This window comes from Streptomyces sp. NPDC057854 (genome assembly GCF_042797055.1).
In the GTDB taxonomy this organism is placed as follows: Bacteria; Actinomycetota; Actinomycetes; order Streptomycetales; family Streptomycetaceae; genus Streptomyces.
Window position 1 is genome coordinate 1 of sequence record NZ_JBHVMF010000006.1, and the last position, 55,297, is coordinate 55,297.

At 74.5% G+C, this 55,297-nt stretch carries 53 protein-coding genes and 2 pseudogenes (1 of these 55 cut by a window edge); 32 read left to right on the forward strand and 23 right to left on the reverse strand.

The features are described from left to right. A pseudogene (locus tag ACFVQZ_RS10780) lies at positions 1-291 on the reverse strand (hypothetical protein); the annotation flags it as partial. 122 nt (positions 292-413) lie between these two features. Then, positions 414-4,208, reverse strand: a complete 3,795-nt coding sequence (locus ACFVQZ_RS10785) for a S8 family serine peptidase (RefSeq protein ID WP_383621073.1) — start codon at positions 4,206-4,208, stop codon at positions 414-416. Positions 4,209-4,441: 233 nt separating this feature from the next. Here ACFVQZ_RS10785 and ACFVQZ_RS10790 point away from each other — a divergent pair, with 233 nt between their 5' ends. Together ACFVQZ_RS10790 and ACFVQZ_RS10795 are read left to right on the forward strand one after the other, a co-directional pair. After that, complete coding sequence (locus tag ACFVQZ_RS10790; protein ID WP_030497417.1) at positions 4,442-5,425, forward strand: helix-turn-helix domain-containing protein; 984 nt, start codon at positions 4,442-4,444, stop codon at positions 5,423-5,425. A 66-nt stretch (positions 5,426-5,491) separates the two neighbouring features. Further along, positions 5,492-5,974, forward strand: a complete 483-nt coding sequence (locus tag ACFVQZ_RS10795) for a DUF456 domain-containing protein (RefSeq protein WP_383621075.1) — start codon at positions 5,492-5,494, stop codon at positions 5,972-5,974. On the opposite strand, the gene ACFVQZ_RS10800 is transcribed toward ACFVQZ_RS10795, so the two are convergent. The 3 genes from ACFVQZ_RS10800 to ACFVQZ_RS10810 form a co-directional block, all read right to left on the reverse strand. Beyond that, the gene (locus tag ACFVQZ_RS10800) at positions 5,961-7,313 is read right to left on the reverse strand and encodes a bifunctional transcriptional activator/DNA repair enzyme AdaA (protein ID WP_383621077.1); all 1,353 of its coding nucleotides are present in this window, start codon (positions 7,311-7,313) and stop codon (positions 5,961-5,963) included. The two genes, ACFVQZ_RS10795 and ACFVQZ_RS10800, sit on opposite strands and share 14 nt — an antisense overlap. A 62-nt stretch (positions 7,314-7,375) precedes the next feature. Next, positions 7,376-8,506: a ribosome small subunit-dependent GTPase A gene (rsgA, locus tag ACFVQZ_RS10805; protein ID WP_030497420.1), complete on the reverse strand. Its 1,131-nt coding sequence runs from the start codon at positions 8,504-8,506 to the stop codon at positions 7,376-7,378. Between the two features lie 265 nt (positions 8,507-8,771). After that, entirely contained in the window at positions 8,772-9,233 is a 462-nt protein-coding gene (locus ACFVQZ_RS10810; RefSeq protein WP_030497421.1) for a phospholipase, read from the reverse strand. Between the two features lie 234 nt (positions 9,234-9,467). Between ACFVQZ_RS10810 and ACFVQZ_RS10815 the strand changes: the two genes are divergently transcribed. Beyond that, on the forward strand, positions 9,468-9,878 hold the full coding sequence (locus tag ACFVQZ_RS10815; RefSeq protein WP_383621080.1) for a VOC family protein: 411 nt from the start codon (positions 9,468-9,470) through the stop codon (positions 9,876-9,878). Here ACFVQZ_RS10815 and ACFVQZ_RS10820 read toward each other — a convergent pair. Together ACFVQZ_RS10820 and ACFVQZ_RS10825 are read right to left on the reverse strand one after the other, a co-directional pair. Continuing rightward, the gene (locus ACFVQZ_RS10820; protein WP_383621081.1) at positions 9,806-10,552 is read right to left on the reverse strand and encodes a helix-turn-helix domain-containing protein; all 747 of its coding nucleotides are present in this window, start codon (positions 10,550-10,552) and stop codon (positions 9,806-9,808) included. The genes ACFVQZ_RS10815 and ACFVQZ_RS10820 overlap by 73 nt on opposite strands. A 19-nt stretch (positions 10,553-10,571) precedes the next feature. Next, positions 10,572-11,696: a YihY/virulence factor BrkB family protein gene (locus ACFVQZ_RS10825; RefSeq protein WP_030497424.1), complete on the reverse strand. Its 1,125-nt coding sequence runs from the start codon at positions 11,694-11,696 to the stop codon at positions 10,572-10,574. A gap of 17 nt (positions 11,697-11,713) precedes the next feature. On the opposite strand from ACFVQZ_RS10825, the pseudogene ACFVQZ_RS10830 reads away from it, so the two are divergent. From ACFVQZ_RS10830 to ACFVQZ_RS10895, 14 genes and pseudogenes are all read left to right on the forward strand, one after another. Then, a pseudogene (locus ACFVQZ_RS10830) lies at positions 11,714-12,049 on the forward strand (DNA alkylation response protein); the annotation flags it as partial. A gap of 390 nt (positions 12,050-12,439) precedes the next feature. Next, the gene (locus ACFVQZ_RS10835) at positions 12,440-13,732 is read left to right on the forward strand and encodes a helix-turn-helix domain-containing protein (RefSeq protein WP_030497426.1); all 1,293 of its coding nucleotides are present in this window, start codon (positions 12,440-12,442) and stop codon (positions 13,730-13,732) included. Positions 13,733-13,862: 130 nt separating this feature from the next. Continuing rightward, complete coding sequence (locus ACFVQZ_RS10840; protein WP_383621083.1) at positions 13,863-14,432, forward strand: GNAT family N-acetyltransferase; 570 nt, start codon at positions 13,863-13,865, stop codon at positions 14,430-14,432. 142 nt (positions 14,433-14,574) lie between these two features. Then, positions 14,575-14,658 (forward strand): putative leader peptide, encoded by an 84-nt coding sequence (locus ACFVQZ_RS10845; protein ID WP_311136957.1) that lies wholly within the window; start codon positions 14,575-14,577, stop codon positions 14,656-14,658. 126 nt (positions 14,659-14,784) lie between these two features. Then, entirely contained in the window at positions 14,785-16,482 is a 1,698-nt protein-coding gene (locus ACFVQZ_RS10850; protein WP_030497428.1) for a nitrite/sulfite reductase, read from the forward strand. After that, positions 16,479-16,658, forward strand: a complete 180-nt coding sequence (locus ACFVQZ_RS10855; protein WP_030497429.1) for a hypothetical protein — start codon at positions 16,479-16,481, stop codon at positions 16,656-16,658. Before ACFVQZ_RS10850 ends, ACFVQZ_RS10855 begins: the two co-directional genes overlap by 4 nt. After that, positions 16,655-17,371 (forward strand): phosphoadenylyl-sulfate reductase, encoded by a 717-nt coding sequence (locus ACFVQZ_RS10860; protein WP_383621086.1) that lies wholly within the window; start codon positions 16,655-16,657, stop codon positions 17,369-17,371. The genes ACFVQZ_RS10855 and ACFVQZ_RS10860 overlap by 4 nt, the downstream gene beginning before the upstream one ends. Beyond that, positions 17,353-17,937: an adenylyl-sulfate kinase gene (gene cysC / locus ACFVQZ_RS10865; RefSeq protein WP_081959572.1), complete on the forward strand. Its 585-nt coding sequence runs from the start codon at positions 17,353-17,355 to the stop codon at positions 17,935-17,937. Before ACFVQZ_RS10860 ends, cysC begins: the two co-directional genes overlap by 19 nt. Continuing rightward, entirely contained in the window at positions 17,934-18,869 is a 936-nt protein-coding gene (gene cysD / locus ACFVQZ_RS10870) for a sulfate adenylyltransferase subunit CysD (RefSeq protein WP_383621088.1), read from the forward strand. Before cysC ends, cysD begins: the two co-directional genes overlap by 4 nt. Positions 18,870-18,871: 2 nt before the next feature. After that, a complete protein-coding gene (locus ACFVQZ_RS10875; protein WP_383621090.1) occupies positions 18,872-20,212 on the forward strand; it encodes a sulfate adenylyltransferase subunit 1 in 1,341 nt (446 codons plus the stop codon). A 194-nt stretch (positions 20,213-20,406) separates the two neighbouring features. Further along, positions 20,407-21,516: an aliphatic sulfonate ABC transporter substrate-binding protein gene (locus ACFVQZ_RS10880; RefSeq protein ID WP_030494554.1), complete on the forward strand. Its 1,110-nt coding sequence runs from the start codon at positions 20,407-20,409 to the stop codon at positions 21,514-21,516. A 34-nt stretch (positions 21,517-21,550) separates the two neighbouring features. After that, a complete protein-coding gene (locus ACFVQZ_RS10885) occupies positions 21,551-22,348 on the forward strand; it encodes an ABC transporter ATP-binding protein (RefSeq protein WP_030494555.1) in 798 nt (265 codons plus the stop codon). Next, positions 22,335-23,219, forward strand: coding sequence for an ABC transporter permease (locus ACFVQZ_RS10890; protein ID WP_030494556.1), 885 nt, complete (start codon positions 22,335-22,337; stop codon positions 23,217-23,219). Before ACFVQZ_RS10885 ends, ACFVQZ_RS10890 begins: the two co-directional genes overlap by 14 nt. Before the next feature lie 10 nt (positions 23,220-23,229). Beyond that, the gene (locus tag ACFVQZ_RS10895; RefSeq protein WP_383621093.1) at positions 23,230-23,988 is read left to right on the forward strand and encodes a sirohydrochlorin chelatase; all 759 of its coding nucleotides are present in this window, start codon (positions 23,230-23,232) and stop codon (positions 23,986-23,988) included. On the opposite strand, the gene ACFVQZ_RS10900 is transcribed toward ACFVQZ_RS10895, so the two are convergent. After that, positions 23,985-24,533, reverse strand: coding sequence for a DUF1697 domain-containing protein (locus ACFVQZ_RS10900; RefSeq protein ID WP_383621094.1), 549 nt, complete (start codon positions 24,531-24,533; stop codon positions 23,985-23,987). The genes ACFVQZ_RS10895 and ACFVQZ_RS10900 overlap by 4 nt on opposite strands. 198 nt (positions 24,534-24,731) lie before the next feature. Between ACFVQZ_RS10900 and ACFVQZ_RS10905 the strand changes: the two genes are divergently transcribed. Continuing rightward, positions 24,732-25,589: a phosphotransferase enzyme family protein gene (locus tag ACFVQZ_RS10905; RefSeq protein WP_383621096.1), complete on the forward strand. Its 858-nt coding sequence runs from the start codon at positions 24,732-24,734 to the stop codon at positions 25,587-25,589. 53 nt (positions 25,590-25,642) lie between these two features. Further along, a complete protein-coding gene (locus ACFVQZ_RS10910; protein WP_030494560.1) occupies positions 25,643-26,473 on the forward strand; it encodes an alpha/beta fold hydrolase in 831 nt (276 codons plus the stop codon). A gap of 12 nt (positions 26,474-26,485) precedes the next feature. Here the strand turns inward: ACFVQZ_RS10910 and ACFVQZ_RS10915 are convergent, their stop codons facing one another. Further along, positions 26,486-27,211 carry a 3'-5' exonuclease gene (locus tag ACFVQZ_RS10915; protein WP_383621099.1) on the reverse strand — a complete coding sequence of 242 codons (726 nt, stop codon included), beginning with the start codon at positions 27,209-27,211 and terminating at the stop codon, positions 26,486-26,488. Between the two features lie 87 nt (positions 27,212-27,298). Continuing rightward, the gene (locus tag ACFVQZ_RS10920; RefSeq protein WP_383621101.1) at positions 27,299-28,582 is read right to left on the reverse strand and encodes an SAV2148 family HEPN domain-containing protein; all 1,284 of its coding nucleotides are present in this window, start codon (positions 28,580-28,582) and stop codon (positions 27,299-27,301) included. 414 nt (positions 28,583-28,996) lie between these two features. On the opposite strand from ACFVQZ_RS10920, the gene glgX reads away from it, so the two are divergent. Then, on the forward strand, positions 28,997-31,117 hold the full coding sequence (gene glgX, locus ACFVQZ_RS10925) for a glycogen debranching protein GlgX (protein ID WP_030494563.1): 2,121 nt from the start codon (positions 28,997-28,999) through the stop codon (positions 31,115-31,117). Here glgX and ACFVQZ_RS10930 read toward each other — a convergent pair. Further along, complete coding sequence (locus ACFVQZ_RS10930) at positions 31,071-32,312, reverse strand: MFS transporter (protein WP_383621361.1); 1,242 nt, start codon at positions 32,310-32,312, stop codon at positions 31,071-31,073. The two genes, glgX and ACFVQZ_RS10930, sit on opposite strands and share 47 nt — an antisense overlap. A 90-nt stretch (positions 32,313-32,402) precedes the next feature. Between ACFVQZ_RS10930 and treY the strand changes: the two genes are divergently transcribed. Continuing rightward, on the forward strand, positions 32,403-34,790 hold the full coding sequence (gene treY, locus ACFVQZ_RS10935) for a malto-oligosyltrehalose synthase (protein WP_383621104.1): 2,388 nt from the start codon (positions 32,403-32,405) through the stop codon (positions 34,788-34,790). Between the two features lie 59 nt (positions 34,791-34,849). Here treY and ACFVQZ_RS10940 read toward each other — a convergent pair whose 3' ends face one another. The 3 genes from ACFVQZ_RS10940 to ACFVQZ_RS10950 form a co-directional block, all read right to left on the reverse strand. Further along, entirely contained in the window at positions 34,850-35,347 is a 498-nt protein-coding gene (locus tag ACFVQZ_RS10940; RefSeq protein ID WP_383621106.1) for a hypothetical protein, read from the reverse strand. Between the two features lie 92 nt (positions 35,348-35,439). Continuing rightward, the gene (locus ACFVQZ_RS10945; RefSeq protein ID WP_030494567.1) at positions 35,440-36,531 is read right to left on the reverse strand and encodes a cytochrome P450; all 1,092 of its coding nucleotides are present in this window, start codon (positions 36,529-36,531) and stop codon (positions 35,440-35,442) included. A 156-nt stretch (positions 36,532-36,687) separates the two neighbouring features. After that, positions 36,688-37,236 carry an FHA domain-containing protein gene (locus tag ACFVQZ_RS10950; protein ID WP_030494568.1) on the reverse strand — a complete coding sequence of 183 codons (549 nt, stop codon included), beginning with the start codon at positions 37,234-37,236 and terminating at the stop codon, positions 36,688-36,690. A gap of 151 nt (positions 37,237-37,387) precedes the next feature. On the opposite strand from ACFVQZ_RS10950, the gene ACFVQZ_RS10955 reads away from it, so the two are divergent. Further along, a complete protein-coding gene (locus tag ACFVQZ_RS10955; protein ID WP_030494569.1) occupies positions 37,388-38,356 on the forward strand; it encodes a GNAT family N-acetyltransferase in 969 nt (322 codons plus the stop codon). A gap of 67 nt (positions 38,357-38,423) precedes the next feature. Continuing rightward, positions 38,424-40,175, forward strand: a complete 1,752-nt coding sequence (treZ, locus tag ACFVQZ_RS10960; RefSeq protein WP_030494570.1) for a malto-oligosyltrehalose trehalohydrolase — start codon at positions 38,424-38,426, stop codon at positions 40,173-40,175. An 18-nt stretch (positions 40,176-40,193) separates the two neighbouring features. Here treZ and ACFVQZ_RS10965 read toward each other — a convergent pair whose 3' ends face one another. The 5 genes from ACFVQZ_RS10965 to ACFVQZ_RS10985 form a co-directional block, all read right to left on the reverse strand. Further along, on the reverse strand, positions 40,194-41,345 hold the full coding sequence (locus ACFVQZ_RS10965; RefSeq protein ID WP_383621109.1) for an aminopeptidase P family protein: 1,152 nt from the start codon (positions 41,343-41,345) through the stop codon (positions 40,194-40,196). 88 nt (positions 41,346-41,433) lie between these two features. Beyond that, a complete protein-coding gene (locus ACFVQZ_RS10970; protein ID WP_030494572.1) occupies positions 41,434-42,393 on the reverse strand; it encodes a hypothetical protein in 960 nt (319 codons plus the stop codon). 80 nt (positions 42,394-42,473) lie between these two features. Beyond that, the gene (locus ACFVQZ_RS10975; protein ID WP_383621111.1) at positions 42,474-43,010 is read right to left on the reverse strand and encodes a tetratricopeptide repeat protein; all 537 of its coding nucleotides are present in this window, start codon (positions 43,008-43,010) and stop codon (positions 42,474-42,476) included. Between the two features lie 42 nt (positions 43,011-43,052). Next, positions 43,053-44,132, reverse strand: a complete 1,080-nt coding sequence (locus tag ACFVQZ_RS10980; RefSeq protein WP_383621113.1) for a hypothetical protein — start codon at positions 44,130-44,132, stop codon at positions 43,053-43,055. Positions 44,133-44,207: 75 nt separating this feature from the next. Continuing rightward, positions 44,208-44,846, reverse strand: a complete 639-nt coding sequence (locus ACFVQZ_RS10985) for a nucleoside/nucleotide kinase family protein (protein WP_383621114.1) — start codon at positions 44,844-44,846, stop codon at positions 44,208-44,210. Positions 44,847-45,060: 214 nt separating this feature from the next. On the opposite strand from ACFVQZ_RS10985, the gene ACFVQZ_RS10990 reads away from it, so the two are divergent. Then, positions 45,061-45,486 carry a VOC family protein gene (locus tag ACFVQZ_RS10990; RefSeq protein ID WP_383621116.1) on the forward strand — a complete coding sequence of 142 codons (426 nt, stop codon included), beginning with the start codon at positions 45,061-45,063 and terminating at the stop codon, positions 45,484-45,486. Here the strand turns inward: ACFVQZ_RS10990 and ACFVQZ_RS10995 are convergent. Next, the gene (locus tag ACFVQZ_RS10995; protein WP_383621118.1) at positions 45,473-46,087 is read right to left on the reverse strand and encodes a DUF6232 family protein; all 615 of its coding nucleotides are present in this window, start codon (positions 46,085-46,087) and stop codon (positions 45,473-45,475) included. The genes ACFVQZ_RS10990 and ACFVQZ_RS10995 overlap by 14 nt on opposite strands. A 432-nt stretch (positions 46,088-46,519) precedes the next feature. On the opposite strand from ACFVQZ_RS10995, the gene fusA reads away from it, so the two are divergent. Next, positions 46,520-48,523, forward strand: coding sequence for an elongation factor G (gene fusA / locus ACFVQZ_RS11000; protein ID WP_383621121.1), 2,004 nt, complete (start codon positions 46,520-46,522; stop codon positions 48,521-48,523). A gap of 57 nt (positions 48,524-48,580) precedes the next feature. Here the strand turns inward: fusA and ACFVQZ_RS11005 are convergent, their stop codons facing one another. Next, positions 48,581-49,018, reverse strand: a complete 438-nt coding sequence (locus ACFVQZ_RS11005) for an ATP-binding protein (protein ID WP_383621123.1) — start codon at positions 49,016-49,018, stop codon at positions 48,581-48,583. Between the two features lie 108 nt (positions 49,019-49,126). On the opposite strand from ACFVQZ_RS11005, the gene ACFVQZ_RS11010 reads away from it, so the two are divergent. The 4 genes from ACFVQZ_RS11010 (at position 49,127) to ACFVQZ_RS11025 (ending at position 51,649) form a co-directional block, all read left to right on the forward strand. Then, positions 49,127-49,999, forward strand: coding sequence for a transcriptional regulator (locus ACFVQZ_RS11010; protein WP_036414642.1), 873 nt, complete (start codon positions 49,127-49,129; stop codon positions 49,997-49,999). Continuing rightward, complete coding sequence (locus ACFVQZ_RS11015; protein WP_030494581.1) at positions 49,996-50,235, forward strand: DUF397 domain-containing protein; 240 nt, start codon at positions 49,996-49,998, stop codon at positions 50,233-50,235. Before ACFVQZ_RS11010 ends, ACFVQZ_RS11015 begins: the two co-directional genes overlap by 4 nt. An 82-nt stretch (positions 50,236-50,317) precedes the next feature. After that, positions 50,318-51,094, forward strand: coding sequence for an SDR family NAD(P)-dependent oxidoreductase (locus ACFVQZ_RS11020; protein ID WP_383621126.1), 777 nt, complete (start codon positions 50,318-50,320; stop codon positions 51,092-51,094). Positions 51,095-51,226: 132 nt separating this feature from the next. Continuing rightward, positions 51,227-51,649, forward strand: a complete 423-nt coding sequence (locus ACFVQZ_RS11025) for a hypothetical protein (protein ID WP_383621128.1) — start codon at positions 51,227-51,229, stop codon at positions 51,647-51,649. Positions 51,650-51,842: 193 nt separating this feature from the next. On the opposite strand, the gene ACFVQZ_RS11030 is transcribed toward ACFVQZ_RS11025, so the two are convergent. Next, complete coding sequence (locus ACFVQZ_RS11030; protein ID WP_030494584.1) at positions 51,843-52,394, reverse strand: EF-hand domain-containing protein; 552 nt, start codon at positions 52,392-52,394, stop codon at positions 51,843-51,845. Between the two features lie 300 nt (positions 52,395-52,694). Here ACFVQZ_RS11030 and ACFVQZ_RS11035 point away from each other — a divergent pair, with 300 nt between their 5' ends. Continuing rightward, positions 52,695-53,747, forward strand: a complete 1,053-nt coding sequence (locus ACFVQZ_RS11035) for an SGNH/GDSL hydrolase family protein (RefSeq protein WP_383621130.1) — start codon at positions 52,695-52,697, stop codon at positions 53,745-53,747. Between the two features lie 74 nt (positions 53,748-53,821). Here the strand turns inward: ACFVQZ_RS11035 and ACFVQZ_RS11040 are convergent, their stop codons facing one another. Continuing rightward, positions 53,822-54,475: a DsbA family protein gene (locus ACFVQZ_RS11040; protein ID WP_051787769.1), complete on the reverse strand. Its 654-nt coding sequence runs from the start codon at positions 54,473-54,475 to the stop codon at positions 53,822-53,824. 121 nt (positions 54,476-54,596) lie between these two features. Between ACFVQZ_RS11040 and ACFVQZ_RS11045 the strand changes: the two genes are divergently transcribed. Further along, entirely contained in the window at positions 54,597-55,163 is a 567-nt protein-coding gene (locus ACFVQZ_RS11045; RefSeq protein ID WP_383621133.1) for a GNAT family N-acetyltransferase, read from the forward strand. Positions 55,164-55,251: 88 nt separating this feature from the next. After that, positions 55,252-55,297: the 5' portion of a hypothetical protein gene (locus tag ACFVQZ_RS11050; RefSeq protein ID WP_383621135.1), read on the forward strand. The gene runs 2,165 nt beyond the window's last position; only the first 46 of its 2,211 coding nucleotides appear in the window; it begins with the start codon at positions 55,252-55,254; the stop codon falls past the right edge of the window.

The window sequence follows — 55,297 nt, forward strand, 5'->3', positions numbered from 1 at the left end:
GGCCGGGGCCGCGGGCGCGGGCGGCGGGGGCAGGACCGGGCGGGCCGGGTGGGCCGGCCGGGGGGTTTCCGCGGCCGGCGGGGCGGGCACGGCCGGGTGGGCCGGCGGCGGGGGCGCCGCGGGGGGCGCCCCGTCGGGCGGCGGGGTCACGGGCTCGGGTGCGGTGGCGCGGGTGGCGGAGGCGAAGCGGGCGTCGAGGGTGTCACCCGCGGCGGCCGGGGAGGCCGGGGCGGTGTCCTCGGCCGTGTCGTCGTAGAGAGCGTCCCACCAGTTGTCCCCCTGCTGCGTCATGCCCTTATTGTCCACCGCGGGCGGCCCGGGAAAACGGGACACGAGAAAACCGTTGCTGCGAATGGGTGGTCCGCCGGACGACCCCACCCCCCACGGGAAGGACGTCCGGCGGACCGGCGTGGTCAGCGCACGTCGTAAGCGCGGACCACGGTCTGGGTGACGGAGTTGCCCCCGGCGTCCGTCAGTTCGGTCTTCAGGGTGACCTGCGCGCCGGCCGCGCCCGCGTGGTCCACGGTCGCGACCCACGCGCCGCCGTCCCGGGCGACCGGGGCCTCGGTCCAGGTCTCGCCCCCGTCGTAGGAGTACGAGAGCCGTGCCGAGGTGAGCGTGCGTGCCTCGTAGCCGGCGTGACCGGTGACGCCGAGGCGGATCCGCTGGCCGTCGGTGGCGGCGAGGGTCTTGAGTCCGTCCACCGGCAGGTCGTACCGGGGGAAGAGAATCGGGATGCCCTGAGAATAGACCGTCTCGTCGAGCTGGGAGGTGAATTTCCAGATCGACCGCACGGAGGTGGAGCGGGCCCAGTTCCGGTTGCCGAGCTTCATGGTGTTCTGTTCCAGCTCGTACGTGCCGCGCTCGGCCGGCACCTCGAAGACGCCGGACGGCCAGCCGGTCTCGCCGATGGTCTCGCCGTCGCGGCGCAGCCGCAGGTTGCCGATGTCGCCGAAGGAGCCGGGCTCGGCGTGGTGGCTGCCGTCGCCCCACATCGCGGCGGCGAAGCCGATGAGGTTGCCCTGGCGTTCGGAGACGAGGACGGGTGCGCCGGCGTCGTCGAGCGGGGCGGTCGGGACGAGAACGCCGCCGTACCAGTCCTCGGTGCGGTGCTCGCCGGGGGCGTACCGGTGCAGGTCGCCGATCATCAGCTCGCCGTAGGGGAAGCTGCTGCCGGTCATCTGCTGCCAGGTGGTGTCGCCGGGCGTGTGGTACTCGGTGCGGGTGCCGGGGGCGGGCACGGTCTCCAGGCCGGCGAAGCCGACGCGGAGGCCGTTCGGGCGGTGCGCGGCGGGGAAGTTCATGAAGTCCGCGGCGACGCCGGCCGATCCGTAGGTGACGTCGGAGCGGCCGAGGCGGGCGTCGCGGACCCGGTGGCGGCGCTCGCCGTCGATCTCGCCGGTCTCGGGGAAGGCGAGGCTGTAGACGTACGGGGACCGGGCGGTGGCCCGCCAGTGCAAGGTGACCTCGCCGGCGGCGAGCTTCTCCCGGAGCGCGGCGGCCTCGGCGGCCGGGACGGCGAGGACGGGCAGGCCGGCGCCGGTGAGGCCGCCGGCCGGGTACCAGCGGGCCGGGGTGGTGTGGTGGACGACGACGCCGAGCGCGCCGGCGGCCTTGGCGTTGCGGGCGAGGGTGCCGACGGCGGTGGTGTCGTCGGGGATCCGGACGAGGGCGAGGCGGCCCCGGACGCCGGCGGCCTTCAGCTCGTCGGGGGTGCCGCCGCCGGCGTCGGCGAGGGCGGCGGAACCGGTGCCGTCGAGGTTGTCGGAGCCGGTGGAGGCGGTCACCGGGTGGAGGGCGAGGCCGTCGCCGGTGCGCAGCGAGGTGATCTGCGGGGCGGCGGCGCGCCAGTAGCTGCCGGACTCGAAGGAGCCGTCGCGGGCCTCGCCCTCGACGGAGGCGTAGTAGGCGCGGAGGGTGCGCGGGCCGATGGCGGTGCCGGCGTGGGCCCAGGTGTCGTCCCAGGAGCGGGCGAACGCGAGGGTGGCGCCGCGGAGTTCGGTCGGCCGGTCGGTGCGGACGGAGAGCCGGGAGGCCGTGCGGGCGTCGAGGACGACGGTGGTGTCGTCCCTGATCTCCAGCTGCGGGCGGGCGAGGTGGGTGAGGGAGTCGTCCAGGGTGGCGCCCTCGCCGGTGTCGCGGGTGGTGACGAAGGAGGTGAGGAAGTAGGAGCCGGGGCGGACCCGGAAGACCTGGTCGGCGGCGCCCTCGTTGAAGCGGCGTTCGCCGGTGGCGGTGTCGAGGCCGATGACGTCGAGCGAGGAGGCGCCGTCGGCGGGCCTGCCCTGGCGGTCGATCAGCTTGACGCGGAGGGTGACCGTCTCGGGCTCGACGTAGAGCGCGAAGGGGGTGGAGACGTGGACGCCGCCGGGGCCGGTGGCGACGACCCGGCCGGTGACGTCGCCGTACTGGGCGCGCTCCAGGCGGGCGGTGGGGTCGAGGGCCAGCGGGACCCGGACGGTGGCGCCGGCCGGGACGGTGACGGTGCGCCTGCCGAGGCGGGCGACGGTGGACCGGACGGCGGAGCCGTCGTTGCCGGTGACCTTCTCGACGGCGAGGCGGAGGGTGACGGGCCGGTCGCCGGTGTTGGTGTAGGGGACGGTGACGGTGGTGCGGTCGGTGCGGTCCTGAGGCCAGGCGAAAGTGCCGCCCTGGACGGCGGGGGCGGAGAGGACGGTCTGGTCGACCGCGGCCTTGACGTCGAGCCGCCCGCCGCCCGTCTCCCGGACGTCACCGGGCACGGAGCTGTCGGCGGAGGCGACCAGCGCCGCCTTCAACTGCTGTGCGGTCCAGTCCGGGTGACGCTGTTTCAGGATCGCGGCGGCGCCGGCGACGTGCGGGGTGGCCATCGACGTACCGGACATGGCCCGGTAGGCGTGGACGCCCCGGCCGCCGGCCGCTGCGGCGGAGATGCCGACGCCGGGGGCGGCGATCTCCGGCTTGAGGGTGTGGGCGTCGTTGGCGGCGGGGCTGCGGCTGGAGAACCAGGCGGTGGTGTCGTCGCGGTCGGTGGCGCCGACGGTGAGGACGCCGGGCGCGCAGCCGGGTGAGGAGACGGAGTTGAGGGCGGGGCCCGCGTTGCCGGCGGCGACGACGAACAACGTGCCCTCGTTCCGGGCGAGTTCTTCGGCGGCGGCGCTCATCGGGTCGTCGCAGTCGGTCTCGGAGGGGTTGCCGAGGCTCATGGAGACGACGTCGGCGCCCTGGGCGACGGCCCACTCCATGCCGGCGATGATCCACGAGGTGGCACCGGAGCCGTAGTCGTTGAGGACCTTGCCGTTGAGGAGCCGGGCGCCGGGGGCGACGCCCTTGTGCGTGCCGCCGCTCGCGGCGCCGGAGCCGCCGACGGTGGAGAGGGTGTGGGTGCCGTGGCCGCCGCGGTCCTCGGCGGTGTCGGAGTCGGTGAAGTTCTCGGAGGCGGCGATCCGGCCCTTCAGGTCCGGGTGGCCGGTGTCGGCGCCGGTGTCGAGGACGGCGACCGTGGTGCCGGTGCCGTCGTAGCCGGCGGCCCACGCCTCGGGGGCGTGCACCTGGCGGGTGGAGTGCTCCAGGGTGGCCTCGACCTTGCGGTCCAGCCACAGCTTCTCGATGCCGGCGGCGGCGGAGCGGGCGGCGGGGGCGGACACGTCGGACCAGAAGGCGCCGGCCTGCTTCTTGTCGGCCTGCAGGGCGACGCCGTCGATGGTCGCGAGGACCTGGCCGCGGCGGGCGCCGCGCGGGGCGGCGGGGGCGGTGCGGGCGGTGACGCCGGAGCCGTAGACGGCGATGAGGGGGAGGGTGGCGGTGGAGGCGTCGTCGTAGCCCTGGCGGACCAGGCCGGTGACGTTGAACAGCTCCTCGTCGACCCGGTCGGCGGCGAGCGCGCCGGTGGCGTCCTCGGGGTAGACGTACAGGTCCCGGCCGGAGCGGCGGGTCTGGACCAGCGGGACGGTGCCGTCCTCGCGGGGCAGCACGGTGGCGGCGGGGTTGCCCCGCTCGTCGCGGGTGACCAGGACGCGGTCGCCGGTGACCAGGGTCACGGTGGCGGGCCTCCCCCGGGCCCCCGTCTCGCCGCTCTCTCCGGCGCGGGCCTGGGCCTCGCTGCCCACCAGCGGGCGGTCGGTGGCGCCGCCGGCCGGCGGCTGGGCCGCGGCGGACGGCAGGGCCGCGGTGACGGCCAGGACGGCGGCGGTCGCCGCCCCCAGGGCCGTACGCGAAATCGGGCGCATCGCTCTCCCCATCTGATTCCGGACAACTGGGCGCAAGTCACCTGTATCCGGAGGCGGTTGGTGCTGCGGTGGCGCCACCTTGGCAGAGCCGGGGGCGGTACAGGGATGATGGGAGAGGCGGGAATACGCCGTGGCCGTTTCCCGCCAGGTCACCAACGGAACGAATGCCTCCGGAGCACGGGCGCGGACCCTCGCGCGCGACGCGCCGGCGGCACGGCGAGGGGCGGGAACCGATGCTGGGAGCGATAGGACTGGACGAGCGGCAGGAGTCCGCGTACCGCGCGCTGATCGCGCTGGGCGCCGCCGAGGTCACCGACCTGGCGCACCGGCTCTCCCTGCCCGAGCCCGACGTCGAGCGGTCGCTGCGCCGGCTGGAGGCGCAGGGGCTCGCCGCCCAGTCCTCCGCCCGCACCGGCCGCTGGGTGGCCGCGCCGCCCGGCGTCGCGCTCGGCGCGCTCCTCACCCAGCAGCGGCACGAGCTGGAGCAGGCCGAGCTGGCGGCGGCGATGCTCGCCGAGGAGTACCGGGCGGAGGCGACCGAGCCGGCCGTGCACGACCTGGTCGAGGTGGTGACCGGCGCGAGCGCCGTCACCCACCGCTTCCTCCAGCTCCAGCTCGGCGCGCAGGAGGAGGTCTGCGCGCTCGTCACGGGCAAGCCGATCGCCGTCTCCGGACTGGAGAACGACGCCGAGGAGCTGGCCGCCGGGCGCGGCGTGCGCTACCGGGTGGTGATCGAGCGGGAGGTGCTGACCCTCCCCTCCGGCCTGCTGGAGCTGTCGGCGGCGCTCGGCCGCGAGGAGCGGATCCGGGTCGTCGACCGGGTGCCGACCAAGCTGGTGGTGGCCGACGGCAGCCTCGCGATGGTCCCGCTCACCGGCCGCGGCGCCGAGCCGGCCGCGCTGGTGGTGCACGCGAGCGGGCTGCTGGAGTCGCTGATGGGCCTCTTCGAGTCGGTGTGGCGGGAGGCGCTGCCGCTGCGGCTCGGCGCGGGCGCCCAGATCACCGAGGACCAGGCCCCCGGCCCGGACAGCACCGACCTGGAGATCCTCTCCCTGCTGCTCGCCGGGATGACGGACGCCAGCGTGGCCAAGCAGCTGGACCTGGGACTGCGGACGGTGCAGCGGCGGGTGAAGGGACTGATGGAGCTGGCCGCGGTGACCACCCGGCTGCAGCTGGGCTGGCACGCGTACGAGAAGGGCTGGGTCGCCCGGACCTGACCGGCCGGCCCACCCCATCGGCCCTCGCGGCCTGCGGGAACGGCCCGGCCGGGAGAGGCTGGCACCGTGGGTGTGTGGCAGCTCCTGATGGTCGCGGCGGTCATGCTCCTCGGCCTGTCCGGGGTGCTCGCCCCCGGCGTGCCGGGCAGCTGGTTCGTCTGGGCCGCCGTGCTGTGGTGGTCGCTGCACGAGCAGACCGGCCTCGCGTGGATCCTGCTGGTCGCCTCGACCGCCCTGCTGCTGCTCACCCAGGTGGTGGTCTGGCAGCTGCCGCCGCGCCGCTTCCGGGGCGCCGGGCTCACCCGCCGCACCCTGGGCTACGCCGGCGCGGGCGCGCTCCTCGGCTTCGTCCTGCTCCCGGTGGCCGGCGCCGTCCCCGGCTTCGTCGGCGGGATCTACCTGTGCGAGCGGCGCCGGCTCGGCGGCCACGGCCAGGCCCGCGCCGCCACCCGCGCGGTCATGCGGGCGGGCGGCACCAGCGTGCTGGTGGAGCTCTTCGCCTGCCTGCTGATCGTCGGCGCCTGGGCGGGCGCCGTCATCCGGGGCTGAGCTCCCCGTAGCGCTGGGCGTACGACCGCCACGGCGCCCACTCCGGCGCGTCCGGCCCGTCCGGCGCCGGCACGTCCGGGTCGCCGAGGGACCGCACGCGGATCCGGGCGGCGGCGCGGGCGTCCACGCCGGGTACGGCTCCGAGGACGCGGGCGGCCTCGTCGCGGTCGGCCCCCGGGTCGAGGCGCAGGGCGCCGCCGGCGAGCGCGCGGGCCAGCGGACCGGCGACCGGGTGGCCGGTCAGCGCGGCCGGGGCGGGGAACAGCGCCCGGAGCGTCCCGTCGGGGGCGTCGAGCGGGACGCCGGACGCGGCCAGCACCCGGGCCGACTCCTCGGGGCCCAGCACGGTCCGCAGGGCGTACTCCTCCGGATCCGCGGCGCCCGGCGAGCGGACGCCCGGCCGGGCGGCGACGGCGGCGGCGAGCCGCGGGTCGGCGCCCAGCCGCTCGGCGACCGCGTACGGGTCGGCGTCGAGGTCCAGGAGCCGGCGCAGCCGGTGCACGGCGGTGGTGAGGTCGCGCAGCTCGGCGAGGTGCAGCCGGGCCTCCAGCCAGCGGCCGGCCGACCGCTCGCCGACCGCGACGACGCCGGGCCCGTACGGCAGCCGCAGGGTCCGCCGGTAGGTGCGGTCGCCCGGCGGCCCGGTGACCTCCTCGACGCCCGGCAGCGCCTCGGCGGCCAGCAGGTCGAAGACCTCCCCGGCGGCGTACGGCCCCCGGTACGCGAGCCGCAGCGGCACGCCCGCCGCGTCCTTCGGGCCGGGCGCGCCCGGCGTCTCGGCGCGCAGCTCGGTCGGGGTGCGGGCGTACACGGCCCGGATGGTGTCGTTGAACTGCCGGATGCTGCTGAAACCCGCCGCGAACGCGACCTCGGTGACGGGCAGCGCGGTGGTCTGCAGCAGCAGCCGGGCGGTGTGCGCCCGCTGGGCGCGGGCCAGCGCCATCGGGCCGGCGCCCAGCTCGGCGGTGAGCTGGCGCTGGACCTGCCGGGCGCTGTACCCGAGGCGCACGGCGAGCCCGGGCACGCCCTCCCGGTCCACGACGCCGTCGCCGATCATCCGCACCGCCCGCCCGACGACGTCGGCCCGCACGTTCCACTCGGCGGAGCCGGGCACGGCGTCGGGCCGGCAGCGGCGGCAGGCCCGGAAGCCGTGGCCCTGGGCGGCGGCGGCCGTGGTGAAGAAGGACACGTTCCGCCGCTTGGGCGTGACGGCGGGGCAGCTGGGCCGGCAGTAGATGCCGGTGGTCCGCACGGCGAAGAAGAACTCCCCGTCGAACCGCGCGTCCCTGCTGCTCACCGCCTGGTAGAGGGTGTCGCCGGTGGCGTCGGTGTCCGTCATGCCTCCAGTGTGCGGCGGTGCGCCGCCGCACACTGGCGGGATTCGGACACGGCGCTCGGCGCCTACCGCAGCCGGCCCTCGCGCTTGAGGGCCAGGGCGGCGCGCCCCTCGGCGCCCTTGCGCTTCCAGTCCCTGCGGATCTCCTGGCGCATCCGGGCGTCGGTCTTGGCGACGAGCCGCTGGTTCTCGCGGAGCAGCTTGCGGTAGCTGTCGAGCCGGCGTGCGGACAGCGTCCCGTCCTCCAGCGCGGCGGCGACCGCGCAGCCCGGCTCGGACTCGTGGGAGCAGTCGTGGAAGCGGCAGTCGGCGGCCAGCTCCTCGATCTCCGCGAAGGTCTGTCCGACGCCGGCCTCGGCGTCCCACAGCCCGACGCCGCGGAGCCCGGGGGTGTCGATGAGGACCCCGCCGGCGGGCAGCACGAAGAGGTTGCGGGTGGTGGTGGTGTGCCGGCCCTTGCCGTCCACGTCCCGCGCGGCCTGCACGGTCATGACGTCCTCGCCGACGAGGGCGTTGGCGAGGGTGGACTTCCCGGCGCCGGAGACGCCGAGGAGGACGCTGGTGCCGCCGGAGACGAGCGCCGCGAGGACGTCGATGCCGTCCCCGGTGGCGGAGCTGAGCGGCAGCACCTCGACGCCGGGGGCGACCGCCCGCACGTCCTCGACGAGGTGTGCGAGGACGACCGGGTCGGACACGAGGTCGGCCTTGGACAGGACGACGGCCGGCTGGGCGCCGGACTCCCACGCGAGGGCGAGGAACCGTTCGATCCGGCCGAGGTCCAGCTCGACGGCGAGCGAGACGGTGATGACGGCGTGGTCGACGTTGGCGGCGAGGACCTGTCCCTCGGACCGCTTGGACGAGGTGGACCGGGCGAACACGGTCCGCCGCGGCAGGCAGGCCCGCACGTACCGGGGGTCGCCGGCGCCCTCGGGGTCGACGGCCGCCCAGTCGCCGGTGCAGATCACCCGCAGCGGGTCGTGCGGCGTGACGAACGCGGTGTCGGCCCGGACGACGCCGTCGGCGGTCGCGACGTCGCACTGCCCGCGGTCGACGCGGATCACCCGTCCCGGGACCAGCCCCTGGGCGGCGTACGGCGCGAAGCTCTCGGCCCAGCCGGAGTCCCAGCCGTGCGCGTCGAGCGAGGCGGAGGTGTTCGAGGTGGAGGTGGTGGTGCTGGAGGAAAGCGGGAAAGACAAGGGAAACCCTTCACAGGGTGGCCCCGGCCGGATCGCGCGCGGCGCGCGCGGAAGAGTCGAGTGGCGTCAGCCGGAGACCACAGGGGTGGGAACGATGAACTCCTGCATGCGGGCAGAGCCCGGCACCGTGACCGTCATCAATGTCCTCACCTCCTGCTTCTTCTCTACGTGCTGACGCGTGCTGACGCGTGCGCGTGCCGTCCCCCGGGGACGGACATGGCTGCACCATAGTCCGCCCCGGGTCACGCGCACCACCGAATTAAGTTCAGCGGTTGGCCGGGCTGCTGCCGAAGGTCTTCACGGCCTGGTAGTAGGTCCAGGCGGTGGAGTCGCAGGAGGTGCGGGTCAGGCCCGAGTAGCGGGTGCAGACGCGCTTGAGGTCGGCGTAGAAGGCGTCGTCGAGGCGGGCCTTGTTGGCGCTGAAGGTGCCGGCGGCCTTGTAGTTGCGGTAGCCGAAGTCGTGGCGGGCGCAGGACATCTGGAAGGGGAAGCCGAACGGGTTGTCCGGGGAGGAGGAGCAGTAGTCCGTCGACCAGTCGAAGCCGTAGGCGGACCAGGCGCTCTGGTTGGAGCGGGCGGCGGCCCAGGCGTTGTAGCTGGTCGCGGTCGTCTGCGTCCAGCTGCTGAGCACCTGCGGCTTGTCGGCGGGGGCGGCGGAGGCGGGGGTGGCCAGGGCGATCATTCCGGCGGCCACGGTGGCGGTCACGGCGGCGACTCGACTGCGCATCAGGGGTCCTCCCAGGGGAAGGCGCCGGGGATCTCCCGGCGCCGTGTCGCGATCCTGGGAGAACGGGTATCACGCTGCGCTGACGTGGCGTCACGGAATCGGCGCGCCTGGCGTCATGTTGCCGGTCCAGCTGCCGGGACCGCCGAACGGATGCCCGCCGGGCGGCAGCGGGAGCGGGCGCGCGTGTCCGATCCGTACAAGACCGGTGGCGTGCGGCGCGCCTAGCGTGGCGGCATGGAACTCACCCCTCGTCTCGACCTCGTCGGCCTCGTCGTCTCGGACATGGCCGCCTCGCTCGCCTTCTACCGGCGCCTCGGGATCGACGTCCCGGCCGGCGCGGAGGCCGCCCCGCACGTGGAGGCGGTGCTGCCGGGCGGGCTGCGGATCGCCTGGGACACGGAGGACACCGTCCGCTCCTTCGACCCCGGCTGGACGCGGCCGACGGGCGGCGGCCGGGTCGAGCTCGCCTTCCGCTGCGGGGCGCCGGAGGACGTGGACGCGGCGTACGGGGAGCTGGTCGCCGCCGGGTACGCCGGGCACCTGAAGCCGTGGGACGCGGTGTGGGGGCAGCGCTACGCGGTGGTGCTGGACCCGGACGGCTCCGGGGTGTCGCTCTTCGCGGACGCGCCCGCCGCCCGCGCGTAGGCGGTGAGGGTCGTGCCGGCCAGGGCCCGGACCTCGCGGGCGAGATGGGCCTGGTCGGCGCAGCCCGCGCGGAGCGCCGCCTCCGCGTACGGCACGCCGGACCGGACCAGGGCGAGGGCGCGCTGGAGGCGCAGGACGCGGGCGAGGGTCTTGGGGCCGTAGCCGAAGGCGTCGAGGGAGCGGCGGTGCAGTTGCCGGGCGCCGAGTCCGACCGCGCCGGCCGTCTCGGCGACCGTGCGGCCGGCCGCGAGGCGGGCCACGACGGCCCGGAGCAGCGGATCGGGTGCGGGGGCGTCGGCGGCCCTGCGCAGGGCGAGGGCGTCCAGGGCGGCGGCCCGGTCGGGCGCGTCGGTGATCCGTTCGGCGAGCCGCCGCGCCGCGGCGTCGCCCCACAGTGCGGCGAGCGGCACCCGCAGGTCGCGCAGTTCGCGGGCCGGGACGCCGAGGAGGCGGGGGGCGTCGCCGGGGGCGAAGCGGAGGCCGGCGTAGCGGGCCACGGGCGTGTCCGCGCGGTACGCGCGCGTGTCGGGGCCCGCGACGAGGAGGCGGCCGTCGGCCCAGATCAGGTCCATGCACCCGTCGGGCACGACGAGGGCGTCGGAGACCACGGGGGCGGGCGCCGTCCGGGTCCACAGGACGGCGCCGCCGAGCCGGGCGGGGCGCTCCTCGTACATCCGTCCCAGGGTAGGCGCGTCAGTCCTTCTCCCAGCCCGTGTGGAGGCGGGCCTTGACGTCGTCCGGGGGGAGGAACCTGGACCAGCGTTCGGGGAACTCGGAGGGCATGTCGGGGTCGTCCTCGTCGACGTCCTCCGCCTCCGCGCGGATGCGGGCGACGAGCTCCGCCGCCTGGACGGCGCGGGCGCGTTCGTTGGCCTCGCGGGCGGCGGCGGTGGCGACGGACGGCCAGACGCGGTCGATCGCCGCGTTGACGGCCGCGCCGACGAGGACCGCGAAGGCGGCCACGCCGATCCACAGGAGGATCGCGATGGGGGCGGCGAGGGAGCCGTAGATGGTGGGGCCCTCGACCTGGCTCGTCAGGTAGATCCGCAGCAGGAAGCTGCCGAGCGCCCACATCGCGAGCGCGACGAGCGCGCCGGGGATGTCCTCGATCCACGGCGACCGGACGGGGACGGACACGTGGTAGAGCGTGGTGAGGAACGCGATGGAGAGCAGGATGACGGCCGGCCAGTAGAGGACGGAGACGACGTCCGTGCCCCAGGGGACGAGTTCGACGACCCGGTCGGGGCCGACGACCGCGAGGGGCAGCACCACCGCCCCGATGAGCAGCGCCACGAGGTAGAGGAGGAAGGCGAGCAGCCGGGTCTTGACGATGCCGCGGTGCCCGTCGAGGCCGTACATGACGGTGATGGTGTCGATGAAGACGTTCACCGCGCGGGAGCCGGACCACAGGGCGATGGCGAAGCCGAGGGAGACCAGCTCCGGACGTTTCGCCTGGGTGATGTCGTCGAGGACGGGCTGCGCGATCTCCCGGACGCCGCGGTCGGAGAGGACCGTGCCGGCCGCCCGGAGGATGTTCTCCTGGATGCTGGCGACCGTGTCGGTGTTGGTCCAGTCGTCGGCGTAGCCGAGGAGGGCGATCAGGCCGAGCAGCAGGGGTGGCAGGGACAGCAGGGTGAAGAAGGCGGCCTCGGCGGCGAGGCCGAGGATCCGGTACTCGATGCACGAGTTGACGGTGTCCTTGAGGAGCAGCCAGACCATCTTCCGCTTGGAGACGTTGCGGTAGAGGACGCGGGCCCGGTGGAGCCTGCTCCACGGTCGCCGCTCCGGCCGTTCGGGTGTTTCGCTTGCTGCCTGCACCTGCTTACCGTATCGGCATGGAAGCGGCCTCCCCCACAGTGACCGACCAGGCTCCGCCCCTGGTGGGGTACGACGTCTACGCGACCGACCGCGCGCTGTCCGAGGCGGTCGCGCGGCACCTGCCGGCGGAGCTCGCCGACGAGGCCGGCCGGGAGCTGCGGGAGCTGGGCCGGGCGACGGGTTCGGCGCAGGTCCGGGAGTGGGGCGAGCAGGCGAACGCGTTCCCGCCGCGGCTGCGGACCCACGACCGGTACGGTCACCGGATCGACGAGGTGGACTTCCATCCGTCCTGGCACCGGCTGCTCGGCAAGGCGGTCGCGTCGGGGCTGACGGACGCCTGGGGGCGGCCCGGGCGGTGAGCGCGGTGGCGCGGGCGGTACGTCCGCGGGGCGGGCGGCGCGGGAGGCTGAGCCGCGCGTACCAGGGGTGGACCCGGCGGCCCGGTCGGCGGGGTGCGGGGTCGGCACGCGCGGAAGGCGGGGGTGGTGCTGCGCCGACACGGCACCACCACCCGCCGTCATCACCCTCACCCACGGGGGCGGTCCGGGGACAGAGTTGCAAAGGGTTGCAGGATTACCCGAACCGGGCTCCGTGGAGGGCTTCCGGACGGCACGATGGACCCGCGACACTGCGAGCCCGTCCCGGGGCGTTCCGGACGGGCCGTCAGGCGCCTTCAGGCACGACCGGTCATCCGCCCGGAACTGCAGAACCGATACAGCACCCCGGGTGGCGGGGAGGGACCGATGAACAACACGCGGCTCGACATGAAGCGTCTGGCCACCATGGACGCCGTCCAGGCGGCCCGTCTGCTGCACGTCGTCCGGGAGGAGACGCTGGCCGGGCGGACGCCGCCGATCGCGCCCCGCCCGGAGATCGACGCGTCCTGGCGCCGGATGGCCCGGCTCGGCCTCGACCCCGACCAGGGCACCAGCAGCGTCCTGCTGCGCCGCGACGAGCTGGAGCAGCGGCGGCGGAGCACCCTGCTCGCCGAGGTGATGCAGACGCTCAGCTCCGGTCTGGCCGGGATCGCCGACGCCTCGCTCCAGATCATGGTGGTGACCGACGAGCACGGCCGGGTGCTGTGGCGGGAGGGCCATCCCTCGGTGATGCGGCAGGCGAACGGGATCTGCCTGGAGGAGGGCGCTGCCTGGACCGAGGGCACCACCGGCACCAACGCGGTCGGCACCGCCCTCGCGACCCGGCGGGCCGTGCAGGTGCACTCCGCCGAGCACTACGTGCACGCGCTGCACAACTGGACCTGCGCCGCCGCGCCCGTCCACGACCCGCGCGACCAGCGGCTGCTGGGCGTGCTGGACGTCAGCGGGCCGGCCTCCACCTTCCACCCGTCGATGCTGGCGCTCGTCGGCTCGGTCGCCCGGCTCGCGGAGGCCGAGATGCGGGAGCGGCACCGGTCGACGGTGGAGCGGCTGCGGCAGGTGGCGGCGCCGATCCTGTGCCGGGTGGGCGGCCGGGCCGTCGCGGTCGACCCGCACGGCTGGACGGCGGCGGTGACGGGGCTGGCGCCGGTGGACCGGATCGTGCTGCCGAAGTCGTTCGGCGCCGGCACGGTCTGGCTGCCGTCGCTCGGCCTGTGCGCGGTGGAGCCGCTGCCCGGCGGCTGGCTGCTGCGGGTCCAGGAGGACACCGCCCCGGCCGGTACGGAGTCGGGCGCGGCGAGCCGCGTGGTGCTGGACCTGAGCCGGCCGCGCCGCTGGACGGTCGCGGTGTCCGGGGCGGCGGGGAGCTGGCAGCAGGAGCTGAGCCCGCGCCACGCGGAGCTGCTGTACGCGCTGGCGCTGCACCCGGAGGGGCGGACGGCGGCGGAGCTGGCGGAGGACGTGTTCGGGGACCGGACGCGGACGGTGACGGTCCGGGCCGAGATGTCGCGGGTGCGCCGCACCCTGGCGGGCGTCCTGGCGCACCGCCCGTACCGCTTCCGGGAGGAGATCGCGGTAGAGGTGCTGCGCCCGGACGACCCCGTGGACCTGCTTCCGCACTCGACGGCCCCGGCGGTCCGCGCGGCGACCCGCGTCTGACGCCCGCGCCGAGGGGCCCGCCCACCTCCTGTCCGCATGCTGGACACCCCGTCCGGGCCGCGGGGCGGGGTGACGGGTTCGGGACCCGTCCGCCCTGGGAATCCGCCGCTCCGCATGATGCGATAGGCACATGAGCATCACTCTCACCACCTGGTCCCTCGAGCAGACCTCGCCCGACGACCTCCGCCCGGCCCGGGTTCCCGAGGGCGACGGGATCGTCGTCCGCCGGGCCGAGGTCCCCTCCCCCGAGTTCAGCCGCTTCCTCTACACCGCGGTCGGCGGTGACATCCACTGGGGCGACCGGCTGCCGCTGAGCTACGCGCAGTGGAAGGAGATCGCGGAGAAGCCGGGCGCCGAGGTGTGGGTGGCGTACGACCGGGGGACGCCGGCCGGGTACGTGGAGTTCGACCCGCAGGACGACGGGGTCGTGGAGATCGTCTACTTCGGGCTGATCCCCGCCTTCCGGGGCCGCGGCCTCGGCGGCCACCTGCTCACCGAGGGCGTCCGGCGCGCCTGGGACCTGGCCGAGCGCTGGCCGGACCGGGAGCCGACGAAGCGGGTGTGGCTGCACACCTGCTCGCTGGACGGTCCGCACGCCGTCGCCAACTACGAGCGCCGCGGCTTCCGCCTCTTCGACACCAAGGTCGAGGAGATCGAGGAGACCGCAACCCCGGGTCCGTGGCCCGGCGCGCTGGCCTGAGCCCTCCGCGTCGCACCGAAGGGGCCCTGATCAGGGCCCCTTTCGCGTGACCCAGACCACACCGTCTCATGAAGTGAGACTTTCATGTCCACATAACGGACGATGCTGGACTGGGTCCAAAGTCCCGTGACACGCTTCCGCCATGCCTGGAACTGGAACTGCCTTGGTGAGTCGGCGGCACGTCGACCTCGGCCGCATGTCCAGCGCCATCTGTCCGGCGCGCTGAACACGCCAGCACCGCCGCTCCCCCCTCTCTGCCCGACCCTGCTGCGCACCGCCGCGCCACTCTCTGTTCTGCGCGCGAGTGTGCAGGTCAGAGCCGCCCTCCCGCAGTCCCGAAGGACAAGACGCCATGGCCGCCACCCCGGAAAACCCCACTCCCGCCGCCGCCCGCCGCAAGACCGGGCGCCACCGTGGCGAGGGTCAGTGGGCCGTGGGGCACTTCACCCCGCTGAACGGCAATGAGCAGTTCAAGAAGGACGACGACGGTCTCAATGTGCGGACACGCATTGAGACGGTCTACTCGAAGCGCGGCTTCGACTCCATCGACCCCAACGACCTGCGCGGCCGCATGCGCTGGTGGGGCCTCTACACCCAGCGCAAGCAGGGGCTGGACGGCACCAAGACCGGCGTCCTGGAGCCGGAGGAGCTGGACGACGAGTACTTCATGCTCCGCGTCCGCATCGACGGCGGCCGGCTGACCACCCGGCAGCTCCGGGTGATCGGCGAGATCTCGGAGGAGTTCGCCCGCGGCACCGCCGACATCACGGACCGGCAGAACGTCCAGTACCACTGGATCCGCATCGAGGACGTCCCCGAGATCTGGAACCGCCTGGAGGCGGTCGGCCTGTCCACCACCGAGGCGTGCGGCGACACCCCGCGCGTCATCCTCGGCTCGCCGGTCGCCGGCATCGCCGAGGACGAGATCATCGACGGCACCCCCGCCATCGACGAGATCCAGCGCCGCATCGTCGGCAACAAGGACTTCTCCAACCTGCCCCGCAAGTTCAAGTCCGCGGTCTCCGGCTCGCCGCTGCTCGACGTGGCGCACGAGATCAACGACATCTCCTTCGTGGGCGTCGTCCACCCCGAGCACGGCCCCGGCTTCGACGTCTGGGTCGGCGGCGGCCTCTCCACCAACCCCAAGCTCGGCGTCCGCCTGGGCACCTGGGTCTCCCTGGACGAGGTCCCCGACGTCTACGAGGGCGTCATCTCGATCTTCCGCGACTACGGCTACCGCCGGCTGCGCAACCGCGCCCGGCTGAAGTTCCTCGTCGCCGACTGGGGCGCGGAGAAGTTCCGCCAGGTCCTGGAGGACGAGTACCTGAAGCGGAAGCTCACCGACGGGCCCGCCCCGGCGGAGCCGGCCGGCCGCTGGCGCGACCACGTCGGCGTGCACCGCCAGAAGGACGGCAACTTCTACGTCGGCTTCGCCCCGCGCGTCGGCCGCGTGGACGGCCCCACCCTCACCAAGATCGCCGAGATCGCCGAGGCGCACGGCTCGGGCCGGGTCCGCACCACGGCCGAGCAGAAGATGCTGATCCTCGACGTCGTCGAGGCGCAGGTCGAGTCGCTGGTCGCCGCCCTGGAGGCGCTGGACCTGCGGGTCACCCCGTCGCCGTTCCGGCGCGGCACCATGGCCTGCACCGGCATCGAGTTCTGCAAGCTCGCCATCGTCGAGACGAAGGGCCGCGGTTCCTCGCTCATCGACGAGCTGGAGCGCCGCCTGCCGGACTTCGACGAGCCGCTGACCATCAACATCAACGGCTGCCCGAACGCCTGCGCCCGCATCCAGGTCGCCGACATCGGCCTCAAGGGCCAGCTGGTCCTGGACGACGACGGCAACCGCGTCGAGGGCTACCAGGTCCACCTGGGCGGCGCCCTCGGCCTGGAGGCCGGCTTCGGCCGCAAGGTCCGCGGCCTCAAGGTCACCTCCGCCGAACTCCCCGACTACGTCGAGCGGGTCCTCACCCGCTACCGGGCGGAGCGCGAGGACGGCGAGCGCTTCGCCACCTGGGCGGCCCGCGCCTCCGAAGAGGCGCTGTCATGAGCGAGCGTGCCGCGCCGTTCTTCTGCCCGTACTGCGGGGACGAGGACCTGCGGCCGGGCGAGCAGGGGCACGGGGCCTGGGAATGCGCCGCGTGCAGTCGAGCCTTCCAGCTGAAGTTCCTGGGGCTCCTCGCCCCCGGCACTTCCGGCAACACCACTGGAGGGGAACAGATATGACGAACGCTCAGGTCACCGAGGCGACCACCGACGCCGAGCTGAAGGCGCTCGCCGAGCAGGCGGGCCGGGACCTGGAGGACGCCTCCGCGCTGGAGATCCTCCAGTGGGCCGCCGCCACCTTCGGCCCGAAGTTCTGCGTCACCTCCTCCATGGAGGACGCGGTCGTCGCGCACATCGCCTCCCGCGCCATGCCCGGCGTGGACGTCGTCTTCCTCGACACCGGCTACCACTTCGAGGAGACCATCGGCACCCGCGACGCCGTCGAGGCCGTCATGGACGTCAACGTCATCACCCTGACCCCGCGTCAGACCGTCGCCGAGCAGGACGCCGAGTACGGCCCGAGGCTGCACGACCGCGACCCCGACCTGTGCTGCGCGCTGCGCAAGGTCCAGCCGCTCCAGCAGGGGCTGACCGCGTACACCGCGTGGGCGACCGGGCTGCGCCGCGACGAGTCCCCGACCCGCGCGAACACCCCGGTCGTCGGCTGGGACGAGAAGCGCCGCAAGGTGAAGGTCTCCCCCATCGCCCGCTGGACCCAGGACGACGTCGACGCCTACGTCACCGAGTACGGGGTCCTCACCAACCCGCTCCTCATGGACGGTTACGCCTCCGTCGGCTGCGCCCCCTGCACCCGCCGGGTCGAGGCCGGCGAGGACGCCCGGGCCGGCCGCTGGGCCGGCCGCGCCAAGACCGAATGCGGGCTGCACGGCTGATGACCACCCCCGACACCCCCCTGGAGAAAAACGTGACCGGTGCCACCGTCTGGCTCACCGGCCTGCCGAGCGCCGGCAAGACCACGATCGCCTACGAGCTGGCCGGCCGGCTGCGCGCGGAGGGCCGCCGCGTCGAGATCCTCGACGGCGACGAGATCCGCGAGTTCCTCTCCGCCGGCCTCGGCTTCTCGCGCGAGGACCGGTTCACCAACGTGCAGCGGATCGGCTTCGTCGCCGAACTGCTCGCCTCGCACGGCGTGACCGTGCTGGTGCCGGTCATCGCCCCGTACGCCGACAGCCGCGAGGCGGTCCGCAAGCGGCACCAGGCCGAGGGCACCGCCTTCGTCGAGGTCCACGTCGCCACCCCGGTCGAGGTCTGCTCGGTGCGTGACGTGAAGGGCCTGTACGCCAAGCAGGCGGCGGGCGAGATCTCCGGCCTGACCGGCGTCGACGACCCGTACGAGGCCCCCGAGGCGCCCGATCTGCGGATCGAGTCCCAGAACCAGACCGTGCAGGAATCGGCGGCGCAGCTCCACGCGCTGCTCACCGAGAGGGGTCTCGCATGACGACCGTCGCTCACGCCCACGACACCACCGACAGCCCGTTCGCGCTGTCGCACCTCGACTCGCTGGAGTCGGAGGCCGTGCACATCTTCCGTGAGGTGGCGGGCGAGTTCGAGCGGCCGGTGATCCTGTTCTCCGGCGGCAAGGACTCCATCGTCATGCTGCACCTGGCGCTGAAGGCGTTCGCCCCCGCCGCGATCCCCTTCACGCTGCTGCACGTCGACACCGGCCACAACTTCCCCGAGGTCATCGAGTACCGCGACCGCGTCGTCGCCGAGCACGGACTGCGCCTGCACGTCGCCTCGGTGCAGGAGTACATCGACGCCGGCAAGCTCCGCGAGCGCCCCGACGGCACCCGCAACCCGCTCCAGACGGTGCCGCTGACCGAGGCGATCCAGCAGCACCGCTTCGACGCCGTCTTCGGCGGCGGACGCCGCGACGAGGAGAAGGCCCGCGCGAAGGAGCGGGTGTTCTCGCTGCGCGACGAGTTCTCGCAGTGGGACCCGCGCCGCCAGCGCCCCGAACTGTGGCAGCTGTACAACGGCCGGCACGCTCCCGGCGAGCACGTCCGCGTGTTCCCGCTGTCCAACTGGACCGAGCTGGACGTGTGGCAGTACATCGCCCGCGAGGGCATCGCGCTGCCGGAGATCTACTTCGCCCACGAGCGCGAGGTGTTCTCCCGCAACGGCATGTGGCTGACCGCCGGCGACTGGGGCGGCCCGAAGGAATCGGAGCCGGTCGAGAAGCGGCTGATCCGCTACCGGACCGTCGGCGACATGTCCTGCACCGGCGCCGTCGACTCCGACGCCACCACGCTCGACGCCGTCATCGCCGAGATCGCCGCCTCCCGCCTCACCGAACGCGGCGCCACCCGCGCCGACGACAAGCTGTCCGAGGCCGCGATGGAAGACCGCAAGCGCGAAGGGTACTTCTAACCATGAGCACGTCCACCGAGCAGTTCGCCGACGTCTCGGCCACCACCCTGCTGCGTTTCGCCACCGCCGGCTCCGTCGACGACGGCAAGTCCACCCTGGTCGGCCGCCTCCTGCACGACTCCAAGTCGGTCCTCGCCGACCAGCTGGAGGCCGTGGAGGCGGCGTCCCTCCAGCGCGGCCAGGACGCGCCCGACCTGGCGCTGCTGACCGACGGCCTGCGGGCCGAGCGCGAGCAGGGCATCACCATCGACGTGGCCTACCGCTACTTCGCCACCGCCCGCCGCCGGTTCATCCTCGCCGACACCCCCGGCCACGTGCAGTACACCCGCAACATGGTCACCGGCGCCTCCACGGCCGAACTGGCCGTGGTCCTCGTCGACGCCCGCAACGGCGTCGTCGAGCAGACCCGCCGCCACGCCGCCGTCGCCGCCCTGCTGCGCGTCCCTCACGTGGTGTTGGCCGTGAACAAGATGGACCTGGTGGACTACGCCGAGTCCGTCTTCGCCGCGATCGCCGCGGAGTTCACCACGTACGCCTCCGAGCTCGGTGTCCCGGAGATCACCGCGATCCCGATCTCGGCGCTGGCCGGCGACAACGTCGTGGAACCCTCCGCGAATATGGACTGGTACGGCGGCCCCACCGTCCTGGAACACCTCGAGACCGTCCCCGTCAGCCACGACCTGACCGCCTGCCACGCCCGCTTCCCCGTCCAGTACGTCATCCGCCCGCAGACGGCCGAGCACCCCGACTACCGCGGCTACGCCGGGCAGATCGCCGCCGGCGCCTTCCGCGTCGGTGAGGAGATCACCGTCCTGCCCTCGGGGAAGAAGTCGACGATCACCGCGATCGACGCGCTCGGCGAGTCCGTCGACATCGCCTGGGCCCCGCAGTCCGTGACGATCCGCCTCGCCGACGACATCGACATCTCGCGCGGCGACCTCCTCGCCCCGAGCAGCGACGCCCCCGCCACCAGCCAGGACGTCGAAGCGACCGTCTGCCACGTCGCCGACCAGCCCCTCACCGTCGGCCAGCGCGTCCTCCTCAAGCACACCACCCGCACGGTCAAGGCCATCGTCAAGGAGATCCCGTCCCGGCTCACCCTGGACGACCTCTCCCAGCACCCCAACCCCGGCCAGCTCGTCGCCAACGACATCGGCCGGGTCAAGGTCCGCACCGCCGAACCGCTGGCCCTCGACGCCTACGCCGACTCCCGGCGCACCGGCTCCTTCCTCCTCATCGACCCCGCCGACGGCACCACCCTCGCCGCCGGCATGGCAGGCGAGTCGTTCGCCTCCGCCAAGGCCGTCGCGGCCGGCGACGACGAGGACGGCTGGGACTTCTGACCATGACTCAGGACTTCTACGGGACCTTCGCGAAGGAAGGCGGCCGGGTCGGCTCCGGCGCCCTCGGCGCGGGCAGAGGAGGCGTCGCGCGATGTGCGTGCTGACCGCCTCCGCGCACGGCCCGCGCCGTGCGACGCCGCTCCACCCGCACCGCCGTAAACGCAGACTTCACTGAATCGAGGGGAAGACCTCCCGTGCCTGCCACCACCCGTACCATCCCGCTCCGCGGCCTCGCCGCCGCCGCCACGCTGCCGCTGCTGATCGGCGCGCTCGCCTCCTGCGGCTACGGTTCACAGGCCAAGACCGACGAGAAGAAGGTGGCGGCGACGGGCGAGAAGCTCTCCGCCGACTCCGTACGGCTCGGGTACTTCCCCAACCTGACGCACGCCACGGCACTGGTCGGTGACCAGGAGGGCATCTTCCAGAAGGAGCTCGGCGGCACCGAGCTGAAGGTGTCGACCTTCAACGCGGGCCCGTCCGAGATCGAGGCGCTCAACGCCGGCTCGATCGACATCGGCTTCATCGGCCCCTCGCCGGCGATCAACGGCTACACCAAGTCCCGGGGACAGAACCTGCGCATCGTCGGCGGCTCCGCCTCCGGCGGCGTCAAGCTCGTGGTGAACCCCGCGAAGATCAAGACCCTGGACGACGTCAAGGGCAAGCGGATCGCGACGCCGCAGCACGGCAACACCCAGGACGTGGCCTTCCTCCACTGGATCTCCGAGAAGGGATGGAAGGTCGACGCGGAGAGCGGCAAGGGCGACGTCTCGGTGCTGCGCACCGACAACAAGGTCACCCCGGACGCCTACAAGTCCGGTTCCATCGACGGCGCCTGGGTGCCGGAGCCGACCGCGTCGAAGCTCGTCAGCGAGGGCGCCAAGGTGCTCCTCGACGAGTCGACGCTCTGGCCCGACAACAAGTTCGTCATCACCAACATCATCGTGTCCCAGAAGTTCCTGAAGGAGCACCCGGACGTGGTGGAGGCCGTTCTGCGCGGCTCGGTGAAGACCAACGCCTGGATCAACGCCAACCCGGACAAGGCCAAGGAGTCCGCCAACTCCCGGCTCAAGGAGCTGTCCGGCAAGCCGCTCGGCGCCGAGGTGATCGACGGCGCCTGGCCGTCCATCACCTTCACCGACGACCCGCTGGCCGCCACCCTGCAGGCGCAGGCCGACCACGCGGTGAAGGCCGGACTCCTCAAGGAGCCCGACCTGAAGGGCATCTACGACCTGCGGCCGCTCAACAAGGTCCTGAAGGCCGAGGGCGAGCCCGAGGTCTCCGATGCCGGTCTCGGCGTGAAGTAAGCAGCCCGCAGCTCATACCCAGGAGGTGACGACCATGGCCACGACCACGACGCCCGCCAAGGCCGAGGACCGCGCGACCCGGACCGGGCACGCCGCGCGCCTCACGCACGTCTCCAAGTCCTTCGGCGGTCCCGCCGGCGGCCAGCTCGTCCTCGACGACATCTCCCTCGACGTCGCCCCCGGCGAGTTCGTCACCCTGCTGGGCGCCTCGGGCTGCGGAAAGTCCACCCTGCTCAACCTGGTCGCCGGGCTCGACCGGCCGTCCGCGGGGTCCATCGAGACCCCCGGCGGCCGGCCGGCCCTGATGTTCCAGGAGCACGCCCTCTTCCCGTGGCTCACGGCCGGCAAGAACATCGAGCTGGCCCTGAAGCTGCGCGGCGTGCCGAAGGCCGAGCGCCGCCCGGAGGCGGAGCGCCTCCTCGAACTGGTACGGCTCGGCGGCTCGTACGGCAAGCGGGTCCACGAGCTGTCCGGCGGCATGCGTCAGCGGGTGGCGCTGGCCCGCGCCCTAGCGCAGGCCGGCGACCTGCTGCTGATGGACGAGCCGTTCGCCGCGCTCGACGCCATCACCCGGGACGTGCTGCACGACGAGCTCACCCGGATCTGGCGGGAGACGAACCTCTCCGTCCTCTTCGTCACGCACAACGTGCGCGAGGCCGTGCGGCTGGCCGAGCGCGTCGTTCTCCTCTCCTCCCGGCCCGGCCGGATCGCCCGGGAGTGGACCATCGACATCCCGCAGCCGCGCCGCATCGAGGACGCCGCCGTGGCGGAACTGTCCGTCGAGATCACCGAAGAACTCCGTGGGGAGATCCGCCGACATGGCCAGCACTGAGACCACCGTCCGCAAGAGCGACGACCTCGCGGGCCTGGAGGCCGGACTCGACGCGCTGGACAGCGTGCAGGTCAGCCGCACCCCGCTGCGCGAGGTCCTGCTGAAGAAGGTGCTGCCGCCGGTCCTGGCGATCGCGCTGGTCCTCGGCGTCTGGCAGCTGCTCGTCAGCCTGGAGGTGGCCGAGCCCGGCAAGCTGCCTTCGCCCGGCGCGGTCTGGGCGAGCCTGGAGACGATGTGGCTGGAGGGCACCCTCCTGGAGGTGCTGTGGACCAGCGTCTCCCGGGCCCTCCTCGGATTCCTCCTCGCCCTGGCGATCGGCACTCCGCTGGGGCTGCTCGTCGCCCGGGTGGGAGTGGTCCGGACGGCGATCGGCCCGATCCTCTCCGGGCTCCAGTCGCTCCCGTCGGTCGCCTGGGTGGCGCCCGCGGTGCTCTGGCTGGGCCTCAACGACTCGATGATGTTCGCGGTGATCCTGCTCGGCGCCGTGCCGTCGATCGCCAACGGTCTCGTGGCGGGCGTGGACCAGGTGCCGCCGCTCTTCCTGCGGGCCGGGCGGACGCTCGGAGCGACCGGGCTAAAGGGTGCCTGGCACATCGTCATGCCGGCCGCGCTGCCGGGCTACCTCGCCGGCCTGAAGCAGGGCTGGGCGTTCTCCTGGCGGTCGCTGATGGCCGCCGAGATCATCGCCTCCTCGCCCGACCTGGGCCTCGGCCTCGGCCAGCTGCTGGAGAACGGCCGCAACAACTTCGACATGCCGGGGATCTTCCTCGCGATCTTCCTCATCCTGCTCGTCGGCATCGCGATCGACCTGCTGCTCTTCAGCCCGCTGGAGCGCGCCGTGCTCCGCCGCCGCGGCCTGCTGGTGAAGTGAGCGACCGCCCATGACCGCCCCCGTCCTCCTCGTCATCGCCCACGGCAGCCGTGATCCGCGGCACGCGGCGACCGTCCAGGCGCTGGTGCGCCGGGCCGGCGCGCTGCGGCCGGGGCTGCGGGTGGAGACCGCGTTCCTGGACTTCAACCTGCCGTCGCCTGCGGGCGTCCTGGACCGGCTCGCCGCCGACGGGGTGCGGGACGTGGTGGCGCTGCCGCTGCTGCTGACCCGTGCCTTCCACGCGAAGGCCGACGTCCCGGCCGTGCTGCGCCGGGCGCCGGCCGGGCTGCGGATCCGGCAGGCGGACGTCCTCGGCCCGTCGCCGCTGCTGCTCGCGGCGGTGGAACGGCGCCTGTACGAGGCCGGGCTGACGCCCGGCGACCAGAGCACCACCGGGGTCGTGCTGGCCTCGGCGGGCTCCACCGACCCGGAGGCGATCGCGGCGATCGCAGAAACGGCGCGGGAGCTGCGGCGCACCGGTTGGTGCTCCGTGCGACCCGCGTTCGCCTCCGCTGTACGTGCCGAGGGCTTCCCGCGCACCGAGGACGCCGTACGGGCGCTGCGCGCCGAGCCGGGCGTCCGCCGGGTGGCGGTGGCCCCGTACGTGATCGCGCCCGGCCGGCTGCCGGACCGGATCACGGCGGGCGCGGCCGGGGCGGACGTGCTGGCCGAGGTCCTCGGTCCCGCCCCCGAAGTGGCCCGGCTCCTCGTGGAGCGGTACGCGGAGGCGGTCCGCTCCCCGGAGCGGGTGGCGGCCGCGGTCGGCTAGGCGGTCATCTCGACCAGCTTGCGGACGGTGTTCCAGTTGCGGGCGGTGGCCACCACGCCCTTGTTCAGGGACGGCCTCATCACGGCCTCGGCGAGCTTGGAGCGGCCGAGGCCGTCGGGCGTGTGGAGGTACATCACGCGGTCGCCGAGGGCGAACGCCTCGGGCGCGAAGGACTCCGCGTCGACGCTCGCGAAGCGGTCCGGGGTGACGGGCGCGGAGTAGTAGACGGCGTGCAGCTGCTTCCCCTCCAGTTCGCCGGCGGGGTAGGGGCAGGCGTCGGCGACGGCGGCGAGGTAGGCGCCGTCGCGGACCAGACAGTCGCAGCGGAAGCCGAGGCGCCGCTCGATCTCCTCCTCGATCGCGGCGGCCAGGGTGTCCTCGGAGGCTCCGGTGCCGGTGGTGAAGACGGCGTTCCCGCTCTGGAGGTAGGTCCGCACGCCGGTGTGGCCGAGGTCGCCGAGGAGGGCGCGCAGGTCGCCCATGGGGAGCTTGCGCCGGCCGCTCACGTTGATGCCGCGGAGGAGGAGCGCGTACGTCGTCGTCATGCGGTCAGCGTAGAAGGCCACCGCGCCTCGTGGGGGGTGGCGCGGTGGCTGGTCCGAACCCTCTCCGATGGACGGCGCGGAGGGGAAGGGCCTTCACGAATCTGTGACCTTTATTGAACAAGGTTGCGTAATGCGGGGAGGTGTGGCCAGGGATGGAAGACTGCTCGCGCAGACGTACCACCGGGTAGGGAGTGAGTGATGGACGAGGCGAGGGCGCGGGAGATCCTGGCCGCGGCGGGGCTGCCGGCGGGCGGGGCGCGACTCCTCGCGCTGGGCGAGAACGCGGTCTTCGCCGTGGACGGCCTGGTCGTCAAGGTGGGCCGGTCCGCCGAGCTGTTCGCGCGGGCGGAGCGGGAGGTGGCGCTGGCCGGCTGGCTCGCCGAGGCCGGGGTGCCGGCGGTGCGGGCGGCGGAGCGGGAGCCGCGGCTGGTCGGGGGCCATCCGCTGACCTTCTGGCATCCGCTGCCGGAGGCCGTCCGTCCGGCCGAGCCGCGCGATCTGGCGCCGCTGCTCGCGGCCGTGCACGCGCTGCCGGAGCCGGCCGGGTTCCGGCTGCCGCGGCGGGAGCTGCTGGGCGGGGTGGAGCGGTGGCTGCGGCTCGCCGGGGACGCGATCGACCCGGCGGACGCGGCCTTCCTGCGGGAGCGCCGGGACTCCTTCGCGCCGCAGGCCGCCGCCCTCACCCCGCACCTGGTGCCGGGCCCGATCCACGGCGACGCCCTCCCGCGCAACGTCCAGGTGGGCCCGGACGGGCCGGTCCTGATGGACCTGGAGACCTTCTCGTCGGACCTGCGCGAGCACGACCTGGTGGTGCTGGCGCTCTCCCGGGACCGGTACGGCCTGGACCCGGCGGCCTACGACGCCTTCACCGAGGCGTACGGCTGGGACGTGCGGGAGTGGGAGGGGTGCGCGGTGCTGCGCGGGGCGCGGGAGACCGCGAGCTGTGCCTGGGTGGCCCAGCACGCCCCGCACAACCCGAAGGCGCTGGCCGAGTTCGAGCGGCGGGTGGCGTCGCTGCGGGACGGGGATCCCGAGGTCCGCTGGTATCCCTTCTGACCGGCCTGTCATCATGATCCCGTCGAACAGGCCGAGGGGAACGGGGTGTTGTGATGCGGGTCGAGCTGACCGAGGTGACGCTGGACGTCGAGGTGAGCGGTGAGGGACCGGTGGTCCTGCTGCTCCACGGCTTCCCGGACAGTCACCGCCTGTGGCGGCATCAGGTTCCGGCGCTGAACGCGGCCGGCTTCCGGACGGTCGCGCCGACCCTGCGGGGCTTCGACGGCTCGGACCGGCCGGAGGGCGGCCACGAGGCGTACCACCCGGCGAAGCACGTCGGGGACGTGCTGGAGCTGCTGGCGAAGCTGGACGTGGGCCGCTTCCATCTGGTGGGCCACGACTGGGGGTCGGGGGTCGCCCAGGGGCTGGCGTCGGTGGTGCCGCACCGGGTGCGGAGCCTGAGCCTGCTGTCGGTGGGGCACCCGGCGGCGCTCCGGGGCGCGGGCTGGGAGCAGCGGCAGCGCTCCTGGTACATGCTGCTGTTCCAGCTGGCGGGGCTCGCGGAGGAGTGGCTGTCCCGGGACGACCACGCGCAGCTGCGGGAGATGCTGGCCGAGCACCCGGACGCGGAGGCGGTGATCGAGCCGCTGCGCGCGCCGGGCGCGCTGACGGCGGCGCTGAACATCTACCGGGCGGGCGCGTCGCCGGAGGCGCTGTTCGGTCCGGACGGTGCGGTGGTGCCGCTGCCGGAGCGGGTGCCGGTGATGGGTGTCTGGTCGCCCGGCGACCGGTTCCTCACCGAGCGCTCGATGGCGGGGACGGGCGCCTTCGTGGACGGTCCCTGGCGGTACGAGCGGGTGGAGGAGGCGGGGCACTGGCTGCAGCTGGATCAGCCGGAGGCGGTCAACGAGCTGCTGCTGTCCTTCCTGAAGGAGCACGCCTGACGGGCGCCCCGGTCAGGGGCTGACGGCCGCCGGCTCGCCGCGCAGGGGCCACACCGGGTCGACGAAGGCGTCCGGGTCGCCCTTGCGCCGCAGGAAGTCCTGGAAGTTCTCGGCCCAGGCGCGGTACCAGCCGATCTGCCGCTCGTGCAGTTCGGCCGGGTCGAGGGCGGCCACCTGCGGGTGGCGGGCGGCTATCGCGAGGGCGACGCGGACGGCGGCGAGCGCGTCGGCGGACGCCTGGTGGGCGCTGGTGAGCTCGACGCCGTACTCGCCGCAGACCGCCTCCAGGGTGCGCTTGCCGCGCCGGTAGCGGTCGACGGCCCGGTCGATGGTGTACGGGTCGAGGACGGGTCCGATGCCGGCGCCGCCCATCCGCTCGGCGAGCGAGGGCAGTCCGTGCCGGCGCAGCTCGGCGGAGAGCAGGGTGAGGTCGAAGGAGGCGTTGTACGCGACGACGGGGACGCCCTGGGACCAGTAGCCGGTCAGGGTCTCGGCGACCTCGTCGGCGACCTCGCGGACCGGGCGGCCCTCGGCGGCGGCGCGCTCGCTGCTGATGCCGTGGATGGCGGACGCCTGTTCGGGGATGCGAACGCCGGGGTCGGCGAGCCAGTCGCGCTGCCGGACCACCGTGCCGCGGTGCACGCCGACGACCGACGCGGTGACGATGCGGGATTCGAGCGGGTCCGTCCCCGTCGTCTCCAGGTCGAAGCCGACCAGTGGTTCCCCATGCCAGGCCATCGGGTCCTCCTTACGTGATCTCCCCCGTGGTGCTCACACCCTCGCACGCGCCTCTGACAACGCGGCCGGAGGGGCGGGGCACCCGGGCTACGAAACGGGCCGGGAGTCCAGCCAGACGGACTCGAACTCCTCCCGGTAGGTCTCGAAGAGGCCGTGGTCCGCGTCACGTCCGGGCCCGTCGGGCCGGACGACGGTCCGGCCGCCGCCGCGCAGCACGAGGACGGGCGCCTCCATGCCGCGGGCGCGGCGGAGGTAGGACTGGACGACGCCGACGCCGTCGGGGCCGTCGCCGTCGACGAGGTAGGCGGTGAAGCGGGGGGTCTCGTCGAAGACGTGGATCTGGAAGGCGTCGGGGTCGCGGAGCTTGGAGCGGACCCGCCGCATGTGCAGGATGTTCATCTCGACGGACCGGCTGAGCTCGCCCTTCCGGATGCCGAGCTCCCGCTCGCGGCGCTTGACGGCGCTGCTGGCGGGGTTGAGGAAGAGGAGCCGTATCCGGCAGCCGGACTCGGCGAGGCGGACCATGCGGCGGCCGGAGAAGTTCTGGACGAGCAGGTTGAGGCCTATGCCGGTGGCGTCGAGGCGGCGGGCGCCGCCGAACAGGTCCTCGGCGGGCAGCTGGCGCTGGAGCCGGACCCGGTCGGGGTGGACGGAGACGACGTCGGCGTACCGGTCGCCGACCAGGTCCTCGACGGCGTCGACGGGCAGCCGGTCGGCGGAGGGGACGCCGGCGCCGCTGCCGAGGATCTCCAGGATGCGGGCGGAGGCCCGTTCGGCCTGGGCGAGGACGGTGGGCGAGAGGGCCCGGTTGCGGGAGACGACGTTGCGGGTCACCTCCAGCTCGTCGAGGGCGAGTTCGACCTCGCGCCGGTCGTCGAAGTAGGGCTCGAAGCAGGGCCAGTGCTGCACCATCAGCTCGCGGAGCTGGGGCAGGGTGAGGAAGGAGAGGACGTTGTCGTCGGCGGGGTCGAGGAGGTAGCCCTTGCGGCGGGACACCTCGCGGACGGCGACGGCCCGGCGGACCCATTCCTGTCCGGCGGGTCCGGCGGCGGCGACGACCCACTCGTCGCCGTGGACGGGTTCGTAGACCGGCCGGAGGACGGCGGCGACGACCGCCCGCATCCGCTGTTCGACGAGATTCAGCCAGATGTAGGCGCGGCCGGCGCGCTGGGCCCGGGTGCGGACCTCGCCCCACGCCTCGGCGTCCCAGTCGAGCTCGGCGCCGATCTCCACCGGGCGGACCACGGAGACCGCGCCGGTGCCGACGGCGCTTGGGGGGAGGATCACCGTGGGCGGCTCCTCCCCGGGACCGGCCGGTCCCCCCTCGTGACCCGCGTCACCGGGGGGCAGCTCACGACCTCCCGAGCTCACCCGCGCACCGCCTTCTGCTCTGGACGCCCGTTCCGATTCTTCCGACAAGATCAAGGAAGGGTACTCCGGGAGCGGGAGGCGGTGCAGCAGGATCGTCCGGCCGCTTCCTCAACTCCAGCCCCGTGAGCCCCCGTTCCGGGAGGCGAGATCGGGCGGAGTGAGGGGATTCATAGCGGTTGCGCCGCCGTCCCCCGTCCCGGGCGACCCGGCGGAACCCGATGTTGACGCCCGCGGCCGCTTTGGCCGAAATCATACGGTCGACCCGTTTGTCCCTCTCGTTCCGGAGCAGGCTCCCGGCGCACCATTCACCCGGTAGGACGGGGTGAGTTCCTGGGAGGTCGCCCCGATATCGGGCAGGATCTGGCCGAAGGAAACAGCACCATGAACCCGGACAGAAGAGGAAGATTCGAATCCATGCAGGTCTGGCCGGGACAGGCGTACCCCCTGGGCGCCACCTATGACGGAGCGGGCACCAACTTCGCGGTCTACTCGGAGGCGGCGCACCGCGTCGAGCTGTGCCTCATCGACGACGACGGCACCGAGACGTCCGTCGAGCTGCGCGAGACGGACGCCTTCGTCCGCCACGCGTACCTGCCGGGCGTGATGCCCGGGCAGCGGTACGGCTTCCGGGTGCACGGGCCGTACGCGCCGGAGCGCGGCCTGCGCTGCAACCCGGCGAAGCTGCTGCTCGACCCGTACGCGCGGGCGATGTCGGGTTCGATCGACTGGGGCGAGGCGGTGTACGGGTACCCCTTCGGGCGGCCCGACGCGCGCAACGACCTGGACTCGGCCGGGCGGACGATGACGTCGGTGGTGGTGAACCCGTACTTCGACTGGGGCGACGACCGGCGCCCGCGCACCGAGTACCACCACACGGTGATCTACGAGGCCCACGTGAAGGGCCTGACGATGCTCCACCCGGACCTGCCGGAGGAGCTGCGCGGCACCTACGCCGGGCTCGCGCACCCGGCGGTCATCGGCCACCTGAAGGAGCTCGGCGTCACGGCCCTGGAGCTGATGCCGGTGCACCAGTTCGTCCACGACCACCGGCTGGTCGACGCGGGCCTGTCGAACTACTGGGGCTACAACACGATCGGCTTCTTCGCCCCGCACAACGCCTACGCCTCCTGGGGCGACCGCGGCCAGCAGGTCCTGGAGTTCAAGTCGGCGGTGCGGGCGCTGCACCAGGCCGGCATCGAGGTCATCCTCGACGTGGTCTACAACCACACCGCCGAGGGCAACCACCTGGGCCCCACGCTGTCCTTCCGGGGCCTGGACAACCCGTCGTACTACCGGCTCGGCGACGACCCGCGCTACTACTACGACACCACCGGCACCGGGAACTCGCTGCTCATGCGGTCCCCGCACGTGCTCCAGCTGATCATGGACAGCCTGCGGTACTGGGTGACCGAGATGCACGTGGACGGCTTCCGCTTCGACCTGGCGGCCACCCTGGCCCGGCAGTTCCACGAGGTGGACCGGCTGTCGTCCTTCTTCGACCTGGTGCAGCAGGACCCGGTGGTGAGCCAGGTCAAGCTGATCGCGGAGCCGTGGGACGTCGGCGAGGGCGGCTACCAGGTCGGCAACTTCCCGCCGCTGTGGACCGAGTGGAACGGCAAGTACCGGGACTGCGTGCGGGACCTGTGGCGGGGCGAGCCGCGCACGCTCGCCGAGTTCGCCTCCCGGCTGACCGGCTCCTCCGACCTGTACCAGGACGACGGGCGGCGCCCGCTGGCCTCGGTCAACTTCGTGACCTGCCACGACGGCTTCACGCTGCGCGACCTCGTCTCGTACAACGAGAAGCACAACGAGGCCAACGGCGAGGGGAACCGGGACGGCGAGAGCCACAACCGCTCCTGGAACTGCGGGCAGGAGGGCGAGACCGACGACGTCGGCATCAACGAGCTGCGGGCCCGGCAGATGCGGAACTTCCTGGCGACGCTGATGCTGTCGCAGGGCGTGCCGATGCTCAGCCACGGCGACGAGTTCGGGCGCACCCAGGGCGGCAACAACAACGCGTACTGCCAGGACAGCGAGCTGTCGTGGGTGGAGTGGCCGAAGGACGACAGCGAGGCGGAGGCGACGCTGCTGCGCTTCACCCGGGCGATGGTGCGGCTGCGCCGCGAGCACCCGGTGTTCCGGCGGCGCCGCTTCTTCCACGGCCGGCCGGTGGAGGGCACCCACGACGAGCTGACCGACATCGCCTGGTTCACGCCGGAGGGCGAGGAGATGACCGCCCGCGACTGGCAGGCGGCACACGCCCGGGCGCTGACCGTCTTCCTCAACGGCAACGCGATCTCCGAACCGGGCCCGCAGGGCGAGCGGATCGCCGACGACTCCTTCCTGCTGATGTTCAACGCCTCGGCGCAGGAGCTGGAGTTCGCGGTGCCGGACAGTCACGGGCGGTGCTGGCGGACCGTGGTGGACACCTCGGACCCGGAGGGCATGCCGCCGCGGGAGGGGCCGGAGATCGCGGCGGGCGACCGGGTCACCCTCGCGCCGCTGAGTCTGACGGTGCTGCGCCGGCCGGCCTGAGCGGGCCGCGCGGCGCGCCCGTCCGCACGGTCCAGGACAGCGCCGCGCAGGCGACGGCCGCCCCCACCGCCACCGCGAAGGCGGCGGGGGCGCCGTGTTGTTCGGCGAGCCGGCCGGACAGCGCCAGGGCGAGCGCCTGGCCGCCGACGATCCCGCTGGTCAGGAAGGCCATGGATTCGGCGAGCCGGCTCGCCGGGACGGCCCGTTCGGTCAGCGCGAAGACGGTGATGAGGTGGGGGGCGTAGGCGGCGCCGAGCACGGTCACCACCGCGTACAGGCCGGGCAGCGAGCCGACGGCGAGCAGCGGCACGGAGAGCAGGACGAGCCCGGCGGTCGCGGTCCGCCAGCGGAGGGTGAGGCCGATCCGGGCGGGCAGGGCGGCGAGCGACAGGCCGACGGCCGCGCTCATCACGCCCATCGCCGCGTAGACGAGCCCGGCCTGGGCGGGGGCGCCGAGGGCGGCGGTGAGCGCGGTGATCCCGGCCTGGGAGGCGCCGAACATGGCGCCCTGGAGGACCATCGTCACCCGGAGGGCGTACGCGGAGCCGGGCAGCCGCGTCCGTTCGGCGGCGCCCGTGCGGGTGGCGGTGCCGGGCGCCGGGGCGAGGGCGCGGGCGGTGGGGTGGAGCGCGAAGCCGGTGCCGCAGAGGGCGAGCAGCAGGGCCGCGCCGATCAGGGCGGTGCCGGGGTGGGCGAGGGCGGCGGCGAGGCCGACGAGCGCCGGGCCGAGGACGAACGACACCTCGTCGAGGGTGCCCTCGAAGGAGAGGACCGCGCCGACGGTCCGGTCGTCGGCGCCGGCCCGGCGGGCGAGCGCCACCGAGCGGGTCCGGGCGAGCGGCCCGATCTGCGGGACGGTCGCCCCGGCGAGCAGCGCCAGCGGCACGAGGAGCCCGGTCGGGGCGCGGCCGACGGCGGCGAGGACCAGGGCGGCGACGGCGAGGGCGTTGGCGAGGGAGGCGGCGAGGACGGGGCCGCGCTGGCCGCGCCGGTCCGCCAGCCGGCCGAGCAGCGGGCCCGCGACGGTCTGCCCGGCGGCCAGCGCGCCGCCGGCGAGGCCCGCGGTGGCGAGCGAGCCGCTGGTCTCCGCGACCAGCAGCACGCTGCCGAGCTGGCACATCGCGGTCGGCAGCCGCCCCAGGAAGGAGAGGACCGGCAGGACGGGGCCGAGCAGGGCGAGGGTGGTGCGGTACATGCGGAGCATCGGCCGAAACTAGCGCGATGCACCCGAACGGGTGCATCGGGTGATGACACGGAAGCTTCCGTACGGGGTACGTACGTTCGCATGACGTCCCAGTCGCCTTCCCGTACCAGCCCGCCGCCGTCCCCGTCCGGGTACGCGCCCGCCGTCGTGCCCGCGGCCACCTACCGGCTCCAGCTCCAGCCGGCGTTCCCGTTCGCCGCCGCCGAGCGGGCCGTGCCGCACCTCGCCGGTCTCGGCGTCTCGCACCTGCACCTCTCCCCCGTCCTGGAGGCGGTGCCCGGCTCCCCGCACGGCTACGACGTGACCGACCACCGGTCGGTGCGGGCGGAGCTGGGCGGCGAGGCGGGGCTGCGCGCGCTCGCCGCCACCGCCCGCGCCCACGGCCTCGGCCTGGTCGTGGACCTGGTCCCCAACCACATGGCCGCCTCCCCGCGCCACAACCACGCGCTGCGCGACCTGCTGCGGCAAGGCCCCGTGTCGCCGTACGCCCGCTGGTTCGACGTCGACCGGTCGGCCGGCGACGACGGCCGGCTGCTGCTGCCGGTGCTGCCCGCGCGCCTGTCGGAGGTGCGGGACCGGCTGCGGGTCGAGGACGGCGTCCTCCGCCTGGACGGGCAGGAGTTCCCGCTCCGGGAGGGCACGGAGCACCTGCCGCTGGACGAGCTGCTGGCCGCCCAGTGGTACCGGCTCGGCTGGTGGCGGCTGGCCCGCACCGAGCTGGGCTACCGGCGCTTCTTCACCGTCTCCGACCTGATCGGGGTGCGGGTGGAGGACCCGGAGGTGTTCGCGGCGACCCACGCGAAGATCCTGGAACTGGTCGCCGACGGGGTGGTCGAGGGCCTGCGCATCGACCATCCGGACGGACTCGCCGACCCGCAGGGGTATCTGGAGCGGCTGGCGGAGGCGACCGGCGGCCGGTGCTGGACGGTGGTGGAGAAGATCCTCACCGGCCCCGAGACCCTGCCGGACGCCTGGCCGGTCGCCGGGACCACCGGCTACGACGCCCTGCGGCTGGTCGACGGCGTCCTCACCGACCCGGAGGGCGCAGCCGAACTCACGGACATCTACCGGGAGTTCGCCGGGAGCGCCGCGGACCGGGGCGGCGAGTGGGAGGCGACCGCCCGGCGTGCCGCGTACGAGGTGGTGCGGCACGACCTGGCGGCCGAGACGGCCGTGCTGACCCGGGCGGCGGTCCGGCTGTGCGCCGCCGATCCGGCGCTCCAGGACCACGCGCCGTGGGCGCTGCGGACCGCGGTCGAGGAGCTGCTCGTCCGGGTGCCGGTCTACCGGCCCTACCGGACCGGCGCCGAGCGGGTGCTGACGGAGGAGGCGGCGCGGGGCGCGCGGGCCGCGTTCGCGGTGCCGGAGGAGGCCGCCGCCGTGGACGCCGTCCGGGGGCTGCTGCTCGGCGCGTACGGCGACACGGCGGAACACCGGGCGTTCCGGGCCCGGTTCGCGCAGACGTCGTCGGCGCTGCGGGCCAAGTCCACCGAGGACACCGCCTTCTACCGGTACGCGCCGCTGCTGTCGGCGAACGAGGTGGGCGGCGACCCGGGCCGGCCCGGTGTCGGCGTCGCGGAGTTCCACGCCGCCTGCGTCCGGCTGGCCCGCGACTGGCCGGCCGGCGGCACGGTCCTCACCACCCACGACACCAAGCGGAGCGCGGACGTGCGGGCGGCGATCGCGGTGCTCGCGCAGTGCCCGGACGTGTGGGCCGGGCTGCTGGCGGAGGTCGCCGGGATCCCGGCGCCGGACCCGCACCTGGCCTGGACGGCCTGGCAGACGGCGTTCGGCTTCGGCGTCCCGGACCCGGAGCGGATCGGCCCGGCGGTGCTGAAGGCGGTGCGGGAGGAGGGGCTGCGGACCTCGTGGACCGAGCAGGACCCGGCGTACGAGCGGGCGGTGGCCGAGTTCGTGGCCGCCGGGCCCGGCCGCGTCCCGCTGCGGACGGCGTCCGAGGCGGCGTTCGCGCTGGAGCCGCACATCCGGGCGCACGCGGACGGCGCGGCGCTGGTGCAGCTGACCATGCCGGGCGTGCCCGAGCTGTACCAGAACACCGAGCGGGAGTACCGGGCGCTGGTCGACCCGGACAACCGGGCCCCGTTCGCGCCGGGTCCGGACGACGGGCGGACGGCGCTGGTCCGGGCGGCGCTGCGGCTGCGCCGGGAGCGTCCGGCGGCCTTCGGTCCGGGCGGGACGTACGAACCGCTGACGGCCGGGGGCCCGGCCGCCGCGCACTGTCTCGCCTTCGCCCGCTCGGGCGAGGTGGTCACCGCGGTGACCCGGCTGTCGCTGCGGCTCGCGGAGGCGGGCGGCTGGCGGGACACCGAGCTGGTGCTGCCGGAGGGCCGGTGGGCGGATGTCCTGGACGGCGTGCGGGAGTTCACCGGCGGCCCGGAGAGCGAGCTGAAGCTGGCGGAGCTGTTCGCGGAGCGGCCGGTCGCGCTGCTGGCCCGGATCCGGTCCTGACCGGCGGGGCCGGCCGGCGCGGGACGTGGTGCCCGCGCCGGCCGTGCGCCGTCGGCGGGTCAGAGGCGGCTCGCGCGGGTGACCTCGCACCGGGTGTACTCGGAGCCGTCGCCGGTGCCGAGGTACGGGGTGGTCAGCTCGGCGGTCTGCGAGGCGCCCGCGGCGACCTCGATGCCGGTCTTCACGGCGGTCGCGGAGGTCGCGCCGGCACCGGTGAACTTGAGGGTGACGGAGTACGTGGCGTCGAGCGCGCCGTCGTTCTTGACGGTGATGCGGGCGGCCAGGTTCTTCATCGCCGCGTCGTAGGCGCACTTGTCGATGGTGATGTCGCGGATCGCCTTGTCGGCGCTGCCGCCGCCACCGGGGACGGAGCCGCCGGAGCTGGAGCCGTTGCCGTCGTTCGTGTCGTTGTCGTGGCTGCCGCCGCCGCTCGAACTGGAGCTGGAGCTGGAGCCGTTGCTGCCGTCGCAGCCGCCGCCGCTGGAGCCGCGGGCGCCGGTGAGGGCGAGGACGGCGATGCCGAAGACGGCGATCGCGCGGGCATGACGAAGCTTCACTTGATCGTTCCCCGTTGGTGTCGCGTAGGTGCGTGAAAGGGCTCGCTTGACGAGCGCACGTCACCCTAGCAGCGGGGCGGCACCGCGAAGAATCAGCCGTTCGGCAGGACCGTGAGGGTGCGCGGGGCACGGGTGATGAGGCCCGTCGGAGCCGGGCGGAAGCCGTCGGCCAGCCGCAGCCGGGGCATCGCCTGGAACAGCGCCCGGACCGCGTACTCCGCCTCCAGTCCGGCGAGGATCACCGCCGGGCAGAAGCCGGGACCGTAGGTCAGCTGGTGCGGGTCGTCGCGCAGCGGGTCGAAGCGGTCCGGCTCGCGGAAGCGCTCCGGGTCCCGCCCGGCCGCCCCGATGAGCAGCGCGACCGACGAACCGCCCGGCAGGATCCCGCCGCTGACAGGCACGTCCTCGCGGGTGCGCCGGACGGCGATCTGCACCGGCGGGTCGCGGCGCAGCGACTCCGCCCAGGCCCGGGCCACCAGGGCGGTGGGGGCGTCGCGGAGGGCGGCGACCTGGCCGGGGTCGGTGAGGACGTTGGCGAGGAAGGAGGCCAGCGCCTTCTCCCGTACGGCGATCTGCCCGCCGCACTCGCCGGCGAGCGCCGTCGCGGCCCGGCCGCGCACCAGCCGCATCATGTCCCGGTAGGGGACGCCGAGGGCGGCGGCGACGGTGCCGGCGGGCAGCCAGTGGCAGAAGTCGGCGACCAGGTCGGCCCGTTCGCGCCCCGCGAGGCGGCGGGCGAGCACGAAGGCGGTGCGTTCGGCCGCGGACCGCAGCTCGCCGAGGTCCACATCGGTGTGGGCGCGGGCGCAGGCCGGGTCGCCGGGCCGGTGCCCGTGGGTGAAGCGGCGGTCGGTGAGGGCGGTGGCCACGTCGGCGTACCGGCTGAGCACCCAGGCCCGCAGCAGCGGGTCGTAGGTGAGCGGGAACTCCTCGCGGAGCCGGCGGTGCACGGGGTGCGGGTCGAGCGCGGCGCCGGGGTCCAGCGGGCTCGGGGCGACGGTCCGGCCGCCGGGCGGCGCGGTCGGCTCGGTCCCGGACCGCACCCGGCCGGGCCCGGCGGCCCGTCCGGCGGGCGCCATCACCGGCACCCGCTCCCAGGCCCCGCGGCTCGCTCCGCCCTCCGTGTCCCGCCGCACCCGCCGGTGCGGGCCCGGCTCGCGCCGGGTCGTCGGCTCGTCGCGCATCGCGCCCCCTGTCGTCCGGCGGTGACTGACCGCGGCCGAGTGGCGGCGCGCGTCCCCCCAGCCCACCACCCCGGCCCGGCCGCCGCCCGCCACGCTCCGCCGAACGGGTGAGGCGGCACCGCGCTGACCTCGGAGGACCCGCCGCGGAAGGGCGGGTCAGTCGGCGGACAGCCGGAAGCTCATCTCGCCGAAGCCGACCACGTCCCCGGCGCGCACCACGACGGCGCCGACGACCCGGCGCCCGTTGACGGTGGTGCCGTTGGTGGAGCCGAGGTCGCGCAGCACCCACATCCCGCCCTGCAGGGAGAGTTCGGCGTGCAGCCGGGACGCGGTCTCGTGGCTGAGCCGCAGCCCGTTCACCGGGTCGCGGCCGATCCGCAGCGGGTACGGCCCCGGCTGCGGCAGCAGCAGCTTCGGCAGCCGCTCGGCGTGCCAGGCGCGCCGGAGGCGGGCGGTGAAGCCGGAGACGGCCTCGACGGCGCCGACGACCCGCCGGCTCCAGGCGTTCTCGCCGCGCAGGTCGGCGGTGAGCACGGCCAGTTCGTCGGGGCGGCGGGCCTGGAGGGCGCGCTCCATCCGGAACAGGAAGGTGTCGTGCGAGAGACGGCCCTGGGCGGCGCCCTCCCGGAGCAGCACCAGCGCGCGGTCCCGCTCGGCGTCGGTCAGCCGCGGGGAGTGCGCGGGAGGCTCGTAAGGGGTCGTCACAGGGAGATTGTCCGCGCGGCCGGGCCGGGCTGTCCAGAAGCGGCCCGTCCCGGGGACGTACCGGCTCCGGCACAAATCCGCGCGCCGCCGTCACAAGATCGCTGCTACGGTCTGCGGGCTCGACCGACCACACCCCTGGGGGAACCACCGCATGACCGACGGCCTCGTCGTCCGCCCGCTCGCCGGGCCCGGGGAACTGGACCTGTTCCTCGGCCTCACGTACACGCTCGACCACGAACTCGCCGACGACCTCGGCACCGGCCGCCGCCGCCCGGAATGGCTCTGGGTGGCCGTGCGCGACGGCCGGCTGCTCGGCCGGATCGCCTGGTGGACCAAGAAGGACGGCGGCGAACCGCTGGCCCTCGACTTCTTCGACCTCGACCCGGAGCTGCCGGCCGGGGAGGCGGCGGAGGTGGGCCGGCGGCTGCTGCGCACCGCCATGGCCGCCGTCGTCCCGGCGGGCACCGTGCCGCCGGAGTACAGCCGCTACCTGCCCGCCGACTGGCGGGAGGACGCGGCGGTCCGGGACCGGGTGGAGCTGCTGTTCTCGCTGCTCGCGGAGACCGGCGCCCGCCCGCTGGTGGAGCGGCTGCGCCTGGAGTGGCTGCCGGGGACGCCGGTGGCGGAGCGCACGGGCCGGCTCGCGTTCCGTCCGGTGCGGGACCGGGAGGACCTGCTGGCGCTGATGACGCCGGTGATGGCGGGCACGCTCGACGCGCACGGGCAGGCCGACCTGGCCGAGGGGCTGACCGCCCGGGAGGCGGCCGAGCGCCACTACGACGGGGAGTTCCCGCACTACACCACGCCGCGCGCGTGGTGGCGGGTGGCCGAACTGCCGGAGACCGGCGAGCCGGTCGGCTTCGTGATCCCCGCGCACAACGCGTACAACCCGGTCATCGCCTACATCGGCGTGCTCCCGGCCCACCGGGGACACGGCTACGTCGACGAGATCCTCGCCGAGGGCACCCGGATCCTCGCCGACGCGGGCATGCCGCGCGTGCGGGCCGCGACCGACCTGGGGAACGTGCCGATGGCCGCCGCCTTCGCCCGCGCGGGGTACGTGAACTTCCAGCGGCAGGTGGACTACGTGTGGGACGCGCCGGGCGCGTCGCCGTCCTGACTGCCAGGATGGGTCTGACCCGCCGAGGGTGACGAGGACCGTACCGACGTCTGCGAGGAGATCCGCCGTGCTCTTCGAGGTCTGGGCGCCGCACGCCCGCGACCGGGTGACCCTGGAGCTGAACGGCACCGGGCACCCCCTCGACCGCGATCCGCTGCGGGACGGCTGGTGGACGGGCACCGTCCCGGCCGCCGACGGGGACCGGTACGGCTTCCGCCTCGACGACGGGCCCGTCCGGCCGGATCCGCGCGGCCGCCGGCTGCCGGACGGGCCGGACGGGCTGAGCGCGGTCGTGGACCACGCGGCGTACGCCTGGCGGCACGAGCCGCCGCGGCTGCGGCTGCGCGGCGCGGTCCTGTACGAGCTGCACGTCGGCACGTTCACCCCGGAGGGCACCCTCGACGCCGCCGCGGCGCGGCTCGGGGAGCTCGCCGGGCTCGGGATCACCCATGTGGAGCTGATGCCGCTCTGCCCGTTCCCCGGGGTGCGCGGCTGGGGGTACGACGGGGTGGCGCCGTGGGCGGTGCACGAGCCGTACGGCGGGCCGGAGGCGCTGAAGCGGTTCACGGACACCGCGCACGGCCTGGGCATGGGCGTGGTCCTCGACGTGGTCCACAACCACCTGGGCCCGTCCGGGAACCACCTCCCGGTCTACGGCCCGTACTTCACCGAGACGCACCACACGCCGTGGGGCGCGGCGGTGAACCTGGACGCGCCGGGCTCGGACGAGGTGCGGGCGTACTTCCTGGGCAGCGCGCTGGCGTGGCTGCGGGACTACCGGATCGACGGGCTGCGGCTGGACGCGGTGCACGCGCTCGCCGACGACCGCGCGCTGACGTTCCTGGAGGAACTGTCAGCGGCGGTCGACGAGTTGGCGCGGGAGCAGGGCCGCCAGCACTTCCTGGTCGCCGAGTCCGACCAGGGCGACCCGCGCACCACGACTCCGCGCGCGCTCGGCGGGCTGGGCCTGCACGCCCAGTGGAACGACGACTTCCACCACGCCCTGCACTGCGCGCTGACCGGCGAGTCCCAGGGCTACTACGCGGACTTCGCGCGCGCCCCGATGGCCGCGCTCGCGAAGACCCTCACCCGGGTGTTCTTCCACGACGGCACGTACTCGTCGTTCCGCGGCCGGCACCACGGCCGGCCGGTCGACCGCGAGCGCACCCCCGCCCACCGCTTCCTCGGCTACGCGCAGACCCACGACCAGATCGGCAACCGGGCGCTGGGGGACCGCCTCTCGGCGTCGCTCTCCCCCGGGCTGCTGGCCTGCGCGGCGGCGCTGGTGCTGACCGGGCCGTCGGTGCCGATGCTGTTCATGGGCGAGGAGTGGGGCGCCCGCACCCCCTGGCAGTACTTCACCGACCACACCGACCCGGAGCTGGCGGAGGCGGTGCGCCGGGGCAGGCGGCGGGAGTTCGCCGCGCACGGCTGGGACGAGGACGAGGTGCCGGATCCGCAGGACCCGGCGACCCGGGACCGCTCGGTCCTGGACCGGTCGGAGCGGGAGCGGGACCCGCACCGGCGGATCCTCGCGTGGCACCGGGAGCTGATCGCGCTGCGCCGCACGCTGCCCGACCTGACCGACCCGGACCTGGGCGCGGTGCGGGTCGCCTTCGACGAGGAGGCCCGCTGGCTGGTCTTCCGGCGCGGCGACGTGCGGGTGGCGGTGAACCTGGGCGAGGAGCCGGCCGCGATCCCGCTGGGCTCCAACGGGCGGGACCGGGTCCTCGCGGCGTGGGAGCCGACCGAGGCGCCGGGCCCGGACGGGCTGCTGCGCCTCGGCGGCGAGTCGGCGGTGGTCCTCGCCGACGGGTGACCCCGGAGGGGCGGCCGGCTACTCGACGATCGCCATCTCGTGCGGGGTGTCGTTGAAGCGGCGGCCGGTGCCGTCCTCGGTGAGGGTGACGATGTCCTCGATGCGGACGCCGAAGCGGCCCGGCAGGTAGACGCCGGGTTCGATGGAGAAGCACATGCCGGGGACGACGGGCCGCGTCTCGCCCTCGATCATGTAGGGCGGTTCGTGGGTGGTGACGCCGATGCCGTGGCCGGTGCGGTGGATGAAGTAGTCGCCGTACCCGGCGTCGGTGATGACGCGGCGGGCGGCGCGGTCGACGTCCTGGCAGGCGATGCCGGCCTTCACGGCCTCGAAGCCGGCCTGCTGGGCCTCGCGGACGAGGTCGTGGACGCGGCGCTCCTCGTCGGTGGGCTCGCCGACGTGGACGGTGCGGGTGGTGTCGGAGCCGTAGCCGTGCTTGAGGCCGCCGAAGTCGAGGACGACCATGTCGCCGCGTTCGATGACCCGCTCGCCGGCCTCGTGGTGCGGGTTGGCGCCGTTGGGCCCGGAGCCGACGACGGTGAAGTCGACCTGGGAGTGGCCGAAGTCCAGGAGCAGCCGGGCGAGGTCGGCGGCGACCTCGGTCTCGCGGCGGCCCGCGAACCGCACCTTCAGGATCTCCTCGTACGCCCGGTCGGCGGCGGCCCCGGCGGCGGCGATCCGGTCCAGTTCGCGCGCGTCCTTCACGGCCCGCAGCATCGGCAGGGCCTCGGTGAGGGAGACGTACGAGGTGCCCGGCAGGGCCTGCTGGAGGCCGAGGAGGTGCAGGGCCCAGGTGTTGTCGCTGACGCCGAAGCGGCCCCCGGCGTCGAGCAGCGAAGCGGTGGCGGCGTACGGGTCCTGGCCGTCGGTCCAGTCGCGGAGGGTCAGCGCGGGCGCGCCGGCGGCCTTCTCGGCGTCCGGGGCCTCCAGGGTGGGGACGACGAGGACGGGGTCGCGGCCGGGGGCGAGCACGAGGACGGTGAGGCGTTCGGTGAGCGCGGTGGGCCGGTAGCCGGTGAGGTACACGAGGTCGGGGCCGGGGGCGACGAGCAGTCCGGCGAGCCCGGCGTCGGCGGCGGAGGCCGCCGCCCGGTCCATCCGGGCCCGGTGGTCGTCGGCGGTGAAGGGCACGGGGGCGTCGTCGGAGCGTGCGGCCGGGGTGCTCGTCATGGGGCGGTCTCTCCTTCGCGGCGGCGGGCGGGCGTCTTCCGGCATCCTCCCCGCCGGGCCCGCGCGCCGCGACCGCTCCGGGCGCCGGTCAGCGCGGACCCGGCCCCTGCGCGATGAGCCGTTCGAGCAGGTCCTGGAAGTCGTCGCCGACGACGATCCGCAGCCCGCCGCCCTCCTCGTCGTGCTCGCTGAGCTGGGTGAGGGTGCCGTCCCGCCACCAGAAGACGTAGGGGCTGATGGCGCCCGGGGTGTCCTCGTACTCGGCGGCGGCGAAGGAGGCCATGGCACCGAGCGCCGGGATGATCGTGGTGTCGCGGATGGGGTGGAAGGCGATCTGGTGCCGGAAGGGCAGGGCGACGAGCGCGCCGTGCTCGCCGAGCGGCAGCCCGGTGACCCGCTCGGCGAGGGCGTCGAGGTCGAGGACGCGGCTGGCGGTGTAGAAGGAGTCGCCGACGACGACCTCGAAGGTCATGCCGTCGGCGTCGCGGACGGTCTCGTGGTCCTCGACGGGCAGTCCGCGCAGGTTCTTCAGGGCGCGGGCGCGCAGCTGGGCGGGGTCGCCGAGCCGGTCGAGGGCGTCGTCGGTGAGCATCATGACGCTCTCCGGCAGGTCGAGCGCCAGCACCTCGTACAGCCCGGGGGCGAGGGTCCGGGCGTAGCCGAAGGCGCCGGGGTCGATGCCGTCGGCGCTGACGACCCGGGGGTAGAGCTGGGCGCGGATCTGCTCGGGCGGCAGCGTGTCGAGCGCGGACGGCCCGTCCAGGGTGCGGACGACGAGGGTGACGTGACGGCGGATCAGCTCGGGCCAGACGCGGGGTCCGCGCCGGTCGCGGTGGCAGACGGCGGCGAGGTTGCCGAGGCCGAAGCTGCGCTGCCGGTCGTCCTGGACGGAGTTCGCGTAGACGGTGACCTCGAGGCCGAGTTCGGCGAACGCCTCGCGGACGGTGGCCCGGAAGAGCGCCGCCTCGCGCTCGGAGAAGTAGGCGAACTCCGGGTCCCGCGGCGCGTCCTCGCCGTCCCGCCTGGGTCCCCTGCGCAGCCACCCCACGTCAGCCCGCCTTCCGTCGCCGTTGCGTTTCAGCGTAGCGAGTGGGGCGGGGCGTCCACCGGCCGCCCGGCGAAGTCGGCTCAGGAGCCGTCGGGGGCGGTGAGGAGGGCGCGGGCGTAGTGGGCGAGGGAGCGGTTGTAGCGGGGCAGCAGCGGGGCGAGGGCGCCGAGGGCGAGCGAGGCGGCCTCGCGGTCGCGGCCGGTGTCGGCGAGCGCGAGGGCGAGGAAGGCGTCGACGGCGGGGGCGAGGGCCCGCTCGTCGGCGTCGAGCCGCGCGTCGGGCAGGTCGCGTTCGGCGGTGAGCAGTTCGACGCTGCGGTCGGGGCGGCCGAGGTTCCGCAGGCTGCTGGCGAGCTGGATGACGGCGCGGCGGCGGCGCAGCCCGGTCAGGCCGAGGCCGAGCGCCCGCTCGTAGAGGGCGACGGCCTCGGCGGGCAGGCCGGTGGAGTCGTGGGCGGCGCCCTGCTCGAAGAGGGCGGGGGCGTCGTCGTCGCCGCGCTCGGCGGCGAGCGCGGCGATCCGGGCGCGGAAGTCCTCCGGCGCGTACGTGTCGATCTGCTCCCAGAGGGCGGCGACCCGCTCCTCCCACCCGGTGGCCCCGGCGCGCTCGTCGTTCATGGCGTCACCCTACTCGGCGCCGGGGCCGCCGGCCGGGGCCGGTCAGTCGCCGCCTCCGCCGCCACCCCCGCCGTCGCCTCCGCCGCCGCCGTCGCTCCCGGAGTCGCCGCCCGAGTCGCCGGCGTCGCCGCCGTCCGAGCCCCAGCCGTCGCCGCCGCCCGGCTCGTTGTCGGCCCGGTCGGTGCCGAGGTTGCTGTACCAGGGGCGCGGCCAGTCGGCGTCGGTGGCGCAGGGCTCGTAGCCCTCGCCGGGCCGCCACTGGGCGGGGAAGCGGGCGAGGCCGGTGGTGTCGCCGAGGCCGAACGCGGTGGCGAAGGCGTGCGCCATGACCGCGTCGAGCGGGTCGGAGGTCGCCAGGCCGACGGGTCCGAGCGGCAGCAGCTCTCCGGGCCGGCCGGCGGCGCGTCCGCGCGGCGGCCGGGCGAGGAGGGCGACCTCCCGGCCGTCGCGGAACAGCGCCGAGGCGGTCGCGCTCCGCCGGGTCAGCTCCCAGCGCTGCCCGGGGAGTTCGGCGAGGACGTGGCTGCGGGACTTGCGGATCTTGTGCCGTTCGAGGTGGAGGGCGGCCGGGACGTCGCTGACGGTGAGGGTCAGGCCGCGGGACGGGTGGGCCTCCTGCGGGTGGAAGCCGCGCGGCGCCCGGATCCGGACGACGGGGGCGTACGGGCCCCACACGTCGACTCGGACGAGGCGCCGGTCGACGGCGACGGTGACGTCCCCGGCGGGGCCGGGCGCGGTCCGCCGGGCCAGCCACAGCGGCACGCCCTCGGCGGCGGCCCGCCGGCCCAGCTCGGCGACCCGCTCGGGGCCGCCGCTCAGCCGGACGGCGAGCTGCCCCAGTTCGTGCGCGAACGCGGCGGCGCGGCGCACCTTGAGCGGGACGCCGGTGCCGGAGGCGCGCGTCAGCGGCACGACGCCGGGCCCGTCCTCCAGCCGGTCCAGCGTGCGCTCGGACCCGCCGCCGCCGAGCCACCGCCCGCGCTGGTACGCCTCCGCCATCGCGGCCAGGTTGAGTTCGGCGTGCGGGGTGAACCGGCCGCCCCTGCGGATGCCGCTCGCGGTCAGCTCGACCGTCCTGGCCAGCGGGTTCCTCGACCGCTCGCCGTAGAGAATGTCCGTCACGCGGGTCCCCCCTGTCGTCGTCGTGTCCATGGTGACGGACGCCGCCGGCCGGCCGGCAGTTTCCGCCGCGTCCGGTCAGTCCAGCGGCACGACGAGGTCGGCGCGGTCGCGGCCCCCGGCGACGAGCCGCGCGTTGGCCTCGTCGGAGCGGGCCACCCACGCCTCGGCGTCGGGCTCCGCCTTGCCGAAGCGGACGTGGCGGGCGACGAGCCGGGGCACGCGGACCGCGTCCGGCAGGTCGAGGTACCAGACCTCGTCGAGCAGCGGCCGGACCGCCGCCCAGGGGCCGTCCGCGTGCAGGAGGTAGTTGCCCTCGGTGACGACGAGCGGGACGTCCGGCGGGACGGCGATCGATCCGGCGACCGGCTCCTCCAGGGTCCGGTCGAAGGCGGGCGCGTAGACGACGGTGCCGGGCTCGGGGGCGCGCAGCCGGGCCAGCAGCGCGGCGTACCCGGCGGCGTCGAAGGTGTCGGGCGCGCCCTTGCGTCCGGTGCGCCCGAGCCGTTCCAGCTCGGCGCCGGCGAGGTGGAAGCCGTCCATGGGCACGAGCACGGCGAGTCCGTCCAGCCGCTCGACGAGCCGGGCGGCGAGCGTGGACTTCCCGGCGCCGGGCGGTCCGGCGAGTCCGAGCAGGCGCCGCCCCGGGCCGTCGGAGGCGAGTCGCCGGGCCCGTGCGACGAGCCGTTCGAACCGGGGTGCGTCCAGGGCGGCCATGGGCGCATTCTCGCACCGGGCGGCGGCGCGCCGGGGTCCGGGCGGGCGCTCCCTCCCCCACCCCTCGCACGGCCCCTGTCACGCCCCTGGTCCAGACCGGTGTCCGCCCCTCCCCCGACCCTCGTGCCGACCCTCGGCGGGTCGAGGGTCGTGGCGGGCGTGTCGCGGGTCCGCGCGGGTGGGGCGGCCGGGGGGCGCGCATTACGTTGGGGGAATGCCGTCCATCGCACTCGTCACGCTCGTCGTCCGTGATTACGACGAGGCCCTCGCCTTCTACACCGACGCCCTCGGCTTCGAGCTCGTCGAGGACACCGACCGGGGCGACGGCTCCCGCTGGGTCGTCGTCCGCCCGCGCGGCTCCGGCGGGCTGGGCGGCCTCGGGAACGCGGGCCTCCTGCTGGCCCGCGCCCGCACCGAGGACGAGGAGGCCGCCGTCGGCAACCAGTCGGGGGGCCGGGTCGCGTTCTTCCTGCACACCGACGACTTCGCCCGCGACCACGCCCGCATGACGGCCGCCGGGGTGACGTTCCTGGAGGAGCCCCGGCACGAGCCGTACGGCTCGGTCGCCGTCTTCGAGGACCTGTACGGCAACCGCTGGGACCTCCTCCAGCCGGCGGAGGGCTCCCCTAGCGGTACGTGAGCGGGGACCCGCCCCGGCCGCCCTTCATCCGGACCACGGGCGCCTGCCGGTCGCCGTTCCCCTGCGGGCCCATCCGCTGGACCACCGCGTGGAACTCCGCCGACGGGTCGCCGATCGCCCGGACGACCAGCCCGGCGAGGTGCCGCAGCTCGTCGAGGTCCGGCAGGGTCACGACGGCGGTGGAGCCGGCGGCCGTCTGCACGACCAGCACGGGCCGGGCGGGGGCGAACACGTCCTTCAGCGCGACGAAGGCCGCCCCGGCGAGGACGGCGACGAGCAGCGGGAACCCGAGGCCGGGCACCGCGCCGCCCTGCACGGAGCTGATCCCGATCACGGCCAGGCCGAGCACGAGCAGCCAGCGCAGCAGCGCGTCGGGCTTGACCCGGGCCACCTCCACCGAGGTCAGGTGCCGCAGCGGCAGCGCCGCCCCGCCGATCCACAGCACGCCCTCGCGCACCCGCAGGTCGACCGAGCGGGGGCCGCGCGGCTTCGCCGGCCCGCCGTGCGCGAGCCAGGGCCGCCGGGTCGGCGGATCGGCGGGCGGGGGTCCCGGGGCGTCCCCGGGTCCGGGCGGCGTGCCGGGGCCGTTCGTCGTGTCCATCCGCAGTCCCCCGTGTCTCGTCCGCGCGCGTCCCGCACGCGGGTCACCGTGCCGCACTCCTGTGCGCCCGTGACCATTGAGCATGCGAGCACCCGTTCTGCACAGGCGAGTTACGGCCATACGCGCGGGCCCCGGAAAACCGCTGTCGCGCCGCGCCCCCGGCTCCCTACACTCCCGTCACGGCCCGCCGACCGGCGCGCGCCGCAGCGAGCCGTTCCGTTCGACCGACCCGGAGAGGGGGGAAGCCGACCATGCGTCACCCGTACGCCACCGCCGTCGCCGTCCTCCCCCGCGCCCGCCGGTACGACGTGATCCTCGCCTCTTCCGCCCGCCGGTGACAGCTGCGCGCCCGTCACCGCAGGCCCGCCGACGCCCTCCCGCGTCCGGGAATCGCGCTGCCCTGTCCCGTACAGCAGCGAAAGGCACACCACCGTGCGCACCCTCACCGACACCCAGGTCCGCAACCTCGGCATCCTCGCCCACGTCGACGCCGGCAAGACGACGGTCACGGAGCGGATCCTGTTCCTGACCGGGGCGGTCCACAAGCGCGGCGAGGTCCACGACGGCACGACCGTCACCGACTTCGACCCGCAGGAGCGGGAGCGCGGCATCACCATCTCCGCCGCCGCCGTCACCTGCGCGTGGGCCGGCCATCGCCTCACGCTGATCGACACGCCCGGCCACGTCGACTTCTCCGACGAGGTCGAGCGCGCGCTCCGCGTCCTCGACGGCGCCGTGGCCGTCTTCGACGCGGTCGCGGGCGTCGAGCCGCAGAGCGAGTCGGTGTGGCGGCAGGCCGACCGGTACGGGGTCCCCCGGATCGCGTTCGTCAACAAGATGGACCGGGCGGGCGCGGACCTGGACGCGGCCGTCGCCTCGATCCGGCACCGCCTCGGCACCGTCCCGCTCCCCGTCCAGCTGCCGATCGGCCGCGAGGACGGCTTCCTCGGGGTCGTGGACCTCGTCCGGATGCGGGCGTACGCGTGGGAGGACGGCGTCCGGGCCGAGACGGAGGTCCCTGCGGACCTGCGCGACGAGGCGGTACGCCGCCGGCGCCTGCTGGAGGAGGCGGTGGCGGAGCTGCACGCGGACGCGCTGGACGAGTTCTGCGTGACGGGCGCGCTGGCGGAGGGCACGCTGGTCCGCGCCCTGCGCGAGCTGACGCTGGCCGGCACCGCGGTGGTGGTGCTGTGCGGCGCGGCGTACCGGGACCGGGGCGTGGAGCCGCTGCTGGACGCGGTCGTCGCCTATCTGCCGGCGCCCGCGGACCGGCCTCCGGTCGGCGGCGGCGAGCGGGCGGCGGACCCGGAGGCGCCGCTGGTGGCGCTGGCGTTCAAGGTGACCGCGGCGCCGACCGGCCGGATGACGTACGTCCGCGTCTACGCGGGCGTGCTCCGCCCGGGCGCCTCGGTGCTGGACACGGCGACCGGCCGGACGGAGCGGATCTCCCGGGTGCTGCGCGTGCAGGCCGACCGGACGGTCGACGTGCCCGCCGGCACCGCCGGGGAGATCGTCGCCGTGGTCGGTCCGAAGGCCGTCCGGGCCGGGGCCACGCTGTGCGCCCCGGACGCCCCGGTGGTCCTCGAACCGCCGGTGTCCGCCGCCCCGGTGGTCTCGGTGGCGGTGGAGGCGCGCCGGTCCACCGACACGGGCCGGCTCGCGACGGCCCTCGCCCGGCTCGCCGAGGAGGACCCGTCGCTGGTGGTGCGGTCCGACCCGGAGACGGGCCAGACGGTGCTGTCGGGCCTGGGCGAGCTGCACCTGGAGGTCGCGGTGGAGAAGCTGCGGCGCGAGCGCGGCCTGGAGGTCGCGGTCGGCCGTCCGCAGGTCGCCTACCGGGAGACGGTGACGCGGGGTGTGACGGGCCTGCTGTACCGGCACGTCAAACAGGACGGCGGCGCGGGCCAGTTCGCCCACGTCGTGCTCGACGTCCAGCCGGGCGGGGGAGAGGAGGAGTTCGTGTTCACGTCGACGGTGACCGGCGGGCGGGTGCCGCAGGAGTACGTCCGCGCGGTCGAGGCCGGCTGCCGCGACGCGCTCGCCGACGGCCCGCTGGGCGGCCACCCGGTGACGGGCGTCCGCGTCACGCTGACGGACGGCGCCACGCACCCGAAGGACTCCTCGGAGCTCGCCTTCCGGGCGGCGGGCCGGTTCGCGCTCCGCGAGGCGCTGCGGTCGAGCGCGATGGCGCTGCTCGAACCGGTCGCGGAGGTGACGGTGACCGTCCCCGCCGACTCCGTCGGCACCGTCCTCGGCGACCTCGCGGCCCGCCGCGGCCGGGTCACCGACTCGGAGGTGCGCGGCGGTACGTCGGTGGTGACGGCGACGGTCCCGCTGGCCGAGCTCTTCGGCTACGCGACCCGCCTCCGCGGCCGCACCCAGGGCCGCGGCACCTTCACCACCCGCCCGGCCGGCTACGAGCCGCTGAAGGGCTGACCGGCCCCCGGCCCGGTCCCGTACGGCACCCTCGCGGTCCGTGCGGGGCCGGGCCCCTCAGCGTTTCAGGTCCAGCTCGGCCCGTACGGTCTTCCCGACCGGTACGCGGTCGAGCACCGCCCACCGCGTCGCCAGCGCCTCCACCAGCAGCAGCCCCCGCCCGCCCTCGTCCAGCGGCCCCGCCGCCCCGGCCTCCGGCCGCCGCTCGCCCCGCGTGTCGGAGACGTCGATCCGCAGGTGCAGCCCGGGCGAGTAGAGGAGCGCCAGCTCGCAGTCCCGCCCGGGCACCCGCCCGTGCGTCACCGCGTTCGCCGCCAGCTCGGCGACGATCAGCGCGGCTGTGTCGGACAGCGCGGAGCCGTACGCGACCCCCCACTGGTGCAGTTGATGCGTCGTCAACCGGCGGGCGAGGCGGGCGCCGCGCGGGGTCGAGCTGAAGCGCTGCGTGAACATACGTACGGTGACAGGCCGCTTGCGCGCCAAGGGGGTCGTCATGCGGCCAATCTCGTCGCGATCATGGCCAGTTACCAGCTACTCGACTGGTACACCGCGGCTGTACCAGTCCACTCACTGGACGGTACCGGTCACCGTCCGTGAACCTTGATGCGTTCAACGCGAGTACATGGTGCGGGAGGTGGCGGGGTGGCAGACGACGAACCCAAGGGAAACGTGCCAGAGACGTCAGAGAGCCTGAAGGCGTTCGGGGAAGTCGTCAAGGCGTTCCGCAAACGGGCCGGTCTCACCCAGGAGCAGTTCGCACCGAGGGTGGGGTACTCGGTTCCGATGGTGGCGTCGATCGAGCAGGGGCGGCGATACCCCTCGAAGAGGTTCGTGGACAAGTCGGAGGAGGTGCTGGACGCGTTCGAGGTGATCCGCGCGGCGGCGACGCCTCTGACGCGCAAGGCGGGCTTGGCGAAGTGGTTCGAGGAGTGGGCGGATCTGGAGCCGCTGGCGGTGACGCTGTACACCTTCGAGAGTCGCATGGTGCCGGGTCTGCTCCAGACCCCGGCGTACGCCCGGACGCTCTTCGAGAAGCAGCTTCCCGCGATGAGCGACGAGAAGATCGAGTCGAACCTGACCATCCGCATGGAGCGGACGAACATCCTCACGGAACGTCCGGAGACGATCTACAGCTTCGTCATCGAGGAGCACGCCCTCCGTCGCGAGGTGGCCAGCGCGGAGGTCATGCGCGAGCAGATCGACCACATCCTCGCCCTCGGCGAGCGCCGCAACATCGACATCCAGATCATGCCGCAGTCGCGCGGATACCACGCGGGCATCGGCGGCCCTTTGTGCCTCCTGGAGACCGAGGACAACACCTGGTACGCCTACTGCGAGGGCCAGGAGACAGGCCAGCTCATCTCCGACTCCAAAGTGGTCAGCATCCTCCAGCAGCGATATGCCAGGATGCGAGCACAGGCTCTGTCTGTCGAGGCATCCGTGAGCCTGCTGCGGGAGATCCGAGGAGCACTATGAGCACCACTGAACTGGCCTGGTTCAAGAGCAGCTACAGCAGCGGTAGCGGCGACAACTGCGTGGAGGTCGCCCTCTCCTGGCACAAGTCCAGCTACAGCAGCGGTGACGGCGACAACTGCGTCGAGGTCGCCACCTGCCCCTCCACCGTCCACGTCCGTGACTCCAAGGTCCCGGACGGGCCGCAGTTCACCGTGGCGCCGGCGGCCTGGTCGGAGTTCGTCGCGCAGCTCGCCTGACGGGCGACTGTGCCAGGATGCGTGTACCTGCCCCCTACCGCACGCGGGCGGGCCGGTACACGCACGTCCTGAGGAGCGCACCTTGAGCACCGACTACCTCTCCCGCCTCTTCTCGCTGGAGGGCCGCACCGCGCTGGTCACCGGCGGGAGCTCCGGCATCGGCAAGGCGATCGCGGGGGCGCTGGCCCGCTCCGGGGCGCGTGTGGTGGTGCTGGCGCGCAAGGAGGCGGAGCTCGTCGCGACCGTCGAGGAGCTGACGGCCGACGGCTGCCGGGCGGACTGGGTGAGCGCCGACCTGGGCAGCCGGGAGGGCATCCAGGCGGGCGCGGAGGCGGCTGCCGGGGTGTTCGGGGAGCCGGACATCGTGGTCAACTCGGCCGGGATCAACCTGCGCCCGCCCTTCGGCGAGGTGGGCGAGGAGGTCTGGGACGCGACGATGACGGTGAACCTGGAGGCGCCGTTCCTGCTGGGGCAGCGGTTCGGTCCCGGGATGGCCGAGCGCGGCTTCGGACGGTTCATCCACGTGACCTCGCAGCAGGCGCACCGGGCGTTCGTGCAGAGCGGGGCGTACGGGGTGTCGAAGGGGGCGCTGGAGTCGCTGGCGCGTTCGCAGGCGGAGGCGTGGTCGGCGTACGGCGTCACCGCGAACACGCTGGTCCCCGGTTTCGTGATGACCCCGCTGAACCAGCGGCTCTCGTCCGACCCGGAGAAGGTCGCGGCGCTGGCGGCGCGCACGATGGTGGGCCGCAACGGCCTCGCCGAGGACTTCGCGGGCGCCGCCGTCTTCCTGGCGAGCGACGCGTCCGCGTACGTGACGGGCCACTCGCTCTTCGTGGACGGCGGCTTCTCCGTCCACTGAGCCCCCCCCCGGAGCCCCTGGCCGTATGCGCCAGGAGTTCGTCCGGCTGTTCCGTTCCACGGTGCCGGGCACGGTGAGTCGCGTACGGGGCGCCGGGGCGCGGCTCGTTTCGGGTGGGCGTGGGACGAGGCCGTGCCGTGGCGGGGCCCGGCGGGGCAGGCGACCCACGTCCAGGACGTCGTGTCCGAGGTGGAGCGCCGGGATCTGCGGGACGTGGTTCTGGTGGGTCCCGGCTACGCGGGCCTCCCGGCCGGCCGGGCCGTGGAGCGGATCGGTGACCGGCTCGCCCGCGTGATCCTCGTCGACGCGAATGTACCCGCCGACGGCGCGTCGTTCGCCTCCTCGTGGCCGGACGGCGGGGCGGCCCTGCAGGCGCCGGTCGCCGGGAACGGGGGGTTCTGGCCAGTCGCGCCGGCCGCTCACTCCGACGGCGAAGGTCTCGTCGACGAGCAGATCGCGCGCCTCGTGCGCGGCGCGGCGCCGCCCCCCGGGCGCCACACCGAGCGGTCCCGCCGAGCCGGCGGGACCGCTCGGCGGCGTACGTGTCGTGTGTGATGCCGGGGACCGAGCCCTACGAGGCCGGGCCCGACGGCGAGGTGGCCCACTGGTGGCCGGCGGTCGCCGGCGACCGGCCAGGACGCACTCCGGCGCCACGGGGGGCCTCTTCCGGAGCGGCAAGGCGCTGCCCCGGTGACGGGCGCGCGCCCCGGCCCCGCGCGGGGTGCCGGGGCGCGGCGGGGCGATCCGCTCAGAGCACGCCGAAGAGCGCCGAGCCGGGCGCCTCGGGGTTGGCGGAGTAGTAGTACTCGCGCAGCGTCCGGAGGAACTCCGGACGCGAGATCAGCCCGTCGCCGTCCGCGTCGATCGCGTCGAAGGTGTCCAGGGCCGCGGGGTCGGTGACCTGCCAGACGTTCCGGAGGAAGGTGAGGAACTCGTCCTTGCCGATCTCGTTGTCGCCGTCGGTGTCGATGAGGTCGAACATGGCGTGGCCGCCCCCTTCGACGACGTTCACCCGGCTGGTGTCGACGAGGAGCAGACGGAGGGCCAGGACGTACTCCTCGCGGTTCAGGCGGTCGCCCTGGACGTCCGAGTGACGCAGCAGCTCCAGCCAGAGCATCTGGTAGTGCGCGAGCAGCACCCGGGCGCGCCGGTCGTTCCGGTCGATGCCGTAGGCGGTGAGGTGCCGGTCGGCCAGCGCCTGGAAGTCGGGCCACTCCAGGTAGCCGCTCCCGTCGGCGTCCAGGAGGTCGAAGACCCGCCCGTACTTGGTGGCGGCGAGGTCGTGCGCGACGGTCGTCATGGTGGTGCCCCCTCGGTTCGGCAGGTGGATCGGTCGAACCGCATACTCCGGTCCGGCGAGCGCCGCGCGGGGCGATTCGGCGCATGATCACTCGCGGGCGTGAACCACTTCCGGCCAGACCGTCCGGACCTTCCTCGGGGGCGGCGAGCACACCGACGATGTGACCATTTAGCTCGATCGGGGGCGATGGAGCCGGATCTGTGGAAAGCGCGGTCCGGCAGCCGGGACGATCTTGGGCGTTTCCGCACCCGGAAGATCGTGTTCCGCTCCGGGCGTCCTCCGTCGTTCCCTGGAGCATTCATGCGACACCCCGTCTCCCGCCCGCGCCTGCGCGCCCTGACCGTCGGGCTCGCGCTGGCCGCGTCCGCCCTGCTGCCGGCCGGCTCGGCCACTGCCGCCGACACGTACGAGTGGGCCGCGCTGGGCGACTCGTACACCGCCGGCGGCTTCGTCGGCGACCCGCTGCCCGCGCTCGGCGACCCGGCCCGGGACGGCTGCGACCGCACCAGCGGCGCGTACCCCGGCCTGGTCGAGCGGGAGCTGGAGGAGTTCCCGCCGGGCAAGCCGGTGAACCTCACCAACGTCAGCTGCGGCAACGCCACCATCAAGAACATCGCCGTCGAGCGGCAGACGCCGATCAGCCCGGTCCAGCCGCCCGCCGGCGGCTGGCCGGCCGTGGACACGCAGATCAAGCGGGCCGGCCTGAACGAGAACACCGACGTCGTCACCGTCGGCGTCGGCGTCGGCGTCGGCGGCAACAGCCTGCCCTTCGGCGACATCCTCCTGAAGTGCGTCGAGGAGGGCGCCAAGATCAACGGCTCCTGCCGCGAGTACTACACCAACCCGCAGGGGGACCAGGAGAGCATCCAGGAGATCCTCGACCGGGTGACGGGCGAGTACATCGAGATGCTGGCCGCCGTCCACCAGGCCGCGCCGAACGCCAAGGTCGTCACCGTCGGCTACCCGGCGGTCCTGCCGGAGGACAGCGGCGCCTGCAACCGGCTCGCCCTCACCGAGCTGAGCGTGGTCAAGCACGCCGACGTCGACTGGCTCCGCGAGGAGGTGCTGGAGCAGCTGAACAACAGGATCCAGCAGGTCACGAGCTTCTTCGGTGACCGTTACGTGGACGTCTACTCCTCCAGCGTGGGCCACGACGCCTGCCGGCCCGCCGAGGAGAAGTGGGTCGAGGGCATCTGCGGCGACGCCGCCGACTACTGGCCCAGCCGGGTCGGCAAGCTGAACTGCGGCCTCGTCGGCAAGCGCGCCACCCTGGTCCACCCCAACGAGGCCGGCCACGAGAACACGGCCCAGCACGTCGAGCGGGCCATCCGCATCGCCCTCCTCGAACGCTGACCGCTTCCCTTCCCAGGAGCCCCGGGACCCGTGCGGGTCCCGGGGCTCCCCCGTTCCTGCGCTTCCTGCGCTTCCTACGCGAACGACAGGCTTCCGGTGCGCTCCCGCTTCAGCTCGAAGAAGTGCGGGTTCCCCGCCAGGACGCGGACCGCGTCGAAGAGTTCGGCCGCCTCCTCGCCGCGCGGGACCGCGTTCAGGACCGGGCCGAAGAACGGGGTGCCGTCGAGGTGGAGGGTCGGCGTGCCGACATAGGCGCCCGACGCCGGGTCCTTGCCGGCGTCGTGGCTGCGCCCGAGCGCGGCGTCGTACGCGTCGGTGCGCGCGGCGGCGGCCAGCCAGGCGGGCAGGTCCAGCTCGGCCAGCACCTCGGCGGTCACGCGGTCGAAGTCCTTGTCGCCGCCCTGGTGGATGCGGGTGCCGTACGCGGTGTAGAGGTCCCGCAGGATCCCGTCGCCGCCGTGCTCGGCGGCGGCCACGGCGACCCGCACCGGGCCGAGCGAGCGGTCCACCAGGTCCCGGTACCAGGCGGGGAGTTCGTTGCCCTCGTTGTGCAGGTACAGGCTCATGACGTGGAACCTGACGTCGAGGTCCCGCAGCGGCTCCACCTCCAGGAGCCAGCGGGAGGTGATCCACGCGAACGGGCAGGCGGGGTCGAACCAGAAGTCGACCCGGGTGCGGGTGGCGGCGGCCCCCGGGGCGAGGGGGCGCTGGGCCTCGTCGATCGTCATGGGACCAGCCTGCCGGGTGAACGGCCCATGCGCATGGGCAACTTCGGGTCCGTCTTCCTGGGCCACTTCGTCGCGTGCGCCCGCCCGCGCGCCCGTGCGCCCGCGTGTGCTTCGATGTCCCATGACGACCGACAGCATCCTCGCCACCGTCCGCCCCCGCACCGACGACGACCTCGACACCTGCGTACGGCTGCTCCGGGAGGTCCACGAGCACGACGCCTATCCGGTGAGCTGGCCCGAGCGGCCGGCCGCGTGGATCACCCCGCCGACCACCCTCGGATCCTGGGTGGCGGAGCTCGGCGGGCGGACCGTCGGACACGTGGGGCTGGCCGGGCCGCGCGAGCACGACGGCACGCCCGGGGTGTGGAGCGCGGCCACCGGCCGGGGCCAGGACCAGGCCGTCATGGTGAACCGGCTGTACGTCTCCCCCGCCGCGCGCGGCCACCGCGTCGGCGCCCTGCTGCTGGCGGAGGCGGTCGCGGAGGCCCGGCGGCTCGGCCGGCACCCGGTGCTCGACGTGGCCGCGCGGTGCGTCGAGGCCACCGCGCTGTACGAGCGGCTGGGCTGGCGGCGGATGGCGACCGTCGCGCAGGACTGGGGGCCGCACGGCATGGTGGACGTGCACTGCTACACCGCGCCCGGCGCGCAGCCCCCGCACCCTCCGCAGCCGGGCCCGCACCCTCGGTGATCTGCGTCAAAGAACCTGCGCCTGGCCCTTTCTTCTGCTGAGATGTACCCCTTGCGACGTGGGGAGCGCGAGAGCGAAGGGTCGGGGGATGCGGCGGGGGTTCGGTGAACGGCTCGGCCTGCCCGGCGCCCTGG

Coding starts and splice junctions, on each gene's coding strand:
- ACFVQZ_RS10785 (WP_383621073.1), bottom strand. CDS start 4,208: ATGCGCCCGATTTCGCGTACGGCCCTGGGGGCGGCGACCGCCGCCGTC.
- ACFVQZ_RS10790 (WP_030497417.1), top strand. CDS start 4,442: ATGCTGGGAGCGATAGGACTGGACGAGCGGCAGGAGTCCGCGTACCGC.
- ACFVQZ_RS10800 (WP_383621077.1), bottom strand. CDS start 7,313: ATGACGGACACCGACGCCACCGGCGACACCCTCTACCAGGCGGTGAGC.
- ACFVQZ_RS10810 (WP_030497421.1), bottom strand. CDS start 9,233: ATGCGCAGTCGAGTCGCCGCCGTGACCGCCACCGTGGCCGCCGGAATG.
- ACFVQZ_RS10815 (WP_383621080.1), top strand. CDS start 9,468: ATGGAACTCACCCCTCGTCTCGACCTCGTCGGCCTCGTCGTCTCGGAC.
- ACFVQZ_RS10820 (WP_383621081.1), bottom strand. CDS start 10,552: ATGTACGAGGAGCGCCCCGCCCGGCTCGGCGGCGCCGTCCTGTGGACC.
- ACFVQZ_RS10835 (WP_030497426.1), top strand. CDS start 12,440: ATGAACAACACGCGGCTCGACATGAAGCGTCTGGCCACCATGGACGCC.
- ACFVQZ_RS10840 (WP_383621083.1), top strand. CDS start 13,863: ATGAGCATCACTCTCACCACCTGGTCCCTCGAGCAGACCTCGCCCGAC.
- ACFVQZ_RS10845 (WP_311136957.1), top strand. CDS start 14,575: ATGCCTGGAACTGGAACTGCCTTGGTGAGTCGGCGGCACGTCGACCTC.
- ACFVQZ_RS10850 (WP_030497428.1), top strand. CDS start 14,785: ATGGCCGCCACCCCGGAAAACCCCACTCCCGCCGCCGCCCGCCGCAAG.
- ACFVQZ_RS10855 (WP_030497429.1), top strand. CDS start 16,479: ATGAGCGAGCGTGCCGCGCCGTTCTTCTGCCCGTACTGCGGGGACGAG.
- ACFVQZ_RS10860 (WP_383621086.1), top strand. CDS start 16,655: ATGACGAACGCTCAGGTCACCGAGGCGACCACCGACGCCGAGCTGAAG.
- cysC (WP_081959572.1), top strand. CDS start 17,353: ATGCGGGCTGCACGGCTGATGACCACCCCCGACACCCCCCTGGAGAAA.
- cysD (WP_383621088.1), top strand. CDS start 17,934: ATGACGACCGTCGCTCACGCCCACGACACCACCGACAGCCCGTTCGCG.
- ACFVQZ_RS10875 (WP_383621090.1), top strand. CDS start 18,872: ATGAGCACGTCCACCGAGCAGTTCGCCGACGTCTCGGCCACCACCCTG.
- ACFVQZ_RS10885 (WP_030494555.1), top strand. CDS start 21,551: ATGGCCACGACCACGACGCCCGCCAAGGCCGAGGACCGCGCGACCCGG.
- ACFVQZ_RS10890 (WP_030494556.1), top strand. CDS start 22,335: ATGGCCAGCACTGAGACCACCGTCCGCAAGAGCGACGACCTCGCGGGC.
- ACFVQZ_RS10895 (WP_383621093.1), top strand. CDS start 23,230: ATGACCGCCCCCGTCCTCCTCGTCATCGCCCACGGCAGCCGTGATCCG.
- ACFVQZ_RS10900 (WP_383621094.1), bottom strand. CDS start 24,533: ATGACGACGACGTACGCGCTCCTCCTCCGCGGCATCAACGTGAGCGGC.
- ACFVQZ_RS10905 (WP_383621096.1), top strand. CDS start 24,732: ATGGACGAGGCGAGGGCGCGGGAGATCCTGGCCGCGGCGGGGCTGCCG.
- ACFVQZ_RS10910 (WP_030494560.1), top strand. CDS start 25,643: ATGCGGGTCGAGCTGACCGAGGTGACGCTGGACGTCGAGGTGAGCGGT.
- ACFVQZ_RS10915 (WP_383621099.1), bottom strand. CDS start 27,211: ATGGCCTGGCATGGGGAACCACTGGTCGGCTTCGACCTGGAGACGACG.
- glgX (WP_030494563.1), top strand. CDS start 28,997: ATGCAGGTCTGGCCGGGACAGGCGTACCCCCTGGGCGCCACCTATGAC.
- ACFVQZ_RS10930 (WP_383621361.1), bottom strand. CDS start 32,312: ATGTACCGCACCACCCTCGCCCTGCTCGGCCCCGTCCTGCCGGTCCTC.
- treY (WP_383621104.1), top strand. CDS start 32,403: ATGACGTCCCAGTCGCCTTCCCGTACCAGCCCGCCGCCGTCCCCGTCC.
- ACFVQZ_RS10945 (WP_030494567.1), bottom strand. CDS start 36,531: ATGCGCGACGAGCCGACGACCCGGCGCGAGCCGGGCCCGCACCGGCGG.
- ACFVQZ_RS10955 (WP_030494569.1), top strand. CDS start 37,388: ATGACCGACGGCCTCGTCGTCCGCCCGCTCGCCGGGCCCGGGGAACTG.
- ACFVQZ_RS10965 (WP_383621109.1), bottom strand. CDS start 41,345: ATGACGAGCACCCCGGCCGCACGCTCCGACGACGCCCCCGTGCCCTTC.
- ACFVQZ_RS10975 (WP_383621111.1), bottom strand. CDS start 43,010: ATGAACGACGAGCGCGCCGGGGCCACCGGGTGGGAGGAGCGGGTCGCC.
- ACFVQZ_RS10985 (WP_383621114.1), bottom strand. CDS start 44,846: ATGGCCGCCCTGGACGCACCCCGGTTCGAACGGCTCGTCGCACGGGCC.
- ACFVQZ_RS10990 (WP_383621116.1), top strand. CDS start 45,061: ATGCCGTCCATCGCACTCGTCACGCTCGTCGTCCGTGATTACGACGAG.
- ACFVQZ_RS10995 (WP_383621118.1), bottom strand. CDS start 46,087: ATGGACACGACGAACGGCCCCGGCACGCCGCCCGGACCCGGGGACGCC.
- ACFVQZ_RS11005 (WP_383621123.1), bottom strand. CDS start 49,018: ATGACGACCCCCTTGGCGCGCAAGCGGCCTGTCACCGTACGTATGTTC.
- ACFVQZ_RS11010 (WP_036414642.1), top strand. CDS start 49,127: ATGCGTTCAACGCGAGTACATGGTGCGGGAGGTGGCGGGGTGGCAGAC.
- ACFVQZ_RS11015 (WP_030494581.1), top strand. CDS start 49,996: ATGAGCACCACTGAACTGGCCTGGTTCAAGAGCAGCTACAGCAGCGGT.
- ACFVQZ_RS11030 (WP_030494584.1), bottom strand. CDS start 52,394: ATGACGACCGTCGCGCACGACCTCGCCGCCACCAAGTACGGGCGGGTC.
- ACFVQZ_RS11035 (WP_383621130.1), top strand. CDS start 52,695: ATGCGACACCCCGTCTCCCGCCCGCGCCTGCGCGCCCTGACCGTCGGG.
- ACFVQZ_RS11040 (WP_051787769.1), bottom strand. CDS start 54,475: ATGACGATCGACGAGGCCCAGCGCCCCCTCGCCCCGGGGGCCGCCGCC.
- ACFVQZ_RS11045 (WP_383621133.1), top strand. CDS start 54,597: ATGACGACCGACAGCATCCTCGCCACCGTCCGCCCCCGCACCGACGAC.